This window comes from Ruegeria sp. AM2, from assembly GCF_056540685.1.
The window spans coordinates 1-57,671 of the sequence record NZ_JBQFXE010000013.1; the positions used below are offsets into that span (position 1 = coordinate 1).

The 57,671-nt window shown below is 57.2% G+C and carries 48 protein-coding genes (1 of these 48 running past the window's edge); 30 read left to right on the top strand and 18 right to left on the bottom strand.

From position 1 onward, the window contains the following. Positions 1–450 precede the first annotated feature (450 nt). Positions 451–1,515, bottom strand: coding sequence for an arylsulfotransferase family protein (locus ACR0CR_RS17905; RefSeq protein WP_480601761.1), 1,065 nt, complete (start codon positions 1,513–1,515; stop codon positions 451–453). A 564-nt stretch (positions 1,516–2,079) separates the two neighbouring features. Between ACR0CR_RS17905 and rfbC the strand changes: the two genes are divergently transcribed. Genes rfbC through rfbA form a run of 4 tightly spaced genes read left to right on the top strand, consistent with a single transcriptional unit; the run spans position 2,080 to position 5,394 of the window. Beyond that, complete coding sequence (gene rfbC, locus ACR0CR_RS17910) at positions 2,080–2,640, top strand: dTDP-4-dehydrorhamnose 3,5-epimerase (RefSeq protein ID WP_480601763.1); 561 nt, start codon at positions 2,080–2,082, stop codon at positions 2,638–2,640. Then, positions 2,637–3,677: a dTDP-glucose 4,6-dehydratase gene (gene rfbB / locus ACR0CR_RS17915; protein WP_480601765.1), complete on the top strand. Its 1,041-nt coding sequence runs from the start codon at positions 2,637–2,639 to the stop codon at positions 3,675–3,677. Before rfbC ends, rfbB begins: the two co-directional genes overlap by 4 nt. After that, positions 3,674–4,525 (top strand): dTDP-4-dehydrorhamnose reductase, encoded by an 852-nt coding sequence (rfbD, locus tag ACR0CR_RS17920; RefSeq protein WP_480601767.1) that lies wholly within the window; start codon positions 3,674–3,676, stop codon positions 4,523–4,525. Before rfbB ends, rfbD begins: the two co-directional genes overlap by 4 nt. Continuing rightward, positions 4,522–5,394, top strand: a complete 873-nt coding sequence (rfbA, locus tag ACR0CR_RS17925; RefSeq protein WP_480601768.1) for a glucose-1-phosphate thymidylyltransferase RfbA — start codon at positions 4,522–4,524, stop codon at positions 5,392–5,394. The genes rfbD and rfbA overlap by 4 nt, the downstream gene beginning before the upstream one ends. 123 nt (positions 5,395–5,517) lie before the next feature. Here the strand turns inward: rfbA and ACR0CR_RS17930 are convergent, their stop codons facing one another. Further along, the gene (locus ACR0CR_RS17930; protein ID WP_480601771.1) at positions 5,518–6,660 is read right to left on the bottom strand and encodes an arylsulfotransferase family protein; all 1,143 of its coding nucleotides are present in this window, start codon (positions 6,658–6,660) and stop codon (positions 5,518–5,520) included. A gap of 646 nt (positions 6,661–7,306) precedes the next feature. On the opposite strand from ACR0CR_RS17930, the gene ACR0CR_RS17935 reads away from it, so the two are divergent. The 3 genes from ACR0CR_RS17935 (at position 7,307) to ACR0CR_RS17945 (ending at position 10,673) form a co-directional block, all read left to right on the top strand. Further along, entirely contained in the window at positions 7,307–8,770 is a 1,464-nt protein-coding gene (locus ACR0CR_RS17935) for a glycosyltransferase family 39 protein (RefSeq protein ID WP_480601773.1), read from the top strand. Between the two features lie 173 nt (positions 8,771–8,943). Beyond that, complete coding sequence (locus tag ACR0CR_RS17940; protein ID WP_480601776.1) at positions 8,944–9,207, top strand: hypothetical protein; 264 nt, start codon at positions 8,944–8,946, stop codon at positions 9,205–9,207. Further along, the gene (locus ACR0CR_RS17945; RefSeq protein ID WP_480601777.1) at positions 9,204–10,673 is read left to right on the top strand and encodes a sulfotransferase; all 1,470 of its coding nucleotides are present in this window, start codon (positions 9,204–9,206) and stop codon (positions 10,671–10,673) included. The genes ACR0CR_RS17940 and ACR0CR_RS17945 overlap by 4 nt, the downstream gene beginning before the upstream one ends. 9 nt (positions 10,674–10,682) lie before the next feature. Here the strand turns inward: ACR0CR_RS17945 and ACR0CR_RS17950 are convergent, their stop codons facing one another. Then, the gene (locus tag ACR0CR_RS17950) at positions 10,683–11,912 is read right to left on the bottom strand and encodes a right-handed parallel beta-helix repeat-containing protein (RefSeq protein ID WP_480601779.1); all 1,230 of its coding nucleotides are present in this window, start codon (positions 11,910–11,912) and stop codon (positions 10,683–10,685) included. Positions 11,913–12,413: 501 nt separating this feature from the next. Between ACR0CR_RS17950 and ACR0CR_RS17955 the strand changes: the two genes are divergently transcribed. Together ACR0CR_RS17955 and ACR0CR_RS17960 are read left to right on the top strand one after the other, a co-directional pair. Further along, on the top strand, positions 12,414–14,438 hold the full coding sequence (locus ACR0CR_RS17955; protein ID WP_480601781.1) for a right-handed parallel beta-helix repeat-containing protein: 2,025 nt from the start codon (positions 12,414–12,416) through the stop codon (positions 14,436–14,438). A 143-nt stretch (positions 14,439–14,581) separates the two neighbouring features. Continuing rightward, positions 14,582–15,373, top strand: a complete 792-nt coding sequence (locus ACR0CR_RS17960) for a sulfotransferase family 2 domain-containing protein (protein ID WP_480601782.1) — start codon at positions 14,582–14,584, stop codon at positions 15,371–15,373. Positions 15,374–15,383: 10 nt separating this feature from the next. On the opposite strand, the gene ACR0CR_RS17965 is transcribed toward ACR0CR_RS17960, so the two are convergent. Then, complete coding sequence (locus ACR0CR_RS17965) at positions 15,384–16,244, bottom strand: capsular polysaccharide synthesis protein (protein WP_480601785.1); 861 nt, start codon at positions 16,242–16,244, stop codon at positions 15,384–15,386. 255 nt (positions 16,245–16,499) lie between these two features. Between ACR0CR_RS17965 and ACR0CR_RS17970 the strand changes: the two genes are divergently transcribed. Then, positions 16,500–17,219 (top strand): sulfotransferase family 2 domain-containing protein, encoded by a 720-nt coding sequence (locus ACR0CR_RS17970; protein ID WP_480601787.1) that lies wholly within the window; start codon positions 16,500–16,502, stop codon positions 17,217–17,219. 33 nt (positions 17,220–17,252) lie between these two features. Next, the gene (locus ACR0CR_RS17975) at positions 17,253–18,608 is read left to right on the top strand and encodes a hypothetical protein (RefSeq protein WP_480601789.1); all 1,356 of its coding nucleotides are present in this window, start codon (positions 17,253–17,255) and stop codon (positions 18,606–18,608) included. 9 nt (positions 18,609–18,617) lie between these two features. Here ACR0CR_RS17975 and ACR0CR_RS17980 read toward each other — a convergent pair whose 3' ends face one another. From ACR0CR_RS17980 to ACR0CR_RS17995, 4 genes are read right to left on the bottom strand one after another with little or no spacing between them, the layout of a single operon-like run. Next, entirely contained in the window at positions 18,618–19,283 is a 666-nt protein-coding gene (locus tag ACR0CR_RS17980) for a polysaccharide deacetylase family protein (RefSeq protein ID WP_480601792.1), read from the bottom strand. Further along, a complete protein-coding gene (locus ACR0CR_RS17985; RefSeq protein WP_480601795.1) occupies positions 19,280–20,305 on the bottom strand; it encodes a lipid II:glycine glycyltransferase FemX in 1,026 nt (341 codons plus the stop codon). The genes ACR0CR_RS17980 and ACR0CR_RS17985 overlap by 4 nt, the downstream gene beginning before the upstream one ends. Beyond that, positions 20,302–21,498 carry a GNAT family N-acetyltransferase gene (locus tag ACR0CR_RS17990; RefSeq protein WP_480601797.1) on the bottom strand — a complete coding sequence of 399 codons (1,197 nt, stop codon included), beginning with the start codon at positions 21,496–21,498 and terminating at the stop codon, positions 20,302–20,304. Before ACR0CR_RS17990 ends, ACR0CR_RS17985 begins: the two co-directional genes overlap by 4 nt. Next, complete coding sequence (locus ACR0CR_RS17995; protein WP_480601800.1) at positions 21,498–22,451, bottom strand: glycosyltransferase family 2 protein; 954 nt, start codon at positions 22,449–22,451, stop codon at positions 21,498–21,500. Before ACR0CR_RS17995 ends, ACR0CR_RS17990 begins: the two co-directional genes overlap by 1 nt. A gap of 165 nt (positions 22,452–22,616) precedes the next feature. On the opposite strand from ACR0CR_RS17995, the gene ACR0CR_RS18000 reads away from it, so the two are divergent. The 3 genes from ACR0CR_RS18000 to ACR0CR_RS18010 are packed head-to-tail and all read left to right on the top strand — an operon-like array spanning position 22,617 to position 25,875. Continuing rightward, a complete protein-coding gene (locus ACR0CR_RS18000; RefSeq protein WP_480601802.1) occupies positions 22,617–23,729 on the top strand; it encodes a lipid II:glycine glycyltransferase FemX in 1,113 nt (370 codons plus the stop codon). A gap of 10 nt (positions 23,730–23,739) precedes the next feature. After that, positions 23,740–24,705 (top strand): sulfotransferase, encoded by a 966-nt coding sequence (locus tag ACR0CR_RS18005; protein WP_480601803.1) that lies wholly within the window; start codon positions 23,740–23,742, stop codon positions 24,703–24,705. A gap of 15 nt (positions 24,706–24,720) precedes the next feature. Further along, entirely contained in the window at positions 24,721–25,875 is a 1,155-nt protein-coding gene (locus ACR0CR_RS18010) for a DegT/DnrJ/EryC1/StrS family aminotransferase (protein WP_480601806.1), read from the top strand. 6 nt (positions 25,876–25,881) lie between these two features. Here the strand turns inward: ACR0CR_RS18010 and ACR0CR_RS18015 are convergent, their stop codons facing one another. Further along, positions 25,882–27,363: an oligosaccharide flippase family protein gene (locus ACR0CR_RS18015; RefSeq protein ID WP_480601809.1), complete on the bottom strand. Its 1,482-nt coding sequence runs from the start codon at positions 27,361–27,363 to the stop codon at positions 25,882–25,884. A 402-nt stretch (positions 27,364–27,765) separates the two neighbouring features. Here ACR0CR_RS18015 and ACR0CR_RS18020 point away from each other — a divergent pair, with 402 nt between their 5' ends. Both ACR0CR_RS18020 and ACR0CR_RS18025 read left to right on the top strand, forming a co-directional pair. Next, positions 27,766–29,028, top strand: coding sequence for a nucleotide sugar dehydrogenase (locus ACR0CR_RS18020; RefSeq protein WP_480601811.1), 1,263 nt, complete (start codon positions 27,766–27,768; stop codon positions 29,026–29,028). Further along, complete coding sequence (locus tag ACR0CR_RS18025; protein ID WP_480601812.1) at positions 29,021–30,271, top strand: glycosyltransferase family 4 protein; 1,251 nt, start codon at positions 29,021–29,023, stop codon at positions 30,269–30,271. The genes ACR0CR_RS18020 and ACR0CR_RS18025 overlap by 8 nt, the downstream gene beginning before the upstream one ends. Before the next feature lie 4 nt (positions 30,272–30,275). Here ACR0CR_RS18025 and xrtD read toward each other — a convergent pair whose 3' ends face one another. The 5 genes from xrtD to ACR0CR_RS18050 all read right to left on the bottom strand — a co-directional run bounded on the left by xrtD (position 30,276) and on the right by ACR0CR_RS18050 (position 37,459). Further along, complete coding sequence (xrtD, locus tag ACR0CR_RS18030; RefSeq protein ID WP_480601815.1) at positions 30,276–31,895, bottom strand: VPLPA-CTERM-specific exosortase XrtD; 1,620 nt, start codon at positions 31,893–31,895, stop codon at positions 30,276–30,278. Positions 31,896–32,020: 125 nt separating this feature from the next. Then, complete coding sequence (locus ACR0CR_RS18035; protein WP_480601818.1) at positions 32,021–33,451, bottom strand: hypothetical protein; 1,431 nt, start codon at positions 33,449–33,451, stop codon at positions 32,021–32,023. 105 nt (positions 33,452–33,556) lie between these two features. Next, a complete protein-coding gene (locus ACR0CR_RS18040) occupies positions 33,557–34,168 on the bottom strand; it encodes a polysaccharide biosynthesis/export family protein (protein ID WP_480601821.1) in 612 nt (203 codons plus the stop codon). 114 nt (positions 34,169–34,282) lie between these two features. Beyond that, positions 34,283–36,733 carry a tetratricopeptide repeat protein gene (locus tag ACR0CR_RS18045; RefSeq protein WP_480601824.1) on the bottom strand — a complete coding sequence of 817 codons (2,451 nt, stop codon included), beginning with the start codon at positions 36,731–36,733 and terminating at the stop codon, positions 34,283–34,285. A gap of 42 nt (positions 36,734–36,775) precedes the next feature. Next, positions 36,776–37,459, bottom strand: a complete 684-nt coding sequence (locus tag ACR0CR_RS18050) for a sugar transferase (RefSeq protein ID WP_480601827.1) — start codon at positions 37,457–37,459, stop codon at positions 36,776–36,778. Positions 37,460–38,205: 746 nt separating this feature from the next. Between ACR0CR_RS18050 and ACR0CR_RS18055 the strand changes: the two genes are divergently transcribed. From ACR0CR_RS18055 to ACR0CR_RS18070, 4 genes are read left to right on the top strand one after another with little or no spacing between them, the layout of a single operon-like run. Continuing rightward, entirely contained in the window at positions 38,206–38,982 is a 777-nt protein-coding gene (locus ACR0CR_RS18055) for an ExeA family protein (RefSeq protein ID WP_480601829.1), read from the top strand. A 1-nt stretch (position 38,983) separates the two neighbouring features. After that, positions 38,984–40,522, top strand: a complete 1,539-nt coding sequence (locus ACR0CR_RS18060) for a GumC family protein (RefSeq protein WP_480601831.1) — start codon at positions 38,984–38,986, stop codon at positions 40,520–40,522. A gap of 34 nt (positions 40,523–40,556) precedes the next feature. Next, positions 40,557–41,390, top strand: a complete 834-nt coding sequence (locus ACR0CR_RS18065) for a CpsD/CapB family tyrosine-protein kinase (protein ID WP_480601832.1) — start codon at positions 40,557–40,559, stop codon at positions 41,388–41,390. Beyond that, positions 41,371–42,255: a glycosyltransferase family 2 protein gene (locus ACR0CR_RS18070; protein ID WP_480601834.1), complete on the top strand. Its 885-nt coding sequence runs from the start codon at positions 41,371–41,373 to the stop codon at positions 42,253–42,255. The genes ACR0CR_RS18065 and ACR0CR_RS18070 overlap by 20 nt, the downstream gene beginning before the upstream one ends. A 68-nt stretch (positions 42,256–42,323) precedes the next feature. On the opposite strand, the gene ACR0CR_RS18075 is transcribed toward ACR0CR_RS18070, so the two are convergent. After that, positions 42,324–42,836, bottom strand: a complete 513-nt coding sequence (locus ACR0CR_RS18075; RefSeq protein ID WP_480601837.1) for a VPLPA-CTERM sorting domain-containing protein — start codon at positions 42,834–42,836, stop codon at positions 42,324–42,326. A gap of 654 nt (positions 42,837–43,490) precedes the next feature. Here ACR0CR_RS18075 and ACR0CR_RS18080 point away from each other — a divergent pair. The 4 genes from ACR0CR_RS18080 to ACR0CR_RS18095 are packed head-to-tail and all read left to right on the top strand — an operon-like array spanning position 43,491 to position 47,963. Then, positions 43,491–44,483: a UDP-glucuronic acid decarboxylase family protein gene (locus tag ACR0CR_RS18080; RefSeq protein ID WP_480601840.1), complete on the top strand. Its 993-nt coding sequence runs from the start codon at positions 43,491–43,493 to the stop codon at positions 44,481–44,483. A 7-nt stretch (positions 44,484–44,490) separates the two neighbouring features. Continuing rightward, positions 44,491–46,002: a hypothetical protein gene (locus tag ACR0CR_RS18085; protein ID WP_480601842.1), complete on the top strand. Its 1,512-nt coding sequence runs from the start codon at positions 44,491–44,493 to the stop codon at positions 46,000–46,002. After that, a complete protein-coding gene (locus ACR0CR_RS18090) occupies positions 46,002–47,024 on the top strand; it encodes a glycosyltransferase family 2 protein (RefSeq protein WP_480601843.1) in 1,023 nt (340 codons plus the stop codon). Before ACR0CR_RS18085 ends, ACR0CR_RS18090 begins: the two co-directional genes overlap by 1 nt. 36 nt (positions 47,025–47,060) lie before the next feature. Next, on the top strand, positions 47,061–47,963 hold the full coding sequence (locus ACR0CR_RS18095; protein WP_480601844.1) for a sulfotransferase: 903 nt from the start codon (positions 47,061–47,063) through the stop codon (positions 47,961–47,963). A gap of 19 nt (positions 47,964–47,982) precedes the next feature. Here the strand turns inward: ACR0CR_RS18095 and ACR0CR_RS18100 are convergent, their stop codons facing one another. Beyond that, a complete protein-coding gene (locus tag ACR0CR_RS18100; RefSeq protein ID WP_480601845.1) occupies positions 47,983–49,470 on the bottom strand; it encodes an NAD(P)/FAD-dependent oxidoreductase in 1,488 nt (495 codons plus the stop codon). Between the two features lie 672 nt (positions 49,471–50,142). Between ACR0CR_RS18100 and rfbF the strand changes: the two genes are divergently transcribed. From rfbF to ACR0CR_RS18130, 6 genes are all read left to right on the top strand, one after another. Then, complete coding sequence (rfbF, locus tag ACR0CR_RS18105; RefSeq protein WP_480601847.1) at positions 50,143–50,916, top strand: glucose-1-phosphate cytidylyltransferase; 774 nt, start codon at positions 50,143–50,145, stop codon at positions 50,914–50,916. Continuing rightward, positions 50,898–51,992, top strand: coding sequence for a CDP-glucose 4,6-dehydratase (gene rfbG, locus ACR0CR_RS18110; protein ID WP_480601848.1), 1,095 nt, complete (start codon positions 50,898–50,900; stop codon positions 51,990–51,992). Before rfbF ends, rfbG begins: the two co-directional genes overlap by 19 nt. Continuing rightward, positions 51,989–53,230 carry a methyltransferase domain-containing protein gene (locus tag ACR0CR_RS18115; RefSeq protein ID WP_480601850.1) on the top strand — a complete coding sequence of 414 codons (1,242 nt, stop codon included), beginning with the start codon at positions 51,989–51,991 and terminating at the stop codon, positions 53,228–53,230. Before rfbG ends, ACR0CR_RS18115 begins: the two co-directional genes overlap by 4 nt. Beyond that, the gene (locus tag ACR0CR_RS18120) at positions 53,230–54,111 is read left to right on the top strand and encodes an NAD-dependent epimerase/dehydratase family protein (protein ID WP_480601853.1); all 882 of its coding nucleotides are present in this window, start codon (positions 53,230–53,232) and stop codon (positions 54,109–54,111) included. Before ACR0CR_RS18115 ends, ACR0CR_RS18120 begins: the two co-directional genes overlap by 1 nt. Beyond that, the gene (locus tag ACR0CR_RS18125) at positions 54,108–54,509 is read left to right on the top strand and encodes a GtrA family protein (RefSeq protein ID WP_480601855.1); all 402 of its coding nucleotides are present in this window, start codon (positions 54,108–54,110) and stop codon (positions 54,507–54,509) included. Before ACR0CR_RS18120 ends, ACR0CR_RS18125 begins: the two co-directional genes overlap by 4 nt. A 197-nt stretch (positions 54,510–54,706) precedes the next feature. Then, entirely contained in the window at positions 54,707–56,050 is a 1,344-nt protein-coding gene (locus tag ACR0CR_RS18130; RefSeq protein WP_480601857.1) for an arylsulfotransferase family protein, read from the top strand. Between the two features lie 202 nt (positions 56,051–56,252). Here ACR0CR_RS18130 and ACR0CR_RS18135 read toward each other — a convergent pair whose 3' ends face one another. Next, on the bottom strand, positions 56,253–57,479 hold the full coding sequence (locus ACR0CR_RS18135; protein ID WP_480601859.1) for a PepSY-associated TM helix domain-containing protein: 1,227 nt from the start codon (positions 57,477–57,479) through the stop codon (positions 56,253–56,255). Between the two features lie 78 nt (positions 57,480–57,557). Further along, positions 57,558–57,671: the 3' portion of an arylsulfotransferase family protein gene (locus ACR0CR_RS18140; RefSeq protein WP_480601861.1), read on the bottom strand. Its footprint extends 1,251 nt past the window's final position; the window shows 114 of its 1,365 coding nt (coding positions 1,252–1,365); the start codon falls outside the window, past its right edge; its stop codon occupies positions 57,558–57,560.

Genomic DNA, 57,671 nt, shown 5'->3' on the forward strand with positions numbered 1-57,671 from the left:
TAGGGCGCGGGGGGCTTCATGGGGCCATTCTGCGCGCATTTTTCGGCCAAATCAAATGCTCATGATAAGGGGTACTTATCGAAGATAAATGGCAAGTAGATCGTAGTCCAATTGTCATGAGCAAAAAAATACCATATTGCGCATTTACGGCCATAACTTACGGAAATTAAATATATTAAATTTCTGCTACGGAGTTATCCTGACAGAGCCGCCACTCAAGTTGTCGATTTTCAGGAATGTAAACCGATATGCCTCGACACGTCTTCTTCAAGCAGACCGGCGCAATCGATACATTCAATTTGCGCCCTTTAAGCTTGTCAGTCTGCCGCGCGTAGTTGTGCTGAAGGGAGGGGCAAGTATGGATCGATTTCCAAGAGCCCCTGGGTCGAGCTTACATGATAAATACAGTTGCCAAACTCGTACTGGGTTCATAGCAAACCCGCAGGCTTCTCAAAAGTCACAGGACGGTAAGGCGTCAAAGTAATCGGGCGGAACGTGAACAGCCGTTGTGATGATCGAATTGTAATCGTCGGTCAGTATGTTCGACATTTCGCGCACCAAATCCCCATCTGCCGTCACTTCGATCACCCGGCCTTCCATCGGTGACGCAATCAGCCAATTGCCATTGGGCAACCGCTCCTGTTGTCCCATGATCACACTGTCGAAGACCAATTCGGATCCAGCGAATTTGTCGCGCACTTCACCGGTGGTCAGGTCCATTTCGATAATGGAGGACCGGCGGCGATGAGTATTGTTCGAGTATACCGTAATCGTGCCATCAGGGTGAAAATCAGCATCGTGCTGATGTTCCCACGGGCCTGCCTTGTACCACTTCAGACGTTTCGTTTTGCGGTCGACAACACCGACAAGATCGATCGATCGGTGCGACATGATCAGATCGCCGGCAGAGAATTGAGGGAATGCGTCGGCCCATGCGGCAGGCAGGACTTCGACGTCATTGGGGTGAATGATGTCCGGGATCTCATCGGTCTCCGCATCCCAGCGCCATTTGAAACCGTTGGGAATTCGGAAGGCCAGTTGCGCCTCGGGATCCGGAAGAATTACGTCTTGCGCCAGGTCGATGCTCTCAAGTGTTTCTCCGGTCTCCGTGTCGATCCGGGTCATCTGTTGATCGTGTCCGCCATCCCAGATTTTGGAGGTCCAGGTCCAGAACCCGCCAAGGTCGGGATCTTCGGTCAGTGAATGGTGAAACACCATATCTGTGCGCCGCCATACGACGTCACCGCAGGCATCAAGCCTTGCCATGCCTATGCCGTCGTCGAAATTGGCAAGGATCGACCCATCGGGCAGGGGGCGAACAGCGTGAACGAATTCGGCTTGCTTGCTGCCTTCAATAATCTTCGAATAGTCGATCTTCCACGTGTGCAGCACATTGCCTTCGGTATCGATGAGGTCGGTCTGAAAGCCAGGCTCGGGATTGGAGATCCGATTGATCAGAACGTAACCGGGCGCGATCTTGTCAGGCTGGTGCGCGACGTATGAATCCGATGGCATCCGGTCTGGACGGCGGAGATAGGTTCCGTCCGGGATGATATATCCGGTGGCCCTCCACGATTTGAAGGCTTCCTTGGCTTCGGAAAAGGTCTTCCAGGGCGCCCAATTTTTGTGGGTCGCCCACATGCCTGTAACAAAAGAAAGGATACCAACGAGTAAGACTGCGGAGATATATGAAACAATACGCATTGGCGAAACTCAGACTAAAATCGTTACTGCGTATTTGTCATCCGCAATCTGGACCAAGTCAACGCAGGAGTTCCGGAGTGCTGAAATTAGCGCTGAACGCTGACCTTTCCGTTCAAATACCCTGGATTGTTCGTGCCCTTTTGCTTGCGTGGAAAAGCAGGGCTAAGCTTTCCGAAACGGATCGGTGCCTGATGCGGATTCCGGATGCGAAACCGTCGTAGCCATCGTGGCAGAGGGCTGTTCCGTTCGCAGCCTCATGTATGAGTGCATGAATCTTATGTGCGGCGCATTATAACGGTTCTATTCACAGGCCATTCATGACAGACAAATATTCAGTTGCTATGAACATGTTGTATTAAAACGGGTTTCGAGTGGATGCAGATTGATGAAACTGCCCTGTCCGGCGTCTTGATCCTGACGCCAATGCGGTTCGGTGATGAGCGCGGCTTTTTCTCGGAATCCTGGAGCCGAAAAACCTTGGAAGCACGCGGAATTAGCTTGGATTTCGTACAGGATAACCATTCGGTTTCAGCCATTCCCGGCACTCTTCGGGGTTTGCATTTCCAATCACCTCCCCATGCGCAGGACAAGCTGGTGCGTTGCGGGCAGGGTGCGTTGTTCGATGTGGTGGTCGATATCCGCAAGGGCTCGCCGACCTATGGGCAGTGGTTGGGTATCGATCTGACCGCCGAGAACGGAAAACAGCTTTTGGTGCCCAAAGGGTTTCTACACGGCTTTGTCACGCGGGCACCAGATACCGAGATCTGCTACAAATGCACGGATTACTATGCGCCTGATTGCGACGGGGGCGTGCGCTGGGACAGTTGTGGTATCGACTGGGGGCTTGATGGTGATCCGGTGCTGTCCGGCAAGGACGCGGCAGCCCCCGACTTCGCCGATTTTGACAGCCCGTTTGTCTGGGAGAGTATCTTGTGAAGCTTCTGGTGACAGGGGGTGCCGGTTTTATCGGCTCGGCCGTGGTGCGGCGTGCGATTGCAGACGGGCATCAGGTGGTCAATCTGGACGCGCTGACCTACGCGGCCTGCCTAGACAACGTGGCCGAAGTGGCGAGTAATCCCAATTACACCTTCTTAGAGGCTGATATTCGGGATCGAGCTGCCATGAATCGGGCGCTGGCCGACCATACTCCGGACGCGGTCATGCATCTGGCGGCGGAAAGCCATGTGGACCGGTCGATCGACGGGCCCGGTGCTTTTATCGAGACCAACGTAACCGGCACCTACACATTGCTTGAAGCGGCAAGAGAGTACTGGGAAGAGCAGGGCAGAGCGGATAGTTTCCGGTTTCATCACATCTCGACCGATGAGGTCTATGGCTCGCTGGGGCCAACCGGGCAGTTCACCGAAGAGACCCCCTATGATCCCCGCTCGCCCTATTCGGCCAGCAAGGCCGCCAGCGATCATCTGGTGCGCGCGTGGGGGGAAACCTATGGCCTGCCGGTGGTTCTGACGAATTGTTCGAACAATTACGGGCCCTATCATTTTCCGGAAAAGCTGATCCCAGTCATTATCCTGAACGCTCTGGCCGGTAGTCCACTGCCGATTTATGGTGATGGGTCCAATGTCAGAGACTGGCTATACGTCGAAGACCACGCTGAGGCGCTGCTGCTGGTGCTCCGGAAAGGCCAGGTCGGGCGCAGCTACAATATCGGTGGCGAAAACGAATGTACCAACCTGCAACTGGTGCAGATGTTGTGTGCTATCCTGGATCGCCTGCGCCCCGGTCCAGCGCCTTATGCAGAATTGATCACCTTTGTCGCCGACCGCCCGGGCCATGATGCGCGTTACGCCATCGACCCGACCCGCATCCGGGAAGAGCTGGGCTGGCGGCCTTCGGTCAGTGTCGAAGAGGGGCTGGAGAAAACCGTTCAGTGGTATCTGGACAATGAAAGCTGGTGGCGGGCGCTGCAAGATCGTGACGGTGTAGGCAAGCGCTTGGGTGTGAAGGCATGACTGTCCTTGTCTTTGGCAAAACCGGGCAGGTAGCACGGGAACTGGCCAGGCATGCGGGTGTAACATGTCTGGATCGCTCTGTGGCGAACCTGGAACAGCCCGAAACATGCGCGGCGGCCATCCGTTCAGCCGCGCCGCAGGCGGTGATCAACGCCGCCGCCTATACGGCCGTGGACCGGGCCGAAGAAGAAGAGGCGTTGGCAACCGTCATCAACGCGGACGCGCCTGCCGCGATGGCCCGGGAATGTGCTGTGCTAGGCATCCCTTTCGTCTCTATTTCGACGGATTACGTGTTTGATGGATCCGGTGAGGTCCCCTGGACCCCGACCGATCCGACTGGGCCGCTGGGGGGCTATGGGCGCTCGAAACTGGCCGGAGAGCAGGGCATCGCCCGATGTGGTGGCTGCTATGCCATTCTGCGCACTTCCTGGGTGGTGTCCGCCCATGGCAACAACTTCGTCAAGACGATGCGGCGGCTGGGGGCGGAGCGGGACCATCTATCGATTGTGGCCGACCAGATCGGCGGCCCGACCCCTGCGCGGGACATTGCGGCAGCCTGCCTGTCCATGGCGCAGCAACTGACTGAAGATGCGGGCAAGGCGGGTATCTACCACTTTGCAGGCGCGCCGGATGTCAGCTGGGCCAAGTTCGCACGTGCGATTTTCACTGAATTAGAGACTGATTGTGATGTAACGGACATCCCGTCTGGCGAATATCCCACCCCCGCGCGCCGCCCATTGAATTCCCGCCTTGATTGCTCCTCACTGCAAACAACTTTTGGCATTACACGCCCGGATTGGCGGCAGGGTTTAAGAGCTATTCTGAGAGATTTGGAAAACGCATCATGACGACACGCAAAGGCATCATACTTGCGGGCGGATCGGGCACCCGGCTGTATCCGATCACGATGGCTGTTTCGAAACAGTTGCTGCCGCTTTATGACAAACCAATGATTTATTATCCGCTGTCGGTGCTGATGCTGGCGGGTATTCGCGACATCTGCGTCATCACCACGCCGCAGGATCAGGACCAGTTCAAGCGCACGCTGGGGGATGGCAGCCAGTGGGGGGTCAGCCTGACCTATGTGGTGCAGCCCAGCCCCGATGGGCTGGCGCAGGCTTTTATCCTGGCCGAAGAGTTTCTGGCCGGGGCGTCATCGGCGCTGGTTCTGGGGGACAACATCTTTTTTGGTCACGGCCTGCCCAAGTTGCTTGCGGCGGCTGACCAACATGCCAAGGGCGGAACGGTGTTCGGCTATCACGTTGCCGACCCCCAACGCTATGGCGTGGTCGCCTTTGATGGGGATGGGCGCGCAAGAGATATCGTGGAAAAGCCAGCCGTTCCTCCATCGAACTATGCGGTGACGGGTCTGTACTTTCTTGATGGCACCGCGCCTGAACGTGCCAGACAGGTAAAACCCTCTCCGCGTGGTGAGTTGGAAATCACCGACCTGCTGCAGATGTACCTGGAAAAAGGCCAGCTTAGGGTCGAAACCATGGGGCGTGGCTATGCCTGGTTGGACACCGGCACTCATGCCAGCCTTCTTGATGCGGGCAATTTTGTGCGGACGCTCGAAGAGCGCCAGGGGCTACAGACCGGTTGCCCCGAAGAGATCGCCTGGCAGCAGGGGTGGATCAACGAGGAACAGTTGCGCCAGCGGGCCGAGATGTTCGCGAAGAACGAATATGGGGCTCATCTGGACGGCTTGCTGAAATAGAGGACTGGGTGGGCTTGGCCCCGACCGTCAGGGCCTTTCCGTCAACGTTTTCTCATCGTTGGGTGTGGCCCATGATGCTTTTGCTATTCGGGCAGAGGCGGCGGCATTTCCCGGAAGATTGCTTCAAGGACAGCCTGCCTCAACAAAATCACCATAGGATAATGGATAGCGCAAAGCATCCATCATCCAAAACACGGTATCATCCCCGTTGGAATTGATGACTTCCCAGACGACTTCACCATCCGGAGTAACCTCAAAAGCGCGCCCTGCGTCGGTCTCAGCCAGCAGAATGTTCCCGTTTGCAAGCATCTGATGCTTGCCGCGATAATGGGAATAGAAGGTCTCCTTGCCGGATCCGTCGAAGATAGTGGTGACATCGCGCGATACGGGATCGATTTTCAACACGCGACTCCCCCCCAGATCCCCCCGGAACCCGTTGGATGCAAGCGATGTGCCGCCGGCCCGGTTGTCGAAGACAGTGATCGTCCCGTCCGGCTGAAAATCGGGGTCATGCTGCCCGATCATGGGCCCGGTCATGTACCATTTCAGCTTGTGGCTTTCTCCATCAAGCACCCAGATCTGGTTAAAATGCCGGAAGCTGAGAAGCAGATCCCCTGCATTAAAGCCCGGGAACGCATCCGCAATTTCCGCGCTCAGAACCTCGACATCGTTCAGATGGGCCACGTCCTCGCGAACGGGCCGTATTGCCATCAGGCCTTCCAGCCTGTCATCTGTCAGGACCTTTACGAGATCGATCAGATCCGTCTGCTCACCGGTTTCCAGATCGAACCGAGCGATGGCGTCAAAGTTAAATCCATCCGCACCTCGTACCAATGTGTTTGGCGCGTATCGGTCGACATAGACAGGTGTCCAGAAGCCGCCGGAATCATCGAGTGTCAAAGCATGATGCGAGCGGTTGTCGTTCTTCCATACGATGTCTCCGCAAGAGGAAATCCGGTAAGCCCCCCGCCCGTCCAGATTGGCAACCATATCGCCGTTGGGCAAAAGTGCCGCCCCATGTATGAGTGCATGAAACTTATGTGCCGCCTTATGTGTGGCGTTTTCCCGTGCAAGTTCAAAGAAATCGACGGGCCATTCATGTAAGACAGAGCCGTCCATCCCATACAGGCGTGCGGTCAGACGGCCATCAAATACGCTGACAAGGAATGTAACCCCGGGCTGCATTTCCGAAGGTTCGATTCTCGGGTCCCAATCCGGCGGCAAGGCCAAGGTTCCCATATGCTGGGTCGGACGGATACCCAGCATGGCAAGACCTTCCTGCCTAAGGATTTTCAACGTCCGAATCCCAAGCTGCAGCTGTGGCTGAGGTGGAATTTTGAAATGGCCGAATGCAACACCTACCAGAAAGGCCAGCGCGATGCCGCACGCTGCGGAAATAACTACAGAAAGGCGGATTTTTATGCTCCTTTTAGAGAAACCGGACAACCGCATAAAACTACTAACGTCCTAAAGGCGCGTCATTGATGCACAACGTGGCCAATGATTCCATTCATTGCAACCGGTCTTAATTTGGGGCCGGGCAATCGTTTATGTAGCAGCCGGTTTCATCTATCGGTTCAGAAGCCGATCACGGCACAATCTGTTGACGCGTCCGCCCACAAACGAATGATCGGACCAACCATGCCATGATCCCACCGCATGCAGCAAAGCGGTCTGATGGCCTCACGGAAATTCGTCACTGATTTTTCAACAATTATTGAAGGATGCCTAAAATGTATTCACTTTGGCAACGCTTCTTGTTGAAATGTACCCGTCGTCACACATTCGTTTCGACGCCCGCTATGGGAACGGGAATAATCGAAACGGCCGAGGCGGCAATTGTGCCAGCCCTGCACAGGGTCAGGTTATTTTTTGACGGCCTGAATTTACGAGTGTGACCGGAGAAGCCTTTATGAACCAGCAGGCCCCCACCCTTGGCCGCAATGATCTGGCAGTGCTTCTGTTCATCCTCTTTCTTGCGGCGGTGCTCAGAACCGCCGGGCTGAACGCGCCGCTATGGTATGATGAGATTCGAACCGTCGATACGCATGTAGGTCTCCCCTGGGGGGAAATGATGCGCGATTACTCGATGAACCATCACTACTTTTTTAGCATGAAGGCCAAGCTGATGTCCCAGATCTTTGGGGATCAGGTATGGGCCTACCGCTTTCCGGCGGTCCTGTTCGGGGTGGGTGTTGTCGGCGCGATCTGGTGGCTGGCAAAAAACATTGCGGGCGCGCGGATCGCACATGTTTCCGCTTTGCTTGTGGCTTTATCTTATCACCAGGTCTGGTTTTCGCAGAATGCCCGCGGATACACCGAGCTTGCTTTCTGGAGCACGCTTGGCCTGATTTTCTTTCTGCGGGGCGTTCGCCGTCCGACTTTCGGCATATGGGTTGCTTTTGGACTGACCGCTGCAGCGGCTGTTTTCACGCATCTGACGGGCGCGTTTTTCTTTGTCGCACTGGGGTTGGTGTGGCTGATGTCCCTGATTACCGGGTTCGGACGGGGGCCGCTGACCCGCGATTGGGTGCTGCGGCCGTTGACGGGTGTTGCGATTGCGATTGCGTTGATCCTGCTGGCATATCTGCCGATCTTGCCAAGTATCGCGGGCACCGTGGGCGATGTTGCGGCCACATCAGCCGTTGATACGATGCAGGAATATCAGAACCCGCTCTGGACAATTGTCGAGGGCCTGCGGACGGCAGTCGGGAGTACTGGCCCTCTGCCACTGATCGTTGCGGTCGGCGGGTTGGTCGCGCTTGCGTTTGGCGCGGTGGCAGCGCACGCGACGCAGCCGTTGTTCTTTCCCGCCATCGTTGTGCACATTGGTGTGACGCTGGTCATCCTTCTGGCGCTTGGCATGCGGATCTGGCCAAGGTTCTTCTTTATCGACATTGGCCTTGTCATCATCCTTGCGGTCATCGGGTGCCGGTACGGTGCAGATGTGGTGGCGCGCGTATTGGGGCGCCCGCACATCAGAGGCCTGCTGTTCGCCATAGGCGTTGTGGCAATGATCGGGGTTTCCCTGTTTCTGGTGCAGCGAAACTATGCGGCACCCAAACAGGATCTGGCCGGTGCCTTTGCGCTTGTCGAAGAGACGCGCACCCCGTCTGAACGGATCTATGCCATCAACCCAGGCGGTCCCCTCTTCGAAAGCCATTTCAATGCCGATTGGACAACCATCGGCGATTCCGAAGGCTATTCGGCAGCAATGACCCAACCCGGGCCGGTGGCACTGGTCGTTCTGTTTCCAGGCAGAATGTTCCGGACCATTCCACAGTTGGGGCAGGACGCCGAAGGGAACCTGGAGCTTATTCAGACATTTGACGGGACGCTTGGGGATGGCCGGGTTCTTGTCTACCGGCGCAGGTGAGGGCCATATGAAATCTGGAATTTTGAGATCCGAAGGATGTCAGAGGTGAATGACAGAAGAGATTTGGTGTGGGAATATGTTAAGCGTTTCGACGGCAATTTCGTTGAAGGATCAAACAATTCGAATTTAGATACATCAAGATTCTTTGAAACTGGATGAGAGGAATACATGTCATGAAAATATTTACGGAAGATCGCATCAGGCACATCAAGACCGTGTCGCTGTTATATGTAGGGGCGCTGTTGCTGGTTCTTCCGAACCCGGCATTTGCCTATATCGGCCCCGGCGCGGGTCTGGGGGCGATTGCTGTTACGATTGCCGTTATCCTTGGTGTTCTTTTCCTCATTGTCGGACTCGTGTGGTTCCCGCTGAAACGGATGCTCAAGGGCCGCAAGGAAGGTGCCAAGGCAAATAACGAGCTTGATCCGACGCAATGATACTTATTGTTGCCGTTTCACTGTTGGCGGTCGGCGGGTTCGCATTCGTTCTTTGGCGCACTCATATCTTTGAGGCCGCAAACGACGTGGTAAGCACAAGCATGTCGGGCGTAGCCTCTTTGGTGGACAGTCAGCTGTCCGATGATGCCAAGGAACAGGCGGTGCGGCGCGCCGGGATTAAGCTGATTGTTGGCGGTTTCAACCTGGCCTGGCGGGTTGTGCTGGCGTTGGCCGCAGCGGCTTTGCCCATATACCTGGCCGAGTTTCTCGGGCTGACGTCCAGCAGCGCGGTTTTCGATGTCATGCTGCGGCTTGACTACATTGTCATCGTTTCGGTCGGGGCGATCGTTGCGGTGAAGATCGTTCAGCGGTTTCGTGCGGGCCCCAAAGTGCAAGAGGCGGACGGCACGTTATATTCGCCGGTCGAGCAATTCGTGCATAATCTGGCGTTCTCAAGTCCGGCGGTTCTAAAGGCGGCGTCCTGGGCCGAAGAAAAACTACCATCGCAAGCCAAAGCGGATGAGGCTCGACAGCCGATTTTCGTCACATCTCTGGCGCGTGGGGGCACCACGGCGGTTCTGAACGCGCTGCATGATGCGCCGGATATTGCGACCCATATCTACCGGGACATGCCTTTTCTGACCGCGCCCCTTCTGTGGAACAGGCTGGCCGGAGGGCAAAAGCGAGGGGTGAGCCGGCGCCAACGCGCCCATGGCGACGGGCTTGAGATTGATCTGGATAGCCCGGAGGCGTTCGAGGAAGTCATTTGGAAAATGTTCTGGTCGAAGAAGTATCAGGGCGCGTCGATCCCGCTTTGGACGGCTGAGGAAACGGATCAGGGGGCGGATCAGTTCATGCGCCGCCACATGACCAAGATCGTGCGTGCGCGGACGGTGCAGGCAGAGGGCGCGCCCAAAACGCGCTATTGCTCGAAGAACAACGCCAATATTGCCCGAATTCCGTATCTGCTGAACGCCTTTCCCGATTGCAGGATCGTGGTGCCGGTTCGACGTCCGGAAAGCCATGCCCACTCCTTGCTGCGGCAGCACAGAAACTTCTGCAAGCAACAATCCGAGGACGCGTTCATCGCCCGCTACATGGGCGATATCGGCCATTACGAGTTCGGGAAGATCCACAAGCCCTTTCTGTTTCCGGGGTTCGATCCCGAAGGGCAAGACGCGGATACGGCGGATTACTGGCTGGATTACTGGACACACGCGTTTCGTCATGTGCTTGAGTACAAGGATAAATGCATCCTTCTTCTGCAGGACGATTTGCGTATGTCCCCTGGCAGCACGATGACGAGCCTGTATCATGCGCTTGACCTCAAACCGGGTGGACAGGTTTTCGAACGCTATTTCCATTCGAAGCAGGATGAGGCGGAGACCGGAGATTTTGATCCGGAGAAGTTCCGCGAGGCGATGGACGTGTATGAAGCGCTGAAAGAGCGCGTGCGCGGTACCTGAGCCGACGAGCTATCGCCGTGTCGGATAGTTTTTGACAAGTGTTGAACCGGCATTGAGCTGGGCGATACTGCCGCCGGGTCGTACGCCATATTCATTGTAACCGTTGGCTGCTCCGGTTGCATAATAGATAAATTCACGGTCGTAATAGCCGGGTTGCCCGGGGGATTTGTCCTGAATGATGGCGTTGTTGAGAATGGCCCAGTCCGGTTGGTTCTTGTAACCGGTGATGCCGGCAACCGCGTTTTGTTCGATCACCACAGAGGTTGAACCGGGAGAGACTCTGATACGTGGAATTGTGACTTTTCTATTTTTTTCGGGCCGGTGGATCCGGATGACTGAGTTCTTGCGAATTGAAAGATTGTCGATCGCAGCTACCGAAATCCCATGGACGTGCGAATTGTAAATGACGTTGTTTTCAATCAGCACATTCTGGTGGCGCAGCATCGGATCGCCCAGATTCTTGCCGTCACCCCCCATCCAGATTGTTTGGGCATAATCCCCGGCACCCATGTCAAAAATATTGTTCCGGATCGTGATATCCGTGCTGCGCCGGTTCGAGCTGCGTAGAATTTGGATCATGTCACGGTGATCTTTACCCTTCACACCGCGGAAATTGTGCATGTGGTTGGCCTCGATCATCAGCCCGTCGATCACGCCAAGCGCGATGCCATCTGAACGGATGTCGGTAAACTCATTGCCGCGGATCGTAAGGTCGACAACGCTGTCGCCTGTCAGCGCTTTCCACCACTTGCGGAAGATCGAGCCACTGATGTCGATCTTTGCGCTATTTCGGATGCGCAGGCCGCGCCCGTGGCCTGCTCCTGATTTGTGACCACCGTCGAATACTGAATTGGTGATGGTGATGCCGCGGCTCTCGTGGATGCTGAAGCGATTGGCGGTGGCTTTTTCCCCAGGCGACTGCTCATAGTCGAAGACCAGCCCATCCAGTGCGATGTTGCCTGCTTTGTTCAGACGCATTTCGGTAAAGCAGGCTGGTGACCTGGCGTTGGCCGAGCGGATGGTGACGGGTTTACTGAAGGCCTTTCCTATTTTCAGAGGGCCGTAATTTCCACCTTCCAGAACAAATGTCTCGCCGCCCTTCGCATTTTTGACTGCAGAGGAGAGCTCGGAAGAGTTGCGGATGATCTGCCCGTCTTTGGCATTGGTTGCGTTTGCCGTGACCTTTGTGCCGGTGCAGGCCGGGGCGGCTGAGGCCGGTATCGACAGGGCAAACAGCACGAAGCAGGCGCAGGTCAGTATTCCGATGGAGCTGCATCTGTGCCGCATGAGAAACCCGCTTTTATCATCTGTATCACACAGGAAAGCTACGGGTGTGAATGCACCATGTCCACAACGGTATTATGAGCACGGCGCCAGTGCCTTGACCCTGCGCGCGCGGGGTGACGTAGGGACACCGAGCAATTCATCGCCTATGCCCGGCAGAGATACGCGAGGAAATGCCTGAATAATGGCAATTCTGTGTCCATTGTTGCGGAGCTAGATTCAATTCGGCAAACCGGCGGCAACCGCTAAGGGAAGTGGAACAATTCCCGGTATCGAGTATCGAGTTCACTCGGAAATGAAGGCAGTGGGGCAGGATTGTCCCAAGACAGGCAACAATTTCCAAACATAGCCATATTCCGGCCAATCTGTCGCCCTTGTGCGGCTGTTCCATCCGTCCTGGGTGAGCGGGATCTCATGCGCTGCCACTCACAGCGCCTATGAAACAGAAGGTGAAATATGTCGACTACAATCACGGTAACGTCTGCGGCGGAGCTGAACCAGGCTCTAGCACAGGCGACAGGTGGGGAAACGATATTACTTGCAGCTGGCGACTATGGGAAGCTCAGCCTCAAAGGTACCCAATTTGCATCAAACGTGACGATCAAATCCGCCGATCCGAGCAATCAGGCAAGCTTTTCCGAAATGTATCTGACCAATACGTCGAACATCACGTTCGACGAGATCAATTTCGATTATACGTACAGTTCGGGTGATAAGGCCGCCACCAATAAATTCCTGATCACTGGCAGCAACAACATTACCATCGACAATTCGGTTTTCGATGGTGACCTTAGCAGCGGCACCGGCCTTGGCAAAGGATTGGTCATCCGGAGCTCGAGCAATATTGATGTCACCAACACCGAATTCCATTCCTGGTGGAAAGCTTTGGGTGCCTCGAAATCGAGCGACATCACCTTCGCGGGCAACAACATCCACACAATCCGGTCGGACGGCATTTCACTCGGAGAAGTTCAGAATGTCGTGATCGAGAACAACTATATTCATGATTTCGGTGGCGCCGCAGGCTCCAAAGATCACCGCGACATGATCCAGGTTCAGCGCTCGAACGGGACCGGCAGCAGCGACATCATCATCCGCAACAATGTTCTGGATATGGGCGACGGCGATTACACGCAGGGGATCTGGTTTGGGGGCGACAAAGCCACATTTAAGGATCCAACGAACTGGCACTACAATGTCGTGATCGAAAACAACCTCATCTACAATGCGCATGCAAACGGTCTTGCCGTGCACATGACGGAAGGGCTGGAGATCACGAACAACACTCTGATCGCAGTTCCGTCGGGTCAGACCGGCGGCGTGGCCATACCCAAAATCCTTGTGACGGGCGGATCCAAGGATGTGACGATCGAACAAAACATCACGCCTGCCGTTGTCGGTCCCAAGGTCCTTGCGCCCAACGCCAACTGGACCGTTCAGGACAATGCGATCGTTCAGCCCAATAGCTATGATACGCAGTTTGTATATCATGCGACGGCTGCCAATGACGGATATAACCAATATGGTATCATCCCCGGCAGCACGGCGGACCTGCTGGATGCCGGATCGAGCCTGGTTGACAGCTATCCGTTTGACTATGATAGCTGGGTTGGTGTTTCCAGCAGCACAGTGACGAACCCTGGCGGTTCGGGCAGTACGGGCACGACGACACCTGCCCCGACGGCGCCTAGCGGCGGTACGACAACCCCCACAACCCCGGTAGTGGATGACACTACGGGTTCGACCGGAACCAATTCCGGTACATCCACACCTGCCCCGACGGCGCCTAGCGGCGGCACGACAACCCCCACGACCCCGGTAGTGGATGACACTACAGGTTCGACTGGAACCAATTCCGGTACCTCGCCCTCGACCGGCTCGCAAACCCAGATGGTCTTCGACGACTTCGTGTTGGATATCGCCGGATTGGAGGGTAGCCGCAAATTGAAGGATGATGCGCATGTTGTCGATACGGCAACCGGGCCTGTCGTCCACTTTGATGGGTACAAGGATCAGGTAAAGCTTGGGCGGTTGAAGCAGTTCGAAGATTCCGATCAGCTTGCTTTTACCGTCGAATTTGCACGGGATGAAGCCGATGGTGCTGCGCAACGCCTGATCTGGAACAAGGGACATGTGGGGCTGACTTTGGTCGGTGATGGCCTGAAGGCCCATGTCAAGAACAACGACGGCAAGTTCCACGATGGGTTCTATGTCGGGAACCTGGGTTTGAACGATACCGATGAGCATGAGATCACCATGATGGTCGACCAGGTTGCGGATAGACTGCAGGTTCTGGTCGATGGTCAGATTGTCCTCGACAGAACTGATATCGATTTGGACTTTACCGGTGGTCGCGAATGGGGCTGGGACATTGGCTTTAGCCACGGTCGTTATGCCGATGGCGACCTCGGCGGGTTTGCGGTCGATGACGAGGTTCAGTTTGTCGATCCCTTGGGTGGATCTGTTGATTTCCTAGCCTGATGGCATGAGCCTTTGGTTAAAATGAGAGCAGCAAAAGGGCAGACCGGGGATTTCCGGTCTGCCCTTTTCTTTTTCGCCGGGTGCATTGTCAAACCTGTCAGGACTCCGGCATATGGTGGGTCTTGGGTTAAGAGTTTCCTGTCATGATTTTGTCCGACTGCCACAGATTTGTTTTCGTACATGTGCCGAAATGCGCCGGAACCTCGGTGCGGGCGGCGGTCCTGCCCTACCATGATGCGGATGAGCGGTTTCTGAAAACGGTCGAACGGCACCCTGAGCTGGGTGAGATCGATTTCCGCCATCTTCCACTGCATTTGCTACGCGATCTCGACCCGGAGGCTTTTGAAAAGCTGAAACTCTATGACAGCTATGCCCTGCTGCGCGACCCGTTTCAGAGATTCCGCTCGGCAATGGCGCAAAGAGCCAAGATGTATCTGGGCAGTGAATTCGCCCAGCTAGGAGAGAATGAGCTGCGCGCCGAGCTTGGCCGGGTGCAGGATTACCTGCTGTCAGAGCCCCGGGTGGTTGCGCCGGAATATATTCACTTTGCGCGGCAATCGGACTTTGTTCAGATCGGTGAGGACCGTCTGGTGCGCCACCTGTTCCCGGTCGAGCGCCTTGATCTGCTTGCCCGAACGCTGGCCCGGCATATTGGCGCGGACACGTTGCAGATTGGGCATGCCAACAAGACACAGGTGTTTCGCAACCCGCGGCTTAAGCACCTCGCTCGTGCCGGCAGCGGACTGGCGCGCCGGGTGCTTCCCGGTTCGGTGCATGAAGCGCTGCGCCAATCAGCGCGGCGGATGCTGATGAAACCCGTTGCCACCACCGGGCAGTCGGTCTTTGACGAGGCCGAAATGCAAAAGTTCATCGCCAGCTACTATCGCGCCGACATTGCCTTGTACAAAGAGGTTCAGGCGAAAACGGCCGCTTAGGCGTCTCTGATTAGGAGGTGTCGTCGCCCGCCTGCAGCAGTTTTCGGGCTGCGGCGATACGTTCTTCGCTCCAGTTCCAGCGCAGTTTCTGGACCGGGACAGTGCCCGCCCGGAGCAGCTCGGCGGTCTCTTCAAAATTGATGTTATGTGTGACCGCGTCATGCACGAGGTGCGGGCCATAGCAGCTGATTTTGGGAACCTCGTCAAAGGCCCGCCGGAACCTGCGGCTTGTCAGGTACAGATAGTCCAGCATGATATGCGGCCAGTAATAGTTATGCGGTTTCGACCGACCGTCCCAATAGCCGAAACTGGCCTCCTCCCAAAGGGACACGAAGGTCCCCCCCGGTTCCGAGGCAAGAAACCAATTGGTCATCGACCGACGCATGTTTGGCCAGGTGAACCAGGTGTCGTTCTTGGTCCATGTGAAGGCAAAAAACCCCCGTTGCGCTGCCATTGGCAGCCAATTGTCGAGAGGTGCCAGACAATAGGTCGTGGCGTCCACCCAGACACCGCCACGCTGCCTGAGAAGCCGCAGGCGTAGCAGGTCAGCATAGGACTGAACCGGCAGTTTCGACGGGTCATGGGGCAAATCGGCGACCTGTGCCGCGCTTTCGGCATCCAACACCTGGATATCCCAGTCAGAATTATGCTTGCGCCACGAGGCAATGCAATCTTTGACAAGCTCTGGGGCGTTTTCCTCGCCGCGATCCCAGTAAATCCAAATGGATTTGGGAATCGGATGCGGCGCAGAGCGTGCAAAGTGATTGGGTTTCCCATTCAACTTTTTGTGGGCCCGCCGTCCGATCGTCGGCAGCATTCTGGCACCCACAATCAGAACAAACAACCATGTCGAGGGCTTACCGGCGGGCATACATACTCCATTACACGTTATATCAAACTTCTAATCACCACCTGAATGGTGCGCCAGTGATGCGTGGTATATCATTCGATTTCCAGCGCTGGTTCCACCTCATAGTAAGAGGACGGCAACAATAAGGGGTGAAGCAAGTCATTGTTGGGGGAAAGGCCTCAGGATACCTTCGCATCCGTGGAGTTATTGTAAACAGTGCTCAGAGAAACGTATGATTCAGCGGAATTGGGTTCTGGGCCCGTAGGGTAAGATATTATGGCGGTTGTCTCGCAGGCTCTGAAAGCCGTTTATTTTGATATTACAAAGGTCGGCAGCAGCAGTCTGAAGGAAACATTCTGGGAACTGGATCACGGCGAACCTTTCAAAGGGCGCGGGATCAGGCGCGTCGTCAACAATGTGCACTGGCGGCTGGCGCGCGCCAAACTGGTTCAACCACGCAATATCCACGAGCAGGACGGATACCGCACACAGATTTTTGCCAAGGCTGTTGTGCCGGACGGATATGCCACCTTCACTCTGGTCCGGGATCCGGTCGCCAGGATCAAATCAGCCTGGAGGGACAAGGTACACCGCAACCAGTTCCGCTGGCGCAACGAAGAGATGGACATCGATAACGAGGGCCTGCCACTGGATCCGACCTTTGGCGAGTTCATCGATCATTTCCACCACTACCGCGCCGTCAGCCGCCCGGTCCGCGTGCACACCACGCCCTATTCATGGCATCTGGGCCCGGATATCGGCTTTTTCGATCATGTCTTCCAGCTTGAGACGGTGGATGAGATGAACGTGTTTCTGAGCGGTCGGTTGGGCAGGCCGTTTCCGGGGCAGCACGTGAACAAATCCGGCACGAGCCAGCGGGACACTTCGCTGACTCACCGGCAGATTGATGCACTGTTGCAAATCACCCAAGCCGATTACGCTCTTCTTGGGGATATGTATGATATCAAAGCAGCTGAGAGCAGCCTTGCCGCATGATGGTGCCAGCGAGAAAGAGGAAAGTCTGACGCAATGACACTTGCCGCACAATCCGGAGCCCGGATGCGAGGGGCAGTGGCAGAGGCCTCGCCCAACCGGCTTCTGATCGCGCTGTTCCTCATATCGCTTATCATGCCCTTTTACTTCTTCCTGGGTAGCCTCCGGCTGAGCATGTATCGTGTCTACCTGCTTGTTTTTATGTTCACCTTTGTGATCCGTTGGCTGGACGGTTCGTCGGGGCGGGTACGTGCCCCGGACATTTTGATGATTTTCGCAAGCCTGTGGATGGCGGGGGCGCTGTTCATCAACCACGGGATCGGCTCGCAATTCGAATTTGCGGGCATTCTGGTGATCGAGACAGTCGTCCCCTATCTTGCGGCACGGGTGCTGATCCGAAGCCTTGCCTCGTTCCGGACTTTCGTATGGTGGTATTTTGCGATCGTGGCCACGCTGTTGCCTTTCGCGTTCTATGAGAACCTGACCGGGATTCCGATCCTGCTGGATTTCTTCGGCAGCGTTCTTTCGGTTTACAGCGATGTCACACAGTCACCCCGGCTTGGGCTAGAGCGCGCCCAGGTGTCGATGCCCCATCCGATCCTGTTCGGGGTTTTCTGTGCCCCCGTTTTCGCCCTGTCGTGGTATACTCTCAGCCCTGATGGGGCCCTGTTCAAACAGGCTAGAAAATCTCTCATTGCAGGGGTTGGGGTCTTCTGCTCGCTGTCTGCCGGGGCGTTTCTGGGTGTGATGTTGCAGGCGTGCCTTATCGGTTGGGACGAGTTGATGAAGCGCATCAAGTTCGTCAAGAACCGCTGGAAGCTTTTTGCCATCCTCTTTGGCGCTCTTTACATCGCGCTCGAGATGGCTTCGAACCGGAATGCATTTCATATCATCGCGTCCGAGCTGTCTTTTTCCAAAGGGTCCGCCTGGCACAGAATTCATATTTTCAACGAGGCGATAGACGATGTTTTCAGAAACCCGTTTACCGGTGTCGGGCGAGGGCACTGGACCCGTCCCCGTTGGATGAAGGCGAGCGTCGACAATTTCTGGCTGCTTATGGCGTTGCGCTACGGTATCCCGGCCTGGTTCATGCTGACGCTTGCCGGTGTTGTGGTCTGCTGGAAAGCCGTTTTCACCCCCCTGACCGGTGAATACGCCCGGGCGCGGCGGGGGTATGTGATTGCATTTACCGGCATGATGGTTTCGGCCTTTACTGTTCACATATGGGACGCGACATATTGCGCGTTCATGTTCCTGTTGGGGGCCGGGGTGTGGTTCTCTGATCCCGACTGCACGCAGGAAAGCGGGTCAGAAACCGCTGAACCCAAGCCGAGAAAGCGCGAGATCAGATATACGAGATTTCCCAAGCCCTCTACGCAAGCTGCATCATAGCCTTGCGGGTCATCCCGTGATCATCCAGCGTTTCTGAACCATCCGCACTGCACGGCGCAGGCGGCGCAGGGGCGGCATACGGTTTGACAGGATGGCCTGTACGTCCTTATCGCTCATGTCACCGCGCAGGGATGTGCGGGGCCGTAGAAAGGCCTGAGGCCGGAAACTGCCGCCATCGCTGGACCATGCGGTTGTGTATCCGGCGGCCCGCAACGCCCGCAGCACCCGCGTGTCATAGCGGCCAAAGGGAACTCCCGCCTCGGTGATTGCATGCCCGCAGATATCTTCGAGCCGGGCGCGCGAGGTTTCCAGCTCCTGTTTCAGTTCCGCGTCGTTCAGCGTGGGCCAGGCGGTGTGATCAATGCCGTGGCTGCCGATTGTCATGCCTGCGTCCGACAGCGCCCGAATATGCGCCATGTCCAGCGAGCCGGGCTCTCCGATCCGTCCGGTCAGCACGAAAAACCGCGCCCGCAGCCCTTGGTCCATCAGGGCGGGCAGGGCGATGTCATGATCCGACAGGTTGCCGTCATCGAATGTGATCTGGAACCCCTCAGGCGCTTTGGCCACCTGCGCCAGGACCTGATCGAATTGCAGGGATGAAACCCAATAAGAGGCCTCACCGGTCTCTAAGCTGCGCCGGGGCTCATCAATACCGTGAAAATTCAGACCAATCATCGCCGGGCCTTCAATCGCGTATGGACCGTTTCGGCGGTGCGGATCAGGGCCGAGGTCAGGCCAGCGGGCTGGAATTCATAAGGTCCGGGGGCTGTGACCTCGGTGCCGCCCGTGCGCAGCTTGAACCGCGTCACGCTGGGGTTGGCGTCGGCGTTGATGCCGCCCAGATCAAACCAGCGCAGACCATGGGTCTTGCAGTGCAGGATGGCCTGCCACATCAGGTAGTGACCGGCATTGAGCCGCCGTCCCGGTTCCGTCGTGGCTCCGAACAGGTAAACACCGGTGGCCCCTGCGCGCCCGATTGTCATGGCCCCCACATCGGCCCCGTCCTGCCGGGCGAACAGAACCTCGTGACTGAAATCCGGGCCGGTGAGCGGATAGTAGAACTCGGGCGGAATGTCCGGGCTGAACCCTTTGGCGGCCTGTACCTGTTGATAGAGGCTGTGAAACCGGTCTGCACACTCCGCAATCGGCAGGGTTTCTAGCTCCATCCCCGATTTCAGGGCGTTGCGCAGAGGGTTGCGCCATTTGCCGTGCAGGGCGCGCATCAGGGTGTCCTCATCCTGGTCGCAATCGATGATCACCGTTCGGTACTGAGAGGAGCGGTCGGTGGATGCAAAACCGGCCGCAGCCGCTATCTGGTCCACAGACGGGACGTCGCGCAGCGTTGAAGCGGCCAGCCGCAGCCGCAGGATATGCCCGCTTTGCTGCGCGTAGGCGCGCAGGGCGGCAAAGATGGTTTCCAGTTCCCCGGACGTGGTGTCGGGCCGTACCAGTGGACCGGCGGCGATCCAGGCGATACCGCGCCCCAGACCCGGTACCGGTTTGAGGCGCAGACAGGCGGCGGCAACCGGTTGGCCTGCCGGATCGGACAGGGTGACAAACTGCGCCTTGGCCCCGATCCGCTGCGCCGCCGCCTGCGCATAAGTCAGGGTCTGTTCATAAGTCAGGTCGCGGAAATCGGCACTGATCCGGGGCCAGTCTTCGGCGGCAACCGTTTGCAACGTAAGAGGCGTGGTCATAGCCGCGTCCGTATCCAGCTGGTCCAGAGTCTGCCGGGCCTGAGCCCCAGCCGGGGCCGGAATTTCAGGAACCAGGCGCGATAGTAAAACAGATGCAGCACATCCGCCCACCACAGCAGCAGCCGCGCTGCGGGGCGCTCCGGGGCCAGCACGATGTTATGGATCGGCACCAGCTCACCGCCGTAACTCAACTTGTATTCGTATTCCCCGGCTCCGGCCTCGACCAGCTTGATGCCCTCTCCGATCAGCCCTTCCACCCGTTCGACCAGCCCGACGCGCCCCAGCCCGATTTTGGAAAATTCAGAGTCTGTTTCGCGGGCATTCAGCCACCAATAGGCCTTGTCACCAAGCGTATAGCGCAACTGGCTCGACAGCAGCCTGTCGCCTTGCCACTGCTCATCGATCATGGCCTGCCCCTTGGGGCCCAGCCGGTGCAGCAGGTCCCTGTAGAACGCGGCGGCCACGGACCAATCGGAAAAATGCCCGCCCTTTCCGGCGGCCTGCCATTGCTTTGTATGCAGGGCGATGAACCGGTCCATCATCGGGCCGACCGTATCCGGGGTCGAACTGGTGTTGCGGAGCGGCGCAGTCTCGGTCAGGCGCTTGATATCCCGCCGCACCTCGCGCCGCCGACTTTTCGACAGTGCCTTCATGAAGCCGTCAAAACTGTCGGGCAGGTCCATCAGCGTGTGCCCGCGCTGGCTGTCGTCGCGCAGTATCGACAGGCCCTCGGCGGTGCGGAGGGTTTCGAGCTGCTTTGCCCGCTCGGACATTGGTGACAGGCTGATGGCGGCGCAGTTCAGCTGCTGTGTCAGGTGATCGAAAGCAGCCCGCAGGACGGCCGCTTCGTGACCAGCGGCAATGGGCAATCCCATGACCGCGAAATTGGGATCGACCCCGGCCAGCCGGGCGATGCGCACGGGAACCGGCCCGGCCCAGATCGTTTCGATGCAAATGGGTAGGGCGCCGATCAACTCGGCCCCGTCCCGCAGCATGAGGCAAATCGGGCGGCGGCTGGTGGCAAAGCTCTTGCCGTAGTGGTCCCACCAGGCGGCCTGCCAGTCGGTCAGGAAATAAATGTCGGCGCCGGTTGCCACCACCAGATCATCCCATTCGGCCCTTGCGGCAAGGGTCTGGGCAGGGGCTTCGAGACATTCGAGCGCGCCATCTGATCTGGCAGAAACCGCATCCATCACGTAGCCGGTTCCTGACCAAACAGATGGAACCGGATCGCCGCCCCCGACAGCCGCAGGCGGGCCGAACGGTCCGGCGTGGCGCGCAGCAGGCCCAGCACGCCAAAGGCGGCCCCGCGCAGCAACGCGCTGGTGACAAAGATGGCGCGGGTCAGCAGCTCTCCGCCCCGGCCATAGTGTTTGCGGGCGTAGATCGTCTTGCTTTTCTGCTTTTGCACATACATGCGTGACTTGATCTGGGCAGTGCTTTTCGAGCCGCCCTCAAGATGCAGAATCCGGGCCTCGGGCGCGAAGACACAGCGCCACCCGGCATTGCGGATGCGGCGGCACCAGTCAGCCTCTTCCGAATAGATGAAAAAGGCATCGTCCAGCAGCCCAACCTTTTCGAACACGGGGCGCGGCACCAGCATGAACATGCCCGAAACTACATCCACATCCCGCTGCGTTGTCCGGGCCCAGTCGCCATATTCAGGCCAGGGAAACAGCCGCTTCAGCCCAAACTCGATCACCGCCAGACTCAGCGGTCCGGGATCGGCGAAGCAGGTCAGCTGGATGGTCTCAGGGTCCTCGTACACTTGGCATCCGACGCATCCGACATCCGGATGCGCGTCGAGCCAGCCGCTCATGACGTCGATGGCGTGATCCAGGATGATCGTATCGGGGTTGAGCAGCAAAAGCTTGTCACCTTTGGCAATTTCCAGCCCCTGATTATTGGCCGCTGCAAAGCCCCGGTTGTCGGCATTGGCGATCAGGATCACGTTGGGAAAGTTCTGCCGGACCATGTCCTGCGACCCGTCGGTCGAGGCATTATCCACCACGATCACCTCATGGGGCAGGGTGGTTTGATTGGCGATAGATTCGAGACAATCGCGCAAAATAGCCCTTGTGTTCCAGCTTACAATGACAATGGAAATGGCACAGTCTGACTGCACTGGATCGCGATTTGGATACATGGCAGCGTTAATCCTGCTAAACGGGTTACAAAGGAACGACTATTACGCAACTGCAACATGATTTTGGGTTTGAAGCTATAGTCGCCGCAAATATTATTTTGGGTATTGATATAATACTGCATACCGGGTGGGTTTCCTGCCAGCGCATAGAGAAAGTGATGGTGGATGGATATCGATTGCCTGGACAATCTGACCGATGCGCAGGTGTCAGAGTGGCGTGATTTTCTGGCACAGGCCCACCATCAGCACCCGCGTCAGGATCCACGTTTTGCCGAGGTCGACCGGGCGGTTGGCCACCAGGTGATGTTCGCCACCGGACGGCGGGACGGAATCCTTTGCGCGGTCGGGATTTTCACGTTGCAGCCCAACCGGCTGGTGCCCGGTCACATGGCGGCAGCCTCGGCGCTCAGCGGACCGGTTTGCGATAGCGCGTCAACCATGATCGATTTCCTGCAGGGGCTGGCCGCACATGACCGTCTGGCCAAGGTCGATGCGCTGCGCATCACACCCTATTGGCTGGAACAAGAGGCGGATGATCTGGCCGCCGCGCTGGGACAGGCGGAGTTCCGGATCAGCGATCCCGAACCGCATCGTGACACCGGCATGATCGACCTGACCATGACCGAGGACGCGCTGCGCGCCTCTTTCTCACGCAGCGCCCGGCGCAAGGTACGTCTGATCGACAAATCCGATGTCGAAATCCGTGCCGCCACCCGGTTCGACGAGGCCGAAACCTTTTTTGAACGTCTGAATACTCTGGTGATCGCACGCCACAATCTGACGCCCGTCCCGCGCGCCGAATACGAGTCTGGTTTCCACCATATCTTCAACGACCCGTCCATTGGCGTGATCTTTAATGCGTTTCATGAAGATACCTTTCTGGGCGGGCTGCTTCTGTATCGCAGTGGCACAACGGCGCATGCCCGCCGCTATGTCGCCGACCCCGAGGCCGCGCGGGCTGTGGGCAATCTGCGGGTTGCGCCAGCCCTGTGGCTGGAAGGCATGTTCTGGGCCAAACGCCATGGGTGCACCCGTTTCGACGTCGAGGGGTTCCTGCCGGTTGAGGACAAGGACCACCCGAATTTCAACGTCTATGAATACAAGCGCGAGTTCAAACCGACGCATGTTCGGCGCATCGCAGAACATACGCTGGTTCTGAATGCGGCCTGCCATTCGGCAAATGCCCTGCCTGGACAAGTTAAGAACGAGTTGAAACGTCTGTTCCCGCAATTGCGCCAGCTTAGCCCCAAACGGCTGTTGTCGGCACGCAGGCGTTGAGGGGGCGGATATGGGTCAGGAATCGCTTGTCACTTACAGCAGTTGGCGCGCCAAATATCTGAACCTGATTGTCTCGGGCCTGCTGTTGCCTCTGGAAATTTTTCTGGAATACCGGGCCCGGTCCGATGATTATCCGGTTTGTTTCATCGTCGGTCCACCCCGGTCGGGGTCCACGCTGCTATATGAGATGATGGTGACCCGCTTTCAGTGCGGATATTTTTCCAATCTGGCCAAGCGGCTGTTTCGGGTGCCGGTTGCCGCGACCTGGCTGTGCCGCAAGGCGATGCGGGATCGGCAGGGCTCGTTCGACAGCGTCTATGGCGAGCTTGAGGGCAAGGCAGCACCCAGCGAGGCCGGGCGGGTCTGGGCGCATTGGATGCCGTATGCTGCGCCCTATCTGCTCGACAAGCCCGGGCTGACACCGGCCCGGATGCGCCGCAAGATGGCGGCCATCAGCCGGATCGCCGGGAGACCGATGATTGTAAAGAACATGATCCTGCAGTCGGATTTTCCCCTGTTGCTGAAAACCTTTCCGAATGCGGTTTTCCTCTACATCGATCGGGATTGGGCGGATAACGCGCACTCGCTTGTGCGGGCGCGGCAGGACAAGACCTCGATGGATGCCTCGGGGTGGTGGTCGCTGCGCCCGACCGGGTGGGAAGCCTATGCCGAGGCCGACCCGGTCACACAATCCTGCGCGCAGGTTATCCTGAGTCACCGAGACCTTAGGACGGGGTTCAAAACGCTTGAAAGCCCGGAGCGGGTCATGAAAATCAGCTATGAAGCGCTTTGTGCCGAGCCCGAACAAGCCCTGTCCGACATGGAAGCCTTCCTTGTGCGCAATGGCGTTAACGTGGTGCGCAAACCGGTGCCGAAGGCCCTGTCAGGGATAACCATTCGTCGCCAGTCAGCGGATGAAATCCGGTCACAGATCATGGCGTGTCTGGACAAAATCGAAGCGGAATCAGTGTCGTGAGCCGGGAAGAAGCATATGGCGCATAGCACGACCCCCTTAAATTGTGGTGATCCGGCGATGCGGTTTGCCCGGCTGTTTCAGCGTGATCCCGAAGGCGGTTTCGTGCGGCTGTTCGAGGGGCGCCGGGTGCATTGGAGCTTCAATACCCGGGTCGCGATCCGTGCGGGTTGCGATCTGTTGGGGCTTCGTCCGGGGGATGAGGTCTTGGTGCCCGCCTATAATTGCGGCTCGGAAGTTGACCCGTTGATCCATGCTGGGCTGTCGGTGCGTCTGTATCCGGTGGCGCAGGATTTGCGCATTGATCCAGTTCAGGTCGAGGCGCTGATTTCGGATCGGACCCGGGCGATCTATGTCACGCATTACTTCGGGATCACCCAGCCGGATCTGGCCGCGATTCGCGCGCTGTGTGACAGACGCGGGTTGCGGATGATCGAGGATTGCGCGCTGAACCTGCTGAGCGGGGCGGCGCCTGCCGAAGGTCACACCGGCGATGTGTCGGTGTTTTGCTTTTACAAATTCGTACCGGTGTTGGAGGGCGGTGCCCTGGTCGTGAACGCCTCTGATCTGGACACCGCATCGCCGTTTACACGCCCGGCGCCCGGTAAGATCGTTGCCAAGACCCTGGCGCGATCTGCATTGGTCAATGTTCTGGGGGCTGACCGGGCTCAAAGCCTGAAACGCGCCTTGCGCAATGGGGCGGACACAGAAGAACCGGCCAATCGGGCACCGGATGAGATGGACGACATCCCGTGGCATTACTATTTCAACCCCGCCCTGCAGAGCCGCCGTATCAGCGCCTTTGCCTTGCGTCCGCTGCGGTCTTTTTCAGTGTCGGATGTCATTTCCGCCCGGCGGGCCAACTGGCATCACTACCGTGCGCTTCTGGACGGGCTGTCGGGCGTTGAATTATTGAAACCCGAGCTGGATCCCGAAACCTGCCCGTTGAACATGCCGCTGCTGGTGACCGGGCGCGACCGGGTTGCCCGTGATTTACAGGCCCGCGGCATCGGTGCCACGCCATGGTGGGCGGGCTTCAACCGCAATCTGGACTGGACCGGTCAGGATGAGGCGATTGCTCTTAAGAACAATGTCCTATCCCTGCCATTGCACCAGTTTCTGGGGCCTGCGCATCTAGAACATATCGTCACCCAATTGCGGCAGGTTCTGTGACGGCGGTCAGGCTTTCCTGTCGCGGAGGTGATTGCGCAGCTTGCCCAGCAGGGAAAACACCATGGTTTCGAACCCGTCCGGCCGCCCGGCCATGGCCCACAGCGCGATGTGGGTTGCGGTATAAGAAATCACTCCGGCGGCGGTCTTTGTCAGTACGATACCCGGGGTGTATGCAAACTGCATAACATCCCTCAGAGCATAGTTGGTGGCGATAACCACCACGGTCATCACCGCGCAGGATACAAAGCTGCGCCACCCGACGATCAGGGGTTCGAAAAACCCGCCGTTTCCAAACCGCTTGGCGATGATCAGTGTTGCAATCAACCCGGCCAGATTGGCCAGACCAGCAGCGATCAGGGCACCATTGAAGCCATATTGAACCCCGATCCACATCACGACACAGACAACCACCAGAAGGATCGCGTTTCTGTAGAAGAGCAAAGAGGTTGACCCTTCAATATAAGCGGCAGAGCGCACACTCGCCTGCAACGCGTTCAGCGCATAGAGCGGGGCCAGGACCCAGATCACGGGCGCGGCGGCAACCCATGTGTATCCCAGAAACATCCAGATCACATCGACAGAGACAAGCGCGAAGCCAACACTGCAGGGTAACAGGATTGCCAGGAAACCGGCATTGATCTTGCGGAACCCTTCTCGACCCTGATCGGTTTTTCGGGACAGGTCGGCAAGCCCGGGATAGACGACCCGCAGGATCGGGGTGAAAAGCTGATGGGTGACAACATTGACCAGTCGCGTACCGATCCGGAACAGGCCGGCATCCGCCAGACCCAATGTGGCGCCGATGATCAATTGCGGGGCGTTGGCAGACATGAACTGAGCAAACTGAGCCCCGATGGTCCAGGATGAGAATGACAGGCTGTCGCGCCATCGAGACAGGGACAGTTTGGGCAGCATCGGCGCGATCGAAAAGGTCCATACCCCGCGCATGACCTGTCCGGCGAATGTTGCCACGACGATGGCCCAATAATCCCGCCAGTACCAGGATAGGAAGATGGCAAGAATTGCGTAGACGATGCGGCTGAAGGTTTCTTCGCCGGCCACATAGCCAAAACGCAGACCGCGTTCGAACAGCAGGAACCGGGGGCTTTTGATGGCCACAACCAGCGACATGGCCGACAGCACGGGCATCATTTCCGTAAGGGCCGGAATCTCCAGCAGCGCCACAACGGGTTGAGCCACCCAGAACACGATGGCGGCCATGATCCCAAAGATGATCTGAAACGAGAAAACTGTATCCAGATGCTCGGGCGTCACATTGTCGAGCCGGATCAGGACCATTCCGATCTGCCGCTGGAACATCTCCAGCAAGGCTGTTGCGATCAGAAAATACGCGATGATGCCGAAATCCTCGGGCGTCAGAAGGCGCGCGGTTATCGCAATCGTGAGAAGCCCCAGACCCTGCCGGAATACACCGGATGCAAGCAGCGTTGCCGCGCCCACCGCAAGGGCAGAGCGGCGGGTGAGCATGCTGGGGGCCGGATTGTGGTCTGGGGAATTTTGCACGTGATTAATATTTCCAAATTTGGGACAACGATCGCCGTATCCGGGCAATGTTTCTTTGCGCGTGATCTCCAAAGCAGCGCTTTGAAGTGTGGAATCTCAAATCTGGCAAGCTGACCGGCTGGCTGATAATCAAATCAAAGAAGGATTCATTGTATCGAGATCGCATGTTTTTATTATTCAGTGTTAGAAGGTTGTGTGATGTTTTGGCGAATATCTCCATTCCGTGTCAGCAATTGGCACCACATAGCAAGGTAAATTTCCGCTTCAGTGTCTCAGATTGGCTTCGGTTCGTGCAAGTCTGCTGACTAAGTGTTGTCGCGGTCTGGTTGGGCTGCGGGTATTAAGTTTTTAGAACGGTGTGACGGAATGAAGATCGCGATTTTCGGACTTGGCTATGTAGGCTTCACGGCGGCGTGTTGCCTGACCCGTGAGGGGCACGAGGTCATCGGTGTCGATGTGAATGCCGACAAGGTGTCGGAAATCAATGCAGGCCAGGCCCCGATCAAAGAACCGAAAGTGGCCGAACTGCTGACCGAGGCATTGGGCAAGAACCTGATCCGCGCGGTGGTCGATATTCCGGACCTTGAGGATGTGGATCTGGCCATCGTCTGCGTCGGCACGCCCAGCTCCACCGACGGCTCGCATAACATGGATTTCGTGGCCGAGGTGACGCGGCAGATTGCCGAAACCGTCTCGCCCGACCGGGCGCGGCCGTTGACCGTGGCGTATCGGTCGACCTTCCGGCCAGGCACGGTGCGTCAGCTGATTGAGCCGATCTTTCGGAACGCGCTGGGGGATCGGGCGACCCAGGCGATTGAGATCATCTATAACCCCGAATTTTTGCGCGAAGTGTCGGCGGTCGATGATTATTTCAACCCGCCCAAGATCGTGGTGGGCACGGCGGATGGAAACCGCTCGGCGGTGATGGATGCCCTGCACGAAGGTCTCGACGCTCCGGTGTTCTATACCGCCTTTGAAGAGGCAGAGATCACCAAATTCGTCGACAATACCTGGCATGCAACCAAAGTGGCCTTTGCCAATGAGATCGGTCGGATCTGTCACCGGATGGGCGTATCGGCCAAAACCATGCATGAGATTTTTGTCTCGGACACCAAGCTGAATATCTCGCCCTACTACACGCGTCCCGGAGGGGCCTTTGGGGGGTCCTGCCTGCCCAAGGATGTCCGCGCGCTGCAGCATATCGCCGGTGAGGTTGGGGCGCATACGCATCTGATTGACAGCCTGTTGCAGACCAATCTGGCGCACAAGACCTATCAGGCGCAGGACATCATGAACCGGCTGCCCAAGGGCGGCAGGGTGCTGATGGCCGGGCTGGCCTTCAAGGCCGGTACCGATGACCTGCGCGAAAGCCCCAATGTCGATATCGCCCGGCGGCTGCTGGACGCAGGTTATCAGCTGTCGGTCTATGATCCGGCGATTGAACCGGCTGATCTGCGCGGGCAGAACCTGGGCTATGCCTTTACCCATCTGCCCAATATGGACAGCCTGCTGGTAGATCGCGCCACGGCCGAGGCCGGGCCCTGGGATCTGGTGATCGGGTCGAACCGGATCGTGAATGAGTTGAACCTGGGTGGTGCAGAGGTGGTAAGAACCTATGAATATGACTAACCCAGTTCCCACCGTTCAGCCCGTGTCCTTCGATGAGCTGCGCCAGAGTCAGCCCCTCAAAGGGTTGAAGGTTCTGATCGTGGTCGAAAACCTGCCCGTGCCTTTTGACCGCCGCGTCTGGATGGAGGCGCGCACGCTGGCCGCCGCTGGTGCTCTGGTCTCGGTCATCTGTCCCACCGGCAAGGGCCATGAGGAACGTGTGTGGGAAGACGAAGGCATCAAGGTCTACCGCCACCCGCTGCCCTTGGATGCCAGCGGGGCGCTGGGGTATCTGCTGGAATACGGCGCGGCGCTGTTCTGGGAAAGCTGGCTGGCGCTGAAGATCAAGTTCACCCGCGGCTTTCACGTCATCCATGGCTGCAACCCGCCCGATCTGATCTTTCTGGTGGCGCTGCCCTTCAAGCTGTTCGGTGTGCGGTACCTGTTTGATCACCACGACATCAATCCCGAGCTTTACGAGGCCAAGTTCGACAAGCGCGGCTTCTTCTGGAAGCTGATGAAGACGTTCGAGCGGCTGACCTTCGCTTCGGCGCGGGTATCGATTGCCACCAATGAAAGCTATCGCAAGATCGCCATCGAACGCGGTGGCATGGCGCCCGAGGATGTGTTTGTCGTCCGCTCTGGCCCTGATCTCAGCCGTTTGCAGCACCTGCCGCCGAACCCCGGCTGGCGCAATGGTCGCAAACACATGGTGGGTTATGTCGGCGTCATGGGCGATCAGGAAGGCATCGATCTGCTGCTCGAATCCGTGGCGCATCTGGTTCAGGTCCAGGGCCGCGAGGATATCCAGTTCTGTCTTGTCGGCGGTGGCCCCAGCCTGGACAAGCTGAAACAGCAATCCGCCGAAATGGGCCTGTCGGATTATGTCACTTTTACCGGCCGCGCGCCGGATCACGATCTGTTTGAGGTCCTGTCGACCGCCGATGTCTGCGTGAACCCGGACCGGGTGAACGAGATGAATGACAAATCCACCATGAACAAGATTCTCGAATATATGGCGTTTGAAAAACCCATCGTTCAGTTCGATGTGACCGAAGGGCGCTTTTCGGCGCAGGAGGCCTCGCTCTATGCCAAGGCCAACGATCCGGTGGATATGGCCGACAAGATCACTGAACTTCTGGCTGATGACGACCGCCGCGCCACCATGGGCAGATATGGCCGTGCCCGCGTTGAATCCGAGATGGCCTGGCCCCATCAGGTGCCTGCATTGATTGCGGCCTATAAGCGGATCTGGAAGGGGTAGGTTCCTAGAACGGCACGAAATGCGGCAAACGGTTCAGGCTGGCTTCCATGAACCGCTGCAGCCGCGCATCCGCGTCGGCTTCGGTCTCTCCGGGCAGGATCGGGGTGACGAAACGCACCAGCGCGCCATCAGTGCGGCCCATGGTGAATCCGTCTTGAATGACGCTCAACTTGGCACGGAAATCGTTGACCATGCGTTTGCCGCGCTGTTCAAACCAATAATAAACAAGTTGTTTTGACAGCTCTTTCTGGATGACTGCGCGGTTGACGGTGAAGCTGCCATAGGGGGTATTGCCCGGAGTGATCTCGTAAGGTTCGAGGCTGAAGATTTCCCAGCCGCCAACGGGCAGGCAGACCTCGGGTGAATGGATGCCGTCGCCTTCGGTCTGCTTGTTGTAGAAGGCCACGAACATATTCACGTAATCGCCGGACCCGGTGTCGATATAGGTGGTATTCAGATAGTCGCTGGCACCCAGAGTCCGTTCGACCTTGGGATCGAGGCTGGTGGTCGAGCCCGACCAGGGCCCAAGCTGCCGCGGGTACAGGACAAACGGGTCACGTTCGATGGGCTGCACGTCCGAGGCAGGCCGTAGGGCCCAGGCCGTTGACACCGCAAGCGTCAGAACGGCCGCTGCCGCCAGCGCTACCGACGCTTTGATGCCAAAGATGCGCAGTGCGATGGGGCCGAACCCTTCGGTGTCCAGATCAATGGTTTCGGCAAAGGGTTTCGGATTGGGGGCCAGGCGCTGCAACCCGATTGCCATCAGAAACAGAATGCCTACGCAGATCAGGAAAACGACCCAGCCTTCGAAGAAATGCATGAACCCTTCGGCCTGTTCGATGCCGTGCTGATTGACCAGAACACCGATCACGCCGATGCGCACCGAGTTCATCAGAACGGTCAGCGGAGCGGCTGAGACAAGCAGCACAACCTTGTGCCAGACCGGGCCGCGATACAGCAGGGCGAAGAGGTACGAAAAGCTCAGGATCGGGAACAGATAGCGCAGCCCTGCGCAAGCCTCGGCCACCTGCAGCTTGTAGACCCCCAGATCGATGACATTGCCTTCGATAAAGACCGAAACGCCGGCCAGTTGCACGAACCAGACGCCCAGCTCGGACGATACCCATTGCAGAAAGATCGTAAGCTTCCAGTAGATGAACTGCGGCAAGGGCAGCATGAAGACAAGGTGGATCACGGGCAGTTGGTGGTACTTGCCGCGCTGCCAGCCGAACACGGTCAGCATGACGCCGCCCGTCCAGATGATCATTGCATAGGTGACGATATCCGGAATGCGCGCCAGATTGCCGAGAATGGCGATGGCCAGGGCGACAGCAATCACCCCGATACCCGGCCAGCGGTCATGAATGACCGGGTCGGGGGGCGGGGAATTGCGCAGCTCGCGCAGGAACAGATAGAGCGAGATGATGGGGATCAGTGGCCCGTGGCTGTATTCCGGTGTGCTCCAGGCCGCGCCCAATGAAACAATGCCGATCCAGAAAACAGGGATCGATCCCAGCAGCAGAAGCACAAACCAGAACAGCCCGGCGGCGTTGATCTCCGGCAGCGCAGTGCGGGCCGCGTCAAGTGCCTGACTGCGGCTGTCTTTCGAATCGAGACGATGCATCACGGTTCATCATGCATAATAAAATGCGATCGTGAATTGCGCTTCGCAGGGTTTTGATCCGGGTCGGACACAATGGGCGTCACCTGCAGCACTTGTGCGGTATCTGACATTCAGCAGACGCGTATTCAGGGTTTGAGTGTGAAGCGTCGCCCGAGCGTCAGGAAGAACGAGTTTGAATCCACTTTGGTGCTGTTCCGGTCATCCCGGTCGTACTGATAGCCAACATTCAACGCCCAGTCTCTTGTAATTCCACGGGAATAAGACACGTCGAATGTGCTGCGCTGACGCGGGTTGGACGGGCCTGAGCCGTCGTTCTCCTGATCGATGAAATTGGCGCTGAACGACAGGGCAGATATCGGGTTGATAAAATAATCATAGGTCAGGAAAGCCAGTGTCTGGCGGGTTTCCACACTTTGCGTGCTGGTGCCAACCCGACGTTGAATTGTCGCTCCGACCCGGGAACTGGGCAATTGGTAGCTATAGTCGATCTGACCGATCGGTGTTATTTCGTCAAACGGTCCGCGGGTGAACCCGGCATTGAAGTTAAGCGTCGAATTGGTGCGCTGATAGCTTCGACCGACGGTGGCGTTGGTTCTGGTGCCGTTGACGCCAAAGCCTTGGTTCGCCCGAAAGTTGATATCTCCATCCGACAGCGCCCTTTTCCAACCAAGGCTCCACACGAAATTTTCGGTTACGTTGCTTGTATTGAGCGCGCGTTGTGTGTTGTCGACCTCGGTGTAGCCAAGATTGATGTTGACAGAGGTCAGCGGAGAAATGCTGTATGACGCACCGGTCGAAACGGTTGTCGTTTTCCTATCCGTCTCTGCGGTGTCGTCGGCTTCGAACTCTCGATAATTGACGCGCAGATTTGTCCGCAAAATCGGGGAAATCCGAAAAAATGTGGTGGCTGTGAAATCGTCTTCGCTGTTGTCAAAAAGATTCGGGTCGATTGTGTTCGAATATCTGCGTTCGCGGTGGCTGTAGTTGAACTGGAATCCCAGAGGGTCGTTCAGACCCGTTTCCCAGTTCAGGGTGCCCCGGGTGTTGATCTGATCTCCGCTGGTGCCGGTGACATCGGCTGAGTCGATGACGCCGTCCAGATTGACGTCGCTCAGTGACCGGTTGAAGGCCAGATCCCGCTCGCGGTATTCGGCAAGTAAACTGAATTTGCTGTTGGTGCTGTCTTTTCGATATGACAGCCGTGTCAAAGGATCTGTAAAATCGGATTCAGTGCCGATGATTGGTTCATTGGCGATCCGGTACAGGCCCGACAGGTTGAATGCCAGCCTCGACCCCGGTTTTTGGCTCACGACGCCCAAAGACAGTGTGTTTTCCCACCAGGTGGTCGACCCGAATGATGGGGTCGACATACGCAGGTTGTCGTCATGTCTGAGCGAGGACAGGTAATCGAGCGTGACGCGCACGCCTGTGCCGGTACCGGCTTGTTGACCGGCCTGTCCAACCCTGCGGGCCGGATTTCGTTGTGCCTGTTGCGACAGAAGTTGCAGGCTGGGAGCCTGCTGGACCCGTGTCGAGGGTGTCGTTGTCTGTTGCACAGACGTTTGCTGCCCAATCGCCGGCGAAAGTGAGATCGCAAAAGCAACCCCGCCCCCTAGCGCAGAGACCAGCCTGTTTCCGGATTTTCCCACCTGCATCAGCCCCTATTCGAACAAGCGGCGTGCCGGTACGACAACAACGTCTCCTGATTTCAGCACTGTTGTGCCATTGATGCCGCTGCCCGAGCCCTTGTAGTTATAAATATATGTGTTCAAAGCGCCTGACTGGCTGTCGATGCGGCGCAATTCAATGCGCTTTTGAGCTGCAAAGTTTGTCAGGCCCCCGACCTGAGCCAGGAACTGAAGAATGGTTGTGCCCTCGGCCGCAAGATGCTTGCCGGGTACGCCGATCTCTCCCATCACAAAGACGTCTATCGTCGGCCCTGTCACCGCAGCCCCCCCTTGAAGCCCCGGAGCCCCAAGCGAAGCGATCGAGATAAAGACGGTCGGAGGTGTATTGAAATTCGAGGCCAGAGCCGAGGAAAGAGATGAACTGAGCCCGTCTGTCGATCTACCCGCAGCCTGAATCGATCCGGCCAGCGGGAAGTTGATGGACCCATCCGGCAAAACCAGAGTTGTCCGGTTGAGGGTAGGATCTTCCAGAACCTCAACCCGCAGGGCGTCACCTGGCTGGATCTGGTAGGACTGCGCCCAGGCGCCGGTCGCCATAACCATGGTGACGACAAGAGTGATCAATGATCCAATTACTGTCCGCATGTTCAAATCTCTCACTTTCTTTCCTTTATGGCTCTTTCCAAATAACGAAACAATCTGCGGTGTTTTCATGGTTTCCAGATGCGGCAGAAATGCAGCGGAATCAAACCCGAGCATTTACTGCCCCGGGGTTTCCGCTGCACTGATCCGTTCGATTTCAGCCTCCAGAGATGGGGCAACGTTCAAAGGGCGGTTTGTGGCCAAAGCGGCCCGAAGGGCGTGCAGAGCTTCGTCCTTGCGGCCGACAGCGTCATAGGCCTTGCCCAAATGGTACAGGACCAGAGGGTGGTCTGGTATCGCCTGGGCTGCGGGCTCGAGATACGTTACAGCCTCTTCGTAGTTTCCCAGCCGGTAGGCAATCCAACCATAGGTGTCCTGAAACACTGGTACGCGCGTGCCTCGGAGCCGACGGGCCAGAGCATGAGCGCGTTGCAGGCTTTCGTCATCTGTGCGGTGCGTCGTCAGCAGGCTTGCCAGATTGTTTGCAACGACCAGAGAGCGATTGCTGAGCGGATAAAGGTCTTCATAAACGGCAATTGCCTGATCCAGATCTCCGGCGCGTTCATGTTCCGCCGCCCGCAACATGAGAAGGTCCGGGTGGTCCGGCAGTGCGGTCAAAGCTTCAGAAAGGGTTTGCCGGGCTTCTTCAGGCTTGTTCTGTCCGGCTAGCAGCGCATGTAGCGAAATCCATGCCCGTGTTGCGTCCGGGTGATCTTCGAGAACGATACGATAGAGCTGCTCAGCTTCTTCGTTGTTGCCCTCGCCAGCCAGAGCATGTGCCTTGACCAGGCGCACAGGCAGAGAGTCGGGATCTGCTTCAAGTAGTTGATCGATACGGGCAAAGGCGGCATCGGTCTCGTCTCGCGCCACCAAAGAGCGGATCAGCGCAATATCCGCGGGCAAGCCAAATTCGGGATCAGCCGCCAGTTCACCAAGAAACGCCGTGAGGTCGTCAGTCCGTTCCTGAGCTGCCAGCATATAAGCCTTGAGCTCTTTTGCCAGGCGGCGCGCCTCAGGTGTGTCCAGATCGCTGATCGATTGCTGAACCGCCTGTGCACGATTCCAATCCTGCAGTTTCAGGTAAATTTCGCCCAACAAAAAAAGAAGTTCCAGCTGTTCCGGGTCCTGGCGGAGGGAATCGATCAGAACGCGTTCGGCAATTCCCGGGTCATCTTCTGCAACCAGAAACCGGGCATAGCGCAGGGATTCATCCGGCGCGTTCTGGGACACTTCTGCCGCCAGAGCCAGCATTTCGCCCATCAACTCCCGATCGCCATTTTGTTCATGCGCTTGGGCCATCAGGGTCATCAGCTGAGGGTCGCGGGGCGTTTGGCCAAGCGCCTCGCGTAGATTCACGATCGCATCACCTGTTGCGCCCTTGTCAATCAGCCAGGATGCCTTGAATTTGAGCGCCCCCACCTGAGTCGCGTCTTCCTCAAGCACGTTTTCGATCAGCGCCTTTGCTTCGTCCACTGCGCCGACCTGAAACAGCATTCGGGCCAATTCTACTTCGCTTTCCCGGGTTTGTATGGTTCTTTCAGCGTCTGCAAGCAGGTCCTGCATCTCGGCTATCGCAATTTGCGTGTCGCCCACGCTGAATTTCAGCGTGGCCCTTACTGTTTTGAGAGTTGAGCTGTTTGCCCCATCCTGAGCGATGATCGTGTCCAGTTCGGCAATCGCTGCATCGGTGCTGCGATATTCCGCCAGAAAGGCGATCAGCCTCTGGGTCGGCATATAATCCTCGGTTTGCGGGCTTACCTCAGCGCGCAGCATCTGTTCTGCAGCATCCAGATTATCCTGGTCGATATAGTGCTGAACAAGTAATTGCGCGACACCTTCATCATCGGGAAACACCTGCGTCATTTGCCTGAGCAGATTTTCAATTTGATCAGGTTCGTTTAGCTCCTGCAGCGCGTGAAGCCGGATACCGTAAAGATTTTCCTGTTTTGGCGCGATGGCCAGGGCCGTCGCTGTTTCGCTCAGAACACCAGCCCAGTCCTCGTTGCGGATCAGGTGATCAATCACGACCTGCCGCGCCGACATCAGTTCCGGGTTCGTTTCGATCATCCCGCGAGCCTTGTGAATGGTGAAATCCACGCCGTCGGTGTCTCCATTCCTTACGGCATCGGTATAAGCCAGCGTGTTGTTGATGGATGCGATCGCGATATCGTCCGGAGCCAGTTCCGCCGCAACAGATCCGTGGCGCCTGACATCTTCCCAATTACCCGTTTCGAGAGCCAGCTCGGCCAGGCTGCGCTGTCCTTCGAGATTGTCGGGATATTGTTCCACCAACCGCAGGTACTGACTGTAGGCGACGGGAGTATTGCCCCGTTCACGCTCCAATTTGGCGAATGTCAGGCGGGCCTCTTTGTGCCGACCGTTCAGTTTGAAGACATTCCTGAATTCAATCAACGCTCGTTCAACATCGCCTTCTTCCAGATGGGCCATCCCGGCTTGAAAATGCGCCTCTGCGCGCTCTTCGGCCGAGTCGCAGGCGCTCAGCAGCAGAGTCGTGGCAAAAAAAAGGATGGTCAGCCGCTTGCCGATGTGGAATCCCGTTCCGCTCAATGCTGTACTCCCGCAACTACTACGAAAGGCATGCGACCGGTCTCAGCAACCGGTACCGCGCAGAACGACAAAGATAGTCCGGGTCAGGATCGAAACATCCGTGCTGAATGACATGCTTTCCCAATATTCAGTATCGTGAGATGCGCGCTCGGCAAAGGATGATTGGCTACGTCTGGACACCTGCCACGGTCCCGAAAGGCCGGGGCGCATGGAGTTGTAGAACTTGCCGGGATAGAGTTCCCGCTGGCTCAGCATCATCGGGCGGGGCCCGATCAAGGACATCTCACCAACAAAAACATTCCAGAACTGCGGCAGTTCATCCATCGAGAACTTGCGCAGACAGGATCCGAATTTGATGATCCGCGGATCATCGCGAAGCTTTTGGTTGCGGTTCCACTCTTCCCGCGCCTCAGGATTGGCCGCCAGATATTCTCTGAGAACCGTATCGGCGTCATGCACCATGGTGCGCAGCTTGATCAGCCTGAAAACCTTTCCGTTTTTGCCGACCCGTTGCTGCCGGTAAAACGGGGTTACGCCCTGACTGGCCAGAAAGACGGCCAGAATAAGAACCAGCGGCACCACAAACGGGGCGGCAAGCAACACGAACGCGATATCAAAGATGCGCTTCCCCACACCTCTGTAGAAACCTGGATAATTCACCGAGGCGGGCATAACAGGAATATTAGGGTAGCCAGGATCGACTACCTCTTTCGAATGACTTGCCACTATTTAAAACTCCCAGCACACACAATAACCAAGAACCACCTACCAAATTCAGGAACCGACTACGCCCAACCTCAACTTATATATAAAAACTCTTATATTTTTATGTATTGCGAGGCTCCGCCGTTACACATGCTGGCAGCTCCCCCTGCCTGCAATTGTTAACAAATTCCGATCAGCTTGCAAAACATTAATCCTGACTGCATTGCCTGCCCCCAATGAGAAAAGAAAGCATTTCCCGTTGTTAAAGCGGGGGAAATACGTCCAGAGGCGGTGAGGGTTCTCAGGAATCTGTTGTCTGTTTGGATACAATGTGAAAATTTCTGGAGCTTTAGCCCTGAACGGGAGCCGAACGGAAAGAAGAGGAATTTTTCTCCGGCGCGCCATCCTTCGGCGCGTCCCCTGCTTTTTCGGGCAGCTTTCCAAAGAGGTTGGTGGAAACAATTACCGGCAATCAGTGCCATTTACGGGGTGTGTGTGGTCAATTCATTGCGTGTGAAGTTTGGTACAGCTTGCTATCTTGATTTTATGACAGAGTAGTACCCAAGTGCATTTGCATTATGTGATACATAGGTTGTGTAAGGATTTTGGTGGTTCAAGGTATGGGTTTGGGTAATCTCAGAGGAACCAGGGCGAGGTTTGACAAGGCGGAAGGCAACCGTGGAGCTATGGCGTCCAGTGACGGGTTCTATCTAGATTTCTTCGGCCTTGACCGGCGGCCTTTCACGCTGCTTCCGGACCCTGGTTTTATGTATTGGTCGCCGCTGCACAAGCGCGGCTATTCGGTCCTGCAATTCGGCATCATGAGCTGCGCCCCAATCACCGTTCTGACGGGCGAGATCGGGGCCGGGAAAACGACGCTGATCCAGCATCTTCTGAGCGACATGGAGCAAGAGATCACGGTCGGGTTGATTTCGAACGCGCAGGGTGATCGGGGAGAGTTGCTGCAATGGGTCCTGCACGCATTGGGCCTGCCGATCGAAAAGGACGCGACCTATGTGCAGGTCTTCCAGATATTGCAGGATTTTCTGATCGCGGAATATGCCGAAGGGCGGCGTGTGGTTCTGATTTTCGACGAGGCGCAGAACCTGACGGTCGAAGGTCTGGAAGAAATTCGCATGCTGACCAACATCAACTCCAACACGGATGAGCTGATCCAGCTTGTTCTGGTCGGACAGCCCGAATTGCGCGATATGGTTCTGGACCCCAAGATGCGTCAGCTGACGCAACGGGTTGCTGCAAGTTTCCACCTGGAACGGATGGATGAAGGCTCTGTCGAAGCCTATATTAGGCACAGGATGAAGACCGCCGGCGGATCGGGCGGGGAATTCACCGAAGACGCCTGCAAGCTGATTTTTGAGCAGACCCGCGGCGTCCCGCGCCTGGTGAACCAGTTTTGCGATTTTGCCCTGCTTTATGCCTGGACAAATGAAGCCGACAAAGTGGACGAAGATGTTGTCAATCAGGTGATCGACGACGGTGTGTTCTTCGGAGGAAATTCACTCAAGATGGAGCTGACAGTCTGAGATGGGTCCGGTTCGTTACTATTTTTCCGTTTTTCTGAGGCGGTTTCCCTACTTCCTCATCGTGGCCACGATTGTCTCTGCCATCTCGATCGCGGTCGCGGTGACCTTGCCGTCGAGCTATGTATCACGAATGGTTCTGATCGTTGAATCGCCGCAGATTCCGGGCAATCTGGCTTCAAGTACCGTGAATACGTCTCCGATCGAGCAGCTGCAGATTGTCGAACAACACGTGCTGACGCGACCGGTTCTTCTCGATATTGCACGCAAATACGAGGTGTTGCCAAATCAGGATGGTGCCAGTCCCGACCAGATCGTCTCTGAGCTACGCACAAAAACAAAGACTCGCATCTCTTCGGGGCGCAATCAGGCGAACCTGATGACCTTCACATTCGAAGGCAGAACCGGAAAAGTCGCGGCGGGTGTGCTGAATGAATATCTGACGGAAATTCTGAAACTTGATGTCTCGTACCGCAAGGAACGGGCGTCCGACACGCTGGAGTTCTTTGAACAGGAAGTTGAGCGGCTGGGGGCCGAGCTTGACCAGCGCAGCAGCCGGATTCTCGAATTTCAGAATGAAAACTCCGGCGCCCTGCCTGCCAGCCTGCAATTCCGTATGGCGCAGCAGGGGGCACTGCAGACGAGCCTTCAGCAAGCCGATCAGCAGATTTTCTCACTCCAGAACCAGCGCGAAAAGCTATTGGAACTCTATACAACGACGGGTCAGATCACGAACACCGGGCAACAGCCACAGACAGCGGCACAGGGGCAATTGCGCCAGTTGCGCAACCAGCTTGATAACCAACTAGGGGTCTATTCGGAAAGCAGCCCGCGAATTAAGCACTTGCGGGCCCGGATCGCGCATTTTGAAGAAGTTGTCGCGGCCGAGCAGGCATCCACCACCGCCGCCGCCAGTGCTCAAACGGGAAACTCGACGCTTGATCTCCAGCTGGCTCAAATTGATTCACAAATAACCACCCTGGAAGACCAGCGCGCTGTTACCGAAGAAAACCTTAAAAAAGTGACGCTAACGATCAATCAGACCCCAGCTAATTCCATCACGCTGGCCGAGTTGCAGCGAGATCACAACAATATCCTGACCCAGTACAACAGAGCGGTCACACGCCTGGCATCGGCCTCGACTGGGGAACGGATCGAAATCACCTCTCAGGGGCAGCGGATTTCGGTGATTGAACAACCCTCGGAACCGACCACGCCGACAAAACCTGATCGCCTGTTGATCGCAGTTGGCGGTACATTCGCCGGTATATTGATGGGTCTGGGGCTAGTTGTTCTGCTGGAGTTTCTGAACCGGGCTGCGCGCCGGCCGGAGGATTTGATCAACAAGCTGGATGTCTGGCCGATTGCGACTATTCCCTATGTAAAGTCTCCAGGCCAGGTGATGGCGCAGCGGGTTGGCTGGGCAATGCTGATCACGGTGATTGTAGTGGGCGTGCCCGCTGGCGTATGGGCTGTGCATACTTACTATCTGCCCTTGGATCTTATCGCGGACAAGGTGATCGACAAGCTGGAGATTTATTAGTGATTTTCGTTCTGAACCAGGTAGGGAGGCTATAATGGACCGTCTTCATCAGGCGATTCAAAAGGCCCGCGAGGAACGCAACAGCCGCCAGCCTGAACCGGCGACGCTGACGTTGAAAGAAGAACAGCGCCAAGTTCCGACCGAAAGCAGCGATGAAGATATCTGGCTAACCGTGCCAGAAATCAGCATCGACCCACACCTCATATCCCGAAAACGCCTGATGTCATATCGTGGCGGCGCTGACGCAACACCCTATGATATGCTGCGGACCAAGATGTTACAGCAAACGCTTTCCAAAGGCTGGCGTCGGGTGGCGTTGACCTCGCCGTACAGCGGATGCGGCAAAAGCACGGCGGCAGCCAATCTGGCCTTCAGCCTGGGCCGCCAGGAAGATCTGCGCACGATCGTGATCGATTTCGACATGCGGCGCAGAGGGCTGGCCGAGATACTCAAGCAATCCGGCAATCACAGCATGGCCGACGTCATTCAGGGGAATGTGTCGTTTCACGAACATGCCTTGCGTCACGGTAACAATGTGATTTTCGGGCTGAATTACACCTCGACACGCAACCCTGCGGAAATTTTGCAAAGTCGCAAGACAATCGAGTTTCTGGAACAGCTCGAGGCAGAATATAAACCCGATATCATCCTCTTTGATACACCGCCACTGATGGCCAGCGATGACAGCCACGGGTTTCTCAGGAACGTCGATTGCGCCCTGCTTTTGGCAGCTGCTGACGAGACCAGCATCGACCACGTTGATGTGGCTGAACGGCAATTGGCGGAACTCACGAGCGTCATGGGGATCGTCCTGAACAAATGCCGGTATATCAGCGGGACTTTTGGGTATGAGTACGGCTCCTACTGATGCAGGGCCGAACGATGCGGTGATCATCCCTCACTATAACGACCTGCCAAGATTGGAACGATGCCTGCTGGCGCTCAGGAAGAATGACCTGACGGGGACCGAAGTTGTTGTTGTCGACAATAATTCACCGGTGTCACTGGAGGATGTGCGACGGGCCTTTCCTGAGATACGTTTTTTGGTGGAAACCCAAAAGGGTGCTGCCCATGCCCGCAATCGCGGGGTGGCCGAAACCACAGCGCTGCGGCTTTTCTTCATCGATGCCGATTGTGTGCCTGCGCCGGACTGGCTGACGGTCGGGCGCCGGATTGCGGACCGGGCCGATCTGATCGGTGGACGGGTCGATGTCTTTGACGAAACCCCGTCGCCACGCAGTGGGGCCGAGGCGTTTGAAACCATTTTTGCGTTCAATTTCCGCAGGTACATCGAAGTTCAGGGGTTTTCCGGGGCGGGTAATCTGCTGACCCGGCGGGATGTTTTCGACTCGATCGGCGGCTTTATTGATGGTGTGTCCGAAGACCGGGAATGGACCATGCGGGCAGTCGACCGGGGCTATAGCCTGATTTACGAAGACGGGTTTCGGGTCAGCCATCCGTCGCGGCAGAACTGGCCCGCACTCAAGGCAAAGTGGCGGCGCACGACGCAAGAGGGGTATCAGTTGAACGGAACGGACCCCGCCGCGCGTTTGCGATGGGCTCTCCGTGGACTGGCCATGCCCGCCAGCGCTGTTGTGCACACACCCAAAGTCATGTTTAGCGGCAAACTGGCCTCGACCGGCGAGATGTTACGGGCGATTTCGACTCTGTTCCGGCTTAGATGTCTGCGTATGGTCTGGATGTTGCGCCAGGCAACAGGTGGCACGATCTGATCAGCCCATATGAAAAGGGGCCGTTGCGTGCGGCCCCTCGACATATTGGTTGGGATTGTGTGCTTCGATCAGGCCGTCTTGCGGCGTCGCATCAACCCCAGCCCACCAAGCGCGGTCAGAAGCAGCACACCACCAGCTGGCAGAGGCACTGCGGCCACGTCAAAGTCAAATGAGACATTCGGTGAGGATGCAGCCCAGCTGAACACAAGGTTCTGGCTTAGGGTATTTGGGCTTGAGGCGCTGAAGATTGTATTCAGTTTGGTGGTCACGCCACCCAAAACAGCTGTTGTTGCCAGCACATTGGTCGGATTGTTTGCATCAACCCAACTCATCGTCAGGCCAACGGGGAATGCAGCATTCAGCAGGCGCAGAGTAATCGACGCCCCGGCCTTTCCAAGCAGCGGTCCACTGGGCGATGTAAAGTTAACCGAGTAGACACCGCCTCCGCCCGGACCTGTGTTTACTGCGCCATTAAAAAGATTGTCAGACGTAATGTCATAGCTGCCACCGGCTGACACATGCGTCAGCGCGCTTGCCGACCCGGCCATGAATACAGCCGTCACAAGGCTTGCAGCCATCATTTTCAAACTTCTAAACATAAAAGTCCCACCTTCCAGCTTACACACAATCCACACGCAACTTTGGCGTGGCACTATTCCTTAACATTAATACTTTATTTCCATTTGGTTGCGAAGGTTTTTCTCGTGAATTGGGGCTTTTTTGAGGCAGAGAGGCCCGGAGTGCTGAATAATAATATTCCTAATTTGCGGTTTGTTTCGATTTTGTGAACATAATGGCTTGGGTAGATGTGATTCTACCCGGGGCTGCGGCACTCAAGAATCCATCAGCGGCGCACGGACCGATGCGGCAATGCGTGTTAATGCTTTGTGCAAATCCGGAAACAATCCAGCGCAGTCGGGCACACTATCCGTGGCCAAAATTTCACACAGGGCCTGTAGATCATGCTCGACTGGAAAAAGGCGCGAAACTGAAGGCTTGCTATATTTCCCCTTTCGACGATCCGGAAGTTTCGTGTAGCTTTTGACCTGCTATTGTTTCAAGTTCAGGCATGCATTCCAGATCGGAATTTTTAGTTTGGCCGTTTGTTTGCGGTGCCTGCCTATTAACGAGGAGATGGTTCGAATGGGCGTTGACCAGAACATAGCCGCAGAGAATGCGAACAGGGTCAGCACCGGTATTGAATCAGAAAGATTAAAAGGTGCTCAGGACTGCTGATGAACGCGTCTGACTTTGATTCCAATGACATAAATCTCAACGCAAAACGGATCCTGGTGACAGGGGGCGCTGGCTTTCTGGGCTCGCATCTGTGTGCAGCCCTGTTGGAGCAGGGACATGAGGTGCTGTGTGTCGACAATTATTTCACCGGGCGGCGCGCCAATCTGCGCCATTTCCTGAACAACTCCCGGTTCGAGGTCATGCGCCATGACGTGACCTTTCCGCTCTATGTCGAGGTGGACGAGATTTACAACCTGGCCTGCCCGGCCTCGCCCTTCCATTACCAGCATGATCCGGTGCAGACGACCAAAACGTCGGTGCATGGGGCGATCAACATGCTGGGGCTGGCCAAGCGGGTCGGCGCGCGCATTCTGCAGGCCTCGACATCCGAGGTGTATGGCGATCCGCAGATCCATCCGCAGACCGAGGGTTATGTAGGTCACGTCAATCCAATCGGGCCGCGCTCATGCTATGACGAGGGCAAGCGCTGTGCCGAGACGTTGTTCTTCGACTATTACCGGCAGCATGGTCTGCCGATCAAAGTGGCGCGGATTTTCAACACATATGGGCCGAACATGCACCCCGATGACGGGCGCGTGGTGTCCAATTTCATTATGCAGGCCCTGCGAGGGGAGCCGATCACCATCTACGGCGATGGCAGTCAGACCCGATCCTTCTGCTTCGTGTCCGATCTGATCGACGGGCTGATCAAACTGATGGAATCCCCCGAGGACGTGACTGGCCCGATCAATCTGGGCAACCCGGTCGAGATGAGCATTCGCGAACTGGCCGAGGCGGTGATCCGCCTGACCGGGTCGAAATCCGAACTGGTGACGCGCCCGCTGCCGCAGGATGACCCGATCCAGCGCCAGCCGGATATCACCCGGGCCCGCGAACAACTGGGCTGGGCACCGCAGGTGGCGCTGGAAGACGGTCTGAAGGCAACGATTGCCTATTTCCAGCGCACGGCAGTGGCGATGAAGGAGCTGTAGGACGGCAATGACCGCTCAGCCTGCATCCGGAAGATCACCCCGATGGCTCGGGGTCTTTCTTCTGCTTGCCGTGACGGTGGTCATTTGTCTGGCAGTTCTCATCATCAACCGCGGACCGCTCTATTATTTCGACACCGGAGGTTATTTCCGGCAGGGCGATGCGGCGCTGTCCCTGATCCTGCCCGCGCCGGAACAGGGCGGTGCGAAGGCCGAAGCAGGTGAGGGTCAGACAGGCGGTCGGGTCGAAAAGGACGAAACAACCAGCGGATCACGCTCGATGGCGTATGCATTGCTGGTTGCTGCCTTCTGGCGGGCTGATGCGCTGGCCGGTGTGGCAAGCGTTCATCTGGCGCTGCTGCTGCTTGCGGTTTGGCTGGCGATGCGCGTGTTGCAGCGCAGCGCGCAGACCGGGCGAACGACGCTGCAACTGGTGACCATTCCGTTGCTGGCGGCTGCGACGACCTCGCTGCCCTTCTATATAGCCTACATCATGCCGGATATTTTCACCCCGATCCTGCTGATCGTGATCGCGGTGGTTGCCGTGGCGGGCCGCCAGATGCACCTGATGGAGTGGTTGGCCGCCCTGGCCCTGGCAGCATTTGCAGTGGTGCTGCACCCGTCTCATCTGGGGATTGCAGTTCTGATGGTGCCCTTTGTCGTGCTGGCCGCCCTGCTGCGGCTTGGGCAGGGCCGGTGGCTTGCGGCGGGGTTTGCCATTGGTCTGGTCGCGATGGCGCTGGCCGAGCGCAAGGCCTTCGAGGTCGCAACGGAAACCGTTGCGCGCAAAGAGGTGATCCATACGCCTCATATCACCGCGCGGCTGATCGTGGACGGCCCCGGTATGGCCTATCTGGATGATGTCTGCCCCCGGCCCGATCTGGCAACCTGCGCCCTGCACGAGGCGCTGTCCTGGTCGGACGATCCCTATCGCCTGACCGCCGCGCATATCATTTTCGAACGCTCCGAGCGGCTGGGTTCGTTCCGGTTGATGTCGGTCGAGGATCAGCAGGCCGTGGCGGCCGAACAACGGGCGTTCTTTTTGCAGGTTCTGAAGGCCCGTCCGTTCGGAACGATATTTGCGCTCGGTGAAAATGCGATGACGCAGCTTGCAATGAACAGTGTCAGGCAAACCATTCCGAACGAGGCGGTCATCAAAAATGCGAAGTCACTTTCAGGATTGCCGGCAGAAAAGCTTGCGGTGCTCGACAACACTGTACTGGAGCGGGACTATTCCTGGATTGGACCGGTAAATGTCATTCACTCGGCTATCTATCTGGTTTCCTGCGTGATCATAGCAGTTTTGCTGCTGTGGCCCGGACGGGTGGCACCGTCGCTGAAACTGTTCGCCTTGTTCATCCTGATCGGAATTGCCGTGAACGCGCTGGTTTGCGGCGGTGTGTCACAACCTGCGGACCGCTACGGCGCGCGCGTCATGTGGTTGCTGCCCTTTACAGCGGCCTTCCTTTTCCTTGTTCAGCGGGCCCCAGTGCCGCGCCCCGGTATCGGAGAAAGCCCGTGATGTCAGATCAAACCCTTTCCATCAGCGTGGTGATGCCAGCCTATAACGCCGAGCATCTTCTGCCTCGTGTCCTGCGACCGCTGATTGAAATGCTGGACACCGGTCAGGTGCAGGAAGTTCTGGTGGTGGACGATCAATCTCCGGACGGCACCGCCGCGCTTGCGCAAAAGATGGGGGCCACGGTTCTGACCACACCGGTCAATGGCGGGCCGGGGGCGGCGCGCAATCTGGCGGCCGAACATGCCACGGGCGACATCCTCTGGTTTGTCGATTCCGACGTCATCGCCTGGCCGGATGGGCCGGACCATATCCGCCGGGCCATGTCCGAAGACAATGTCGGGGCGGTGTTCGGATCATATGACGACGCACCGGACGGTCAGGCCTGGTTCTCGCGCTACAAGAACCTTCTGCACCGCTATCACCATCAGCGCGCCCGACGCGAGGCGCGCACCTTCTGGGCCGGCTGCGGCGCCATCCGGCGGGACGTGTTTCTCGAAGTTGGCGGGTTCGACGTGAAGACCTACGAGATCCCGTCGATCGAGGATATCGAACTGGGTTACCGGATCGTCGAAACCGGTCGACGGATTCTGGTCGAGCCACAACTGCAGGGCAAACACCTGAAAGTCTGGACCATGCGAAACAGCCTGAGTACGGATATCTACTGCCGCGCCCTGCCCTGGGCCCGTCTGATGATCTCGCGTGAGGGGCTGACAGATGATCTGAACACCTCGACAATGGAACGGCTACGGGCCGGACTGGCCGGGTTGCTGATCCTTTCGATTTTGGCGCTGCCCTTCTGGCCCGGGCTGTGGCTGGTGCCACTGTTGTTACTGGGGCTGGCCTTTGCCGTGAACTACGATCTGGCGCGCACGATGGCCGGGCATGGCGGACCATGGTTTGCCTTCAAGTGCATCCTCTATCACCAGTTCTATTACGTCTATTCAGCCAGCGTCTATGTCTGGTGCCTGTTCGAATATCACGTACTGGGACAAAAGCAGAAACTGCATGTCACACGAAATTAAACTGCAGTATCGGCGCGAAAGGATCGGGCTTTACAGATGACCGGATTGCCTGATTTCCTGATCATCGGGGCTGCGCGCGCCGGAACGACCGCCTTGCATAGCTATTTGCGGCAAAACCCAAGTATCTTCATGCCATCGGTGAAAGAGCCGAACTTCTTCTGCTTTGAAGGGGAGGTGCTGGCCTGCAAGGGCCCTGGGGCAGATTATATCAATAATTCAGTGGTCGATATTGAAGCCTATCGCGCTCTGTTTGCCCCCGCCCCTGCAGGCAGCATATGTGGCGAAGCCTCGCCGCTGTATCTTTATTCGCCTAAGGCCCCGGCCCGGATTCACCATCACATCCCGAATGCGCGCATGGTGGTGATCTTGCGCAATCCGGTTGACCAGGCACTGTCCCATTATCTCTATGCCGTGAAACAACGGATTGAGCCGTTGGAAGACTTTGCCGAGGCGCTGGATGCTGAAGAAAAGCGGCTGGACGCAGGGTGGCAGCCCTTGTTCGGGTACTCCCGGTTCCCGCGCTATGCCGAGCAGCTGTCGCACTATTTCAACCTGTTTGATCGCGACCAATTCCTGATCCGAACGTACGAAGATTTTCAGGCAGATCCGCAGGGATTGATTGCCGACATTACCGAATTCATCGGAGCAGATACCGGGTTTCAGCCGGACATATCCTCGCAGCTCAATGCCGGGGGGGTGCCTCGTAGCCGCCTGTTTCAGGATTTCCTGATGAAACCCAACCCGGTCACCGGGCTGATTGCACGCGTCATGCCGCAGGAGATGCGCTGGAAAATCCGCGACCGACTCTCGGGGCTCAATCTTAAGCGGGGCGTTGAAATGTCCCCCCGTGCCCGCGCCATTTTGCAGGAAAGACTGGTGCCGGAAATAGAAACGCTCGAGCATATGCTCGAGCGTGATCTAAGCGCTTGGCGCGCCTGAAAGATTTCAGGCACCCAGGCTACGACGCGGTGCGTTTTTCCACATTGTCGCCAATCAGGTTCGCTTTTTTCTCGGGCTTGGCCTCAAACTCCTCGTGGTAGGAGCGTTCGACATTGACGTCCCAGATGTCATTCTGTTCGCCCATGATGTTGCGGGCGGCATACATCGCCGACAGCATCGAATGGTCCTGGTTGTTGTAGCGATGCAGGCCGTTGCGCCCGACCGTCTGGAAGTTCTCAAGCGTTTTCAACCAGTCGCTGACAGTGTCCAGGGCTTCTTTGTATTCACCATCATAGACCGGATAGGCTTTGGGCTGCCGGATAATGGCGCTGTCGATGACGGTGTCCGCTTTGGCAAGACCAAGCTTTTCAAGCTCTTCGCTGGCCAGCTTTCTCAATTCCTCATCAGAAGACGACCACAGCCCGTCACCCTTCTGGCAGAAATACTCCATCCCGATGGATGCCGTGTTCTGATTGGGCAGCATTTCCTTGGACCAGGCGCGGAAATTCTGAATGCGCCCGACCTTCACCTTCGGGCTGTGGATGTAAATCCAGTTGTCCGGGAACGGGTCGGCGTGGTTCAGGATCAGGGTCACGATTAGGAAATCACGATACTTCAGACGATCCGCAGCCTCGACAACTTCGGGTGGCGGTGGTGGATCAAAGGCGTGGATCAGGTCGCGCACCGCCATCGAGTTGACGAACTCTTCGCCTTCAACCCGCTCGGTGTGCTTCTCGCCATCTTCGGTCCAGTGACGCACGTCAATCGAGGTCACGCGATTGCCATCCCGGTTCACCTGCAGCACTTCGGAATGCGTCTCGACGCTGCCGCCTTTTTTGCGGATCAGGTCGCGGGTCTTTTCCCACATCATGCCGGGGCCCAGACGCGGGTACTGGAATTCCTCGATCAGGCTGGCCGTGTCATTGGCGCCGGAAATCGCGTTCCAGACCGCCTTGGGCAAGGACAGGTTCTTGATCCGCTGCGCAGCCCAGTCGGCGCGGATTTCCGATGGCGGAATGCCCCAGACCTTTTTGGTGTAGCTGTGGAAGAAATGCATATAGAGCCGCCCGCCAAAGCGGTTGATCACCCATTCTTCAAAGGTGTCTTCCCGCGGCTTGGGTCGGATCTTCCATTTGATGAAGCTGCCGATGATCTTGTAGGTCTCGTAGGGACCGATATTGCCAAGAGCGTTAAAGATACGCAGCGGGTAGTCGTAAAACTTGTTGCGGTAAAAGATTCGGCTCTGGCGTTGCACGGTGATGAAATCATCGCCCATCACCTCGTGCCACATGTCTTCGACTTCGCCCACTTTGGTAAAGAATCTGTGGCCACCGATGTCAAAGCGATAGCCTTTATGCGTCTCAGTTCGTGAGATGCCGCCCACCATATCCGAGGCCTCGTAGACCTGGGGCACATGCGTGTCGCTCAGCTTCTGGAGTTCATATGCTGCTGTCAGCCCCGCAGGACCGCCACCAATAATAACTACGGGAACAATATCTTTTTTCAAATGACTAACATCCGCACTAAAACCACTGCCGTCAGGCTACAGGAGGTTACCTGAGATTCACAACAAAATCATGTTGGCGCGCAGGAAATGGAACCCGGTTCGTCCTCGCTTTTTTTCTCTGAATCCATGAATGCGTGTTGGGCCACCGCCCAGAGCGCGCGATTTAATCTGACGCATGAACAGGTATGCAGACCTGGCTTTGCACCCCGGGAAAGAGCCTGAGCCCTGTGGAAAGCCAACCGCTTTCCCCTTTGATGGCAGTGCAAGTTTCGCCCTAAAATTTTGAATAATAGATATATTTCGACGCAATTAAGGGCGTCCTCATGGCTGTCGGACAGCCGAAGGCAAACCCCGGACACTTTCATGGCAGAGGCAAAATATCCGGTCCGCGTTGCCTTGATCTGAACTCTTGCGGGCGGTGTGGCCCGAATGCTCTTTGGGCATGTGCGGACAAGTCAACAATTTCACCTCACAGGGCATATTGTGTACTCTTTGGCACGAGAGCATCGGGAAATCAGGAGCGTCACGACTCGTGGCTTTGTGAATCTTGACAGGGGGCCAACGCTTCCGCCCTATTGCCCTTGAGTGTTTGGAGAAACAGAGCCACGTCAGGTCTAGGTTATAGACCGGCTAATTAGTGGCTGACTTCGTGGTTAACGAGGGAGCAATTTTATGAAGTGCGTTATTCTGGCCGGCGGCTTAGGGACTCGGCTCAGCGAGGAAACCGTACGCATACCCAAACCCATGGTCGAGATCGGCGGAAAGCCAATCATCTGGCATATCATGAAGATTTACGCGTCCCACGGCGTTACCGATTTCATCGTCTGCCTTGGCTACAAAGGCTACGTGATCAAAGAGTACTTCGCCAACTTCTTTCTGCACAGCTCGAATGTCACGGTTGATCTGGCCAGCGGCAGCCTGGAAGTCGCAAACAGTAAATCCGAACCCTGGCGCGTGACGCTGGTCGATACGGGTGAAAACAGCCAGACCGGTGGGCGGCTTAAGCGGGTTATGCCCCACCTCAAAGATGAAGAGGCCTTCTGCCTGACCTATGGCGATGGGGTTGGGAATATCGACATCCGGGCCGGGATCGACTTTCATCGGGCTCATAGCAAACTCGCGACGGTCACGGCGGTCCCGCCGCCGCGCCGCTTCGGTCAGCTTGAGATGCAGGACAACCAGGTTCTAAACTTTTCCGAAAAGCCCGTCGGAGATGGCGGACTGATCAATGGCGGTTTTTTTGTGCTTTCGCCCGAGATCGAGAAATACCTTGGAGACGACAAAACCATCTGGGAGCGCGGCCCTCTGATGAACCTGACCCGTGATGGCGAGTTGATGGCTTTCGAGCACAAAGGGTTCTGGCAGCCCATGGACACCATCCGCGAGCGTCAGGAGCTTGAGGAACACTGGGCCACGGGCAACGCGCCATGGAAAATCTGGGAATGACCGCAGCCGCCTTTTCAGGCCGAAGGGTACTTGTGACCGGGCATACCGGTTTCAAAGGTGCCTGGCTGGCCACCTGGCTGGCCGAAGCAGGTGCAGAAGTGACCGGATACGCCCTGCCCCCTGAGACCGACCCCAATCTCTGGGCCCTGCTGGACCAAAGCAAAATCCGGTCAATCGCCGGTGATCTGAATGATCGCGCGGCATTGGACAGGCTGATTGCCGAGACCGATCCCGAGTTTGTCTTTCACCTTGCGGCGCAATCCCTGGTGCGGCGATCTTATCGCATACCGGTTGATACTTTCGCCACCAACGTTCTGGGCACGGTCCAGCTTTTGGATGCCCTGCGCGCCAGTGCCGGCTTGCGCGCGGTCGTGGTTGCCACCTCGGACAAGGCCTATGAGAATGTCGAACAGGTCTGGGGCTATCGCGAAACCGACCCGATGGGCGGGCATGATCCCTATTCCGCCTCGAAAGGCGCGACCGAAATAGCCACCGCAGCGATGCGGCGCAGTTTTTATACGCAAGGCGCTGCCGACCCGCATCCGGCCCGGATCGCCAGCGCACGGGCCGGCAATGTCATCGGTGGCGGTGACTGGGCCGAAGACCGGCTCGTCCCGGATATCGTGCGCGGATGCCTGAGCGATGAAGGGCGCGTTGTGCTGCGCCACCCCGGCGCAATCCGCCCCTGGCAGCATGTGCTCGAACCGCTGAGGGGGTACATGATGCTGGCCCAAAAGCTTGAACAGGACGAGGCCTTTGCCACAGGCTGGAATTTTGGCCCAGAACGCGACGATGAGCGTCCGGTTCTGGATGTGGCCCAGGCCGTCATCACCGCGCTTGGACAGGGCCGGATTGAGATTGATACCCCTGCAGACACCCCGCACGAGGCCAATATGCTTCGACTGGATGTCTCGCAGGCGCGTGCAATGCTTGGCTGGCGGCCGGCTCTGAGGTTTGAAGACACCGTCCGGCTGACAGCTGATTGGTATGCTGGTTGGGCCCGGGGCACCCCACCAGCCGAGCTGTGCCGCGCCCAGATTGCTGAATTTGAAACATTGAGTAAGAGACAGATATGACCGGCACGACCCATCCTGCCTGCCGCCATTGCGGCACCTCGCTTACGATGACGCTTGTCGATCTCGGGCTGTCCCCTCTGGCCAATTCCTATGTCGATCCGGCTCGCGCGGACACACCGGATCCGGTCTACCCGCTGCATGCGCGCGTCTGCACAGAGTGTTGGCTGGTGCAGGTAGACGATGTCGTACCGGCGGAAGAGATATTTTCCACCGATTACGCCTATTTCTCCAGCTTCTCGGACAGCTGGCTGGCTCATTGTCGGGAATACGTGGACAAAATGGTTCGCCGGTTCGATCTTGGATCAGACGACCTGGTGATCGAGATTGCCTCGAATGACGGGTATCTGCTGCAGTATTTCGTCGAAAAGGGCATCCCCGTACTGGGGATTGAACCCTCGGGCAATGTGGCGGCCGCGGCACAGGAAAAGGGGGTGCGCACGCTGGTCGATTACTTCGGCGACACACTGGCCCGCAAGGTTGCCGAGACCGAGAAACCCCCAGCGCTGATCGCCTCTGCCAATGTGCTGGCGCATGTGCCCGATATCAATGATTTCGTCGCCGGGATCGCCACCCTGCTGACCGGTGATGCAGTCTATACGGTTGAGTTTCCGCATCTTTTGAACCTGATAAAAGGCGCGCAATTCGACACGATCTATCACGAACATTATTCCTATCTGTCGCTGCTGGCGGTCGAAAAGATTTTTGCCAAAGCCGGTCTGCGTGTCTTCGATGTCGAGGAACTGACCACCCATGGCGGATCGTTGCGGGTTTTTGCCTGTCTTGAAGGGGCCAGCCATACTGATGGGTCGGGTTTGGCCAAGGTCCGCGCCGATGAGGCGGCGGCGCAATTCGACCGCCCCGAAGGCTATATGAACTTCACCGTTCAGGTCGAGGCGGTGCGTGACGGGCTGCTTGCCTTCCTGCACGAGGCAACGGCCCGTGGTGACACCATCGCCGCCTATGGCGCGGCCGCCAAGGGCAACACGCTGCTGAACTATGCCGGGATCGGCCCCGAATTGATCTCGTACTGCGTAGATCGCAATCCTGCCAAGCAGAACACACTGCTGCCCGGCAGCCACATTCCCGTGCATGGGGTCGAGACGCTGCGCGAAAGGCCACCCGATTACGTGCTGATCCTGCCCTGGAACATCCGTGACGAGGTTACGGGTCAACTGGCCGACCTCAAAACCCATGGCACCCGGTTCGCCACCGCCGTGCCAGAGGTCAGGATCAGCTGATGGCACGGGTTCTGCTAACCGGAGCGACTGGCCTGATCGGCAGGGCGACGGCGCCGGCCTTGGCAGAGACCGGGCATGAGGTCATCACGCTGGGTCGGAGCCAGACCAGCGACATCCCCTGCGATCTGCTGGACCCAATTGCAGTCACGGCGGCGCTTGAAAGTGCGCGCGCCAGTCATCTGTTGCATCTGGCCTGGCATGATGGCGCGCGCGACCGTTGGACATCCCCGGTCAATCTCGACTGGATGGCAGCCACGTTGCATCTGGTACGGGAATTTGCCCGCACGGGCGGCCAGCGCGCTGTCTGCGCAGGCAGTTGCGCCGAGTATGACTGGTCGGAGTCGGAGCTTACCGAAACCAGCCCCTTACGACCTCGCACCCTGTACGGAGCGGCCAAGGCCGGGACCGGTCTGGCGCTTTGCGCAGGGCAGCATGCCCTTGGCCTGTCACTGGCCTGGGCCCGCATCTTTTTTGTCTATGGCCCGGACGAGCCGCCGGGGCGACTGTTCGGCGATCTGATTTCAAACCTCGAGGCGGGTCGGCCGGTGGATTGCACCGATGGGTTGCAAAGGCGCGATTTCCTGCATGTCGATGACCTGGCGCGCGCACTACTGCGTCTGCTGCTGGAGATGGATATTACAGGCGCGATCAATGTTGCCAGCGGCACCGCAATCCCGGTGCGGGAGCTCATTGAAGAGGTCGCAAACCAGATGCATCACCCCGATCTGATCCGGCTGGGGGCGATTGCACGTGCACCGGACGACCCGGACCGATTGGCCGCGGATGTAACCCGATTGCGGGGCGAGGCCGGTTTCCTGCCACGGCATGATATCGTGTCGGGGGTGGCGCGGGTTCTTAAGGCAAGAAAGGAACCAGCATGAAGAGGATGCTCTTTCTTCGCAAGAAATCCTTTGCGCTTTTTGTCTTGGTGGGAATTGTGAACACGGTCTTCGGTTACGCGATTTTCACTGTTCTGAGCTTGTCCGGGCTGCCGCCACAACCCGCCCTGATCATTTCATTCGTTGTTGGCGTCGCGTGGAATTTCATGACCCATGCGCGGCTCGTGTTCGATACCAAAGGGTTCGGGCGGCTGCCTTTCTACCTGCTGTCCTACATGGCCGTTTACATCTTCAACGCCCTATCGCTCGAGGGTCTTTTGAATGCCGGGCTACAACCGATCATAGCTCAGGGGCTGATAGTGGTGCCGGTCGCCATACTTGCCTTCATACTTGTTTCCCGCGCGCTGACCCTGCGATTTCCGTGGCAAGCGGAGACCTGATACAATGTCACAAAGAACAGCGGAATGCGTCAACCTGGGCCCGTTGGACTACCGGCCGTATTCATATCTCCGAAAAGAGCGCGGTGATGCCGAAATTGCAACAAAGTCGCCTCTATCGGTGTATAAGGGTCTACTCATTATCTTTGGTAATGATTTTGGGATTTTTAATGATTGAAAAGTGGTGAGGAAGCTTCAGCATGAAAGACAAGCTATCACTGGTGGCGTTTATGGGCGCCTGTATTGCTGCGGTCTATCTTTTTGGCATCTTTACAGCGCGATATCAGTGGCCCCCGTACCGCTATATCAACTCTGCAATTACCGAAGTGAAGACAGCTCTTCTCTATCACAAGGACAGATTGAGTTGGCAGTATTTCCAATATGATGACGCCCCAGATACACCCGACGTGGTTCATGACCTGAACGCCCGCGCGCCAGGCGCAACGCTTGTCTCGGGCTTTACCGAAGATCAGGATGTTCACAAGATCAGAATTGTCGATGTCCAGGGGGACGTCATCCAGGAATGGGCTTTGAACTGGGATGAACTTTGGCCCGGGGAAGCACCGCATATTCCCGAGCCGATATTGAACAGAAAACAACACCACCCTCATGGCGTCGCCCTGTTGGAAAATGGTGATATTGTCTTCAATTTCACCGAACTCGCCACGCTGCGGGTTAACCCTTGCGGAGAGGTCATCTGGCGCCTCGACAGACGTGGACATCATTCAATTGACATCAGCCCGGACGGGTCGTTTTGGATACCGGGCCTCATAACCCACTACGAACCTGTGGACAGGTTTCCCAACCACTCTCCTCCTTTCGAAGAATTCTGGGCGCTGCATGTGTCCGCCGATGGCGAGGTCATCGACGAGTTTTCGTTGAATCAGGCCCTGATCGACAATGGTTACGTGGGTCTTCTCTATGGCTCGACCCTGAATGAATTTACGCCGATCGTGAAGAAGGACACGCTTCACGTGAATGACATTGAGGTCTTTAGAACTGATATGGAAGAAGGCGTGGCCAAACATGGCGACATTCTTGTTTCGCTGCGCAACATCAACGCGATCGCTCTTATGGACCCGAAGGATCGGCGCATCAAGTTTATCTCTATCGGCAAGGTCATGCGCCAACACGATGCCGATTTCATCGACGGCAACACCATCTCGGTTTTCAACAACAACAACCTGCTGCCCGAATGGCTCGATAATGCGTCCGGTCAGCGTGGCATTCAGAACCAAAGCAGTTCGGTCGATACGATCTCGCTGATTTCCGGAGACATTCTGCAATCTGTTGCGGACTCGGGGGGGGAACCATTCTTTACCGACGTGATGGGCATGCATCAGCGACTGGACAACGGCAATCTGTTGATCGCCGAAGCCCGGGCAGGGCGCGTTCTCGAGCGGTCACCGGACGGGCGGACAGTTTGGGAATATTACAACGTGCTCGATGACACGCTGCTGGGCGCAGTGACATATGCCGAACGGCTTGATCCCGTGTTCGACGCCCAATTTTTCGAAGCCGCACGGGCAGGTTGTTCAAGTTGACCTGATGAATGAGGCCGGAACCGATATCCGCCGCCAGATCATCGGATCTGATGCCCATAAGGCGGACTTTTGGTTCAAAGATTTTGAACCCGACAACATGCAGAACCTCTGACACCGTCAAATCTCAAACGCAACTGCCCAACACTTGGCAATACTCTCCTTCAACACTGCCGGATATGTCGCAAGTTAAAACCGAAACGCTTTAGGCCCCTAGGAAGCTGCGCGTTAGCAGAGCCAGCCCTGTTACCACCAGCCCTACCGAAAGCCAGCCCCCAAGTCCCCACGGGCCCATCCCGCGCCAGACGCGGGCGAAGCCGGAACGTGCCGACGCGCCGCCGGCGATCTTTTGCTGCATGGTCCCGATGCGCTTGGCGTGTATGATAATCCCGATTACCGTCAGGACCGTTAATCCCACACCAAACAGGCCCCAGAGAATGCGCGTTGGCAGCCCGCCCCAGGTGCCGAAATGTATCGGGTCGGCGGCTTCCGCAATGCGCTGGTGGAGCGATAGGTCCTCGCCGCGATGCGCACCGAGCACCTCGAGCGATTCCGGATGGAAATAGACTGAATTCGCCCGAGGACGAACCAGAACCGCCGTATGATCCCCTTGGAAAACGATTGGTTGCACGGGTCGGCGGGGCAAGATCACTTTCCGAACCTCTAGGCCCGGAAATGTCGCTGCGGCGATTGCGCTGGCGGCATCGAGACGCGCACCGTCGAAATCCGGCGGGAGAAGTTGGTCGCGGGCGACAGTACGGTTCGCTGGCGTAGCGGGCGCATCGAGTCCGACGGTTTCAACAAAATACCAAAGGCTGGTCACCATCAGGGGCACGAAAAAGACCAGCGACCAGACTGCGATTAGCCGATGAAGATCGCTGAGCCAGGCACGGGAGCGGCTCGAAAAGCGCGGCCAGCGGAAAAATCCGGTCCAGAACCGGCGGTAGAGAAACAGGCCGGCGATAACTGTGGCGGTCAGAGGAATGGCAAAGAAGGTAACGACAAGCTTGCCCAGGTGCCCGGGGATGAACAGGGCTTCGTGCAATCGCAACAGAGCGGCATGGATGGTAAATGAGGACGTCTCGCCATTCACCTGACCGGTGTAGGGATTGACCCAAAGAAACGCATCGCCGCCTTCTGGCCCGACGCCCGTGACCTGGTCGGCAAACCGCGCACCCTCTGATCGAACGAGCGCGACAATGTCCCAATCGGGCCTGGCCCTGGCGGCCGCGTCGTAGATCGTTCCCAAACTCAGCTTCGCACTACCCTGCGGCGATGCGCGAACTTCTGAGTATCGCAACCAGTCCAGCTCTGGCGCGAACACCAAGAGCGTGCCGGTAAGAAACAGGAAGGCGAAGAACAACGATACACCTAACCCGAAAAAAGAGTGCAATCGATGCCAGCTTGGTAAACGAGAGCGGAAGTCGAACATTGCAATCCCAATTCAGAATTCCGGCGAAGAGCTTGACGCTCCTCATAGCCACGCAACACATATTTCGCCAGGCTGCGCCTACGGACAAGCCCAGGTATCCGTCGTGAAATACGAGGCGGGATAGATCCGGGCTTCGGTCACCTCCAGAACCTCGTCCTCGTCATACCTGTTGACGTATTCCCAAACGATCCT

Excerpts from the sequence above, each read along its gene's own strand:
- ACR0CR_RS18085 (WP_480601842.1), top strand. The coding sequence starts at position 44,491 with ATGACCGCTCAGCCTGCATCCGGAAGATCACCCCGATGGCTCGGGGTC.
- ACR0CR_RS18040 (WP_480601821.1), bottom strand. The coding sequence starts at position 34,168 with ATGCGGACAGTAATTGGATCATTGATCACTCTTGTCGTCACCATGGTT.
- ACR0CR_RS18020 (WP_480601811.1), top strand. The coding sequence starts at position 27,766 with ATGAAGATCGCGATTTTCGGACTTGGCTATGTAGGCTTCACGGCGGCG.
- ACR0CR_RS18090 (WP_480601843.1), top strand. The coding sequence starts at position 46,002 with ATGTCAGATCAAACCCTTTCCATCAGCGTGGTGATGCCAGCCTATAAC.
- ACR0CR_RS17940 (WP_480601776.1), top strand. The coding sequence starts at position 8,944 with ATGAAAATATTTACGGAAGATCGCATCAGGCACATCAAGACCGTGTCG.
- ACR0CR_RS17980 (WP_480601792.1), bottom strand. The coding sequence starts at position 19,283 with ATGATTGGTCTGAATTTTCACGGTATTGATGAGCCCCGGCGCAGCTTA.
- ACR0CR_RS18025 (WP_480601812.1), top strand. The coding sequence starts at position 29,021 with ATGACTAACCCAGTTCCCACCGTTCAGCCCGTGTCCTTCGATGAGCTG.
- ACR0CR_RS17955 (WP_480601781.1), top strand. The coding sequence starts at position 12,414 with ATGTCGACTACAATCACGGTAACGTCTGCGGCGGAGCTGAACCAGGCT.
- ACR0CR_RS17960 (WP_480601782.1), top strand. The coding sequence starts at position 14,582 with ATGATTTTGTCCGACTGCCACAGATTTGTTTTCGTACATGTGCCGAAA.
- rfbF (WP_480601847.1), top strand. The coding sequence starts at position 50,143 with ATGAAGTGCGTTATTCTGGCCGGCGGCTTAGGGACTCGGCTCAGCGAG.
- ACR0CR_RS17905 (WP_480601761.1), bottom strand. The coding sequence starts at position 1,515 with ATGCCATCGGATTCATACGTCGCGCACCAGCCTGACAAGATCGCGCCC.
- ACR0CR_RS18060 (WP_480601831.1), top strand. The coding sequence starts at position 38,984 with ATGGGTCCGGTTCGTTACTATTTTTCCGTTTTTCTGAGGCGGTTTCCC.
- ACR0CR_RS17970 (WP_480601787.1), top strand. The coding sequence starts at position 16,500 with ATGGCGGTTGTCTCGCAGGCTCTGAAAGCCGTTTATTTTGATATTACA.
- ACR0CR_RS18125 (WP_480601855.1), top strand. The coding sequence starts at position 54,108 with ATGAAGAGGATGCTCTTTCTTCGCAAGAAATCCTTTGCGCTTTTTGTC.
- ACR0CR_RS17945 (WP_480601777.1), top strand. The coding sequence starts at position 9,204 with ATGATACTTATTGTTGCCGTTTCACTGTTGGCGGTCGGCGGGTTCGCA.
- ACR0CR_RS17935 (WP_480601773.1), top strand. The coding sequence starts at position 7,307 with ATGAACCAGCAGGCCCCCACCCTTGGCCGCAATGATCTGGCAGTGCTT.
- ACR0CR_RS18130 (WP_480601857.1), top strand. The coding sequence starts at position 54,707 with ATGAAAGACAAGCTATCACTGGTGGCGTTTATGGGCGCCTGTATTGCT.
- rfbA (WP_480601768.1), top strand. The coding sequence starts at position 4,522 with ATGACGACACGCAAAGGCATCATACTTGCGGGCGGATCGGGCACCCGG.
- ACR0CR_RS18015 (WP_480601809.1), bottom strand. The coding sequence starts at position 27,363 with ATGCTCACCCGCCGCTCTGCCCTTGCGGTGGGCGCGGCAACGCTGCTT.
- rfbG (WP_480601848.1), top strand. The coding sequence starts at position 50,898 with ATGGAAAATCTGGGAATGACCGCAGCCGCCTTTTCAGGCCGAAGGGTA.
- ACR0CR_RS17965 (WP_480601785.1), bottom strand. The coding sequence starts at position 16,244 with ATGCCCGCCGGTAAGCCCTCGACATGGTTGTTTGTTCTGATTGTGGGT.
- ACR0CR_RS18000 (WP_480601802.1), top strand. The coding sequence starts at position 22,617 with ATGGATATCGATTGCCTGGACAATCTGACCGATGCGCAGGTGTCAGAG.
- ACR0CR_RS18055 (WP_480601829.1), top strand. The coding sequence starts at position 38,206 with ATGTATTGGTCGCCGCTGCACAAGCGCGGCTATTCGGTCCTGCAATTC.
- ACR0CR_RS17930 (WP_480601771.1), bottom strand. The coding sequence starts at position 6,660 with ATGCTGGGTATCCGTCCGACCCAGCATATGGGAACCTTGGCCTTGCCG.
- ACR0CR_RS18005 (WP_480601803.1), top strand. The coding sequence starts at position 23,740 with ATGGGTCAGGAATCGCTTGTCACTTACAGCAGTTGGCGCGCCAAATAT.
- xrtD (WP_480601815.1), bottom strand. The coding sequence starts at position 31,895 with ATGCATCGTCTCGATTCGAAAGACAGCCGCAGTCAGGCACTTGACGCG.
- ACR0CR_RS17985 (WP_480601795.1), bottom strand. The coding sequence starts at position 20,305 with ATGACCACGCCTCTTACGTTGCAAACGGTTGCCGCCGAAGACTGGCCC.
- ACR0CR_RS18065 (WP_480601832.1), top strand. The coding sequence starts at position 40,557 with ATGGACCGTCTTCATCAGGCGATTCAAAAGGCCCGCGAGGAACGCAAC.
- ACR0CR_RS17995 (WP_480601800.1), bottom strand. The coding sequence starts at position 22,451 with ATGTATCCAAATCGCGATCCAGTGCAGTCAGACTGTGCCATTTCCATT.
- ACR0CR_RS18120 (WP_480601853.1), top strand. The coding sequence starts at position 53,230 with ATGGCACGGGTTCTGCTAACCGGAGCGACTGGCCTGATCGGCAGGGCG.
- ACR0CR_RS17990 (WP_480601797.1), bottom strand. The coding sequence starts at position 21,498 with ATGGATGCGGTTTCTGCCAGATCAGATGGCGCGCTCGAATGTCTCGAA.
- ACR0CR_RS18115 (WP_480601850.1), top strand. The coding sequence starts at position 51,989 with ATGACCGGCACGACCCATCCTGCCTGCCGCCATTGCGGCACCTCGCTT.
- ACR0CR_RS17975 (WP_480601789.1), top strand. The coding sequence starts at position 17,253 with ATGACACTTGCCGCACAATCCGGAGCCCGGATGCGAGGGGCAGTGGCA.
- ACR0CR_RS18070 (WP_480601834.1), top strand. The coding sequence starts at position 41,371 with ATGAGTACGGCTCCTACTGATGCAGGGCCGAACGATGCGGTGATCATC.
- ACR0CR_RS18135 (WP_480601859.1), bottom strand. The coding sequence starts at position 57,479 with ATGTTCGACTTCCGCTCTCGTTTACCAAGCTGGCATCGATTGCACTCT.
- ACR0CR_RS18080 (WP_480601840.1), top strand. The coding sequence starts at position 43,491 with ATGAACGCGTCTGACTTTGATTCCAATGACATAAATCTCAACGCAAAA.
- ACR0CR_RS18075 (WP_480601837.1), bottom strand. The coding sequence starts at position 42,836 with ATGATGGCTGCAAGCCTTGTGACGGCTGTATTCATGGCCGGGTCGGCA.
- rfbD (WP_480601767.1), top strand. The coding sequence starts at position 3,674 with ATGACTGTCCTTGTCTTTGGCAAAACCGGGCAGGTAGCACGGGAACTG.
- ACR0CR_RS18010 (WP_480601806.1), top strand. The coding sequence starts at position 24,721 with ATGGCGCATAGCACGACCCCCTTAAATTGTGGTGATCCGGCGATGCGG.
- ACR0CR_RS18095 (WP_480601844.1), top strand. The coding sequence starts at position 47,061 with ATGACCGGATTGCCTGATTTCCTGATCATCGGGGCTGCGCGCGCCGGA.
- rfbC (WP_480601763.1), top strand. The coding sequence starts at position 2,080 with ATGCAGATTGATGAAACTGCCCTGTCCGGCGTCTTGATCCTGACGCCA.